General features: G+C 68.2%; 54 protein-coding genes and 8 pseudogenes. 33 read left to right on the forward strand and 29 right to left on the reverse strand.

Annotated features, from left to right (window positions below; all coding sequences use genetic code 11):
* The first annotated feature begins 1,238 nt into the window (after positions 1–1,238).
* The 3 genes from ABZY12_RS28700 to ABZY12_RS28710 all read left to right on the forward strand — a co-directional run bounded on the left by ABZY12_RS28700 (position 1,239) and on the right by ABZY12_RS28710 (position 2,742).
* Positions 1,239–1,397, forward strand: a complete 159-nt coding sequence (locus ABZY12_RS28700) for a hypothetical protein (RefSeq protein ID WP_356895327.1) — start codon at positions 1,239–1,241, stop codon at positions 1,395–1,397.
* Between the two features lie 346 nt (positions 1,398–1,743).
* Complete coding sequence (locus tag ABZY12_RS28705; RefSeq protein WP_356895329.1) at positions 1,744–2,034, forward strand: hypothetical protein; 291 nt, start codon at positions 1,744–1,746, stop codon at positions 2,032–2,034.
* 213 nt (positions 2,035–2,247) lie between these two features.
* Complete coding sequence (locus ABZY12_RS28710; RefSeq protein ID WP_356895331.1) at positions 2,248–2,742, forward strand: hypothetical protein; 495 nt, start codon at positions 2,248–2,250, stop codon at positions 2,740–2,742.
* Positions 2,743–2,855: 113 nt separating this feature from the next.
* Here the strand turns inward: ABZY12_RS28710 and ABZY12_RS28715 are convergent, their stop codons facing one another.
* Complete coding sequence (locus ABZY12_RS28715) at positions 2,856–3,383, reverse strand: hypothetical protein (RefSeq protein ID WP_356895429.1); 528 nt, start codon at positions 3,381–3,383, stop codon at positions 2,856–2,858.
* Between ABZY12_RS28715 and ABZY12_RS28720 the strand changes: the two genes are divergently transcribed.
* Complete coding sequence (locus tag ABZY12_RS28720) at positions 3,382–3,531, forward strand: hypothetical protein (RefSeq protein ID WP_356895431.1); 150 nt, start codon at positions 3,382–3,384, stop codon at positions 3,529–3,531. The two genes, ABZY12_RS28715 and ABZY12_RS28720, sit on opposite strands and share 2 nt — an antisense overlap.
* On the opposite strand, the pseudogene ABZY12_RS28725 reads toward ABZY12_RS28720, so the two are convergent.
* Positions 3,471–3,620: pseudogene (locus tag ABZY12_RS28725) on the reverse strand (hypothetical protein); the annotation flags it as partial. The gene ABZY12_RS28720 and the pseudogene ABZY12_RS28725 sit on opposite strands and share 61 nt — an antisense overlap.
* A gap of 775 nt (positions 3,621–4,395) precedes the next feature.
* On the opposite strand from ABZY12_RS28725, the gene ABZY12_RS28730 reads away from it, so the two are divergent.
* Positions 4,396–5,004 carry a hypothetical protein gene (locus tag ABZY12_RS28730; protein WP_356895333.1) on the forward strand — a complete coding sequence of 203 codons (609 nt, stop codon included), beginning with the start codon at positions 4,396–4,398 and terminating at the stop codon, positions 5,002–5,004.
* A 64-nt stretch (positions 5,005–5,068) separates the two neighbouring features.
* Positions 5,069–6,157 (forward strand): ImmA/IrrE family metallo-endopeptidase, encoded by a 1,089-nt coding sequence (locus ABZY12_RS28735; protein WP_356895335.1) that lies wholly within the window; start codon positions 5,069–5,071, stop codon positions 6,155–6,157.
* Positions 6,158–6,630: 473 nt separating this feature from the next.
* On the opposite strand, the gene ABZY12_RS28740 is transcribed toward ABZY12_RS28735, so the two are convergent.
* From ABZY12_RS28740 to ABZY12_RS28760, 5 genes and pseudogenes are all read right to left on the reverse strand, one after another.
* Positions 6,631–8,943 (reverse strand): Helicase associated domain protein, encoded by a 2,313-nt coding sequence (locus ABZY12_RS28740; protein WP_356895337.1) that lies wholly within the window; start codon positions 8,941–8,943, stop codon positions 6,631–6,633.
* 76 nt (positions 8,944–9,019) lie between these two features.
* Entirely contained in the window at positions 9,020–12,028 is a 3,009-nt protein-coding gene (locus tag ABZY12_RS28745; RefSeq protein WP_356895339.1) for an SMC family ATPase, read from the reverse strand.
* A complete protein-coding gene (locus ABZY12_RS28750; RefSeq protein WP_356895341.1) occupies positions 12,028–13,224 on the reverse strand; it encodes an exonuclease SbcCD subunit D in 1,197 nt (398 codons plus the stop codon). The genes ABZY12_RS28745 and ABZY12_RS28750 overlap by 1 nt, the downstream gene beginning before the upstream one ends.
* A 270-nt stretch (positions 13,225–13,494) precedes the next feature.
* Positions 13,495–15,324: a hypothetical protein gene (locus ABZY12_RS28755; RefSeq protein WP_356895343.1), complete on the reverse strand. Its 1,830-nt coding sequence runs from the start codon at positions 15,322–15,324 to the stop codon at positions 13,495–13,497.
* 422 nt (positions 15,325–15,746) lie between these two features.
* Positions 15,747–16,247: pseudogene (locus ABZY12_RS28760) on the reverse strand (transposase family protein); the annotation flags it as partial.
* Positions 16,248–16,266: 19 nt separating this feature from the next.
* Between ABZY12_RS28760 and ABZY12_RS28765 the strand changes: the two are divergent.
* Together ABZY12_RS28765 and ABZY12_RS28770 are read left to right on the forward strand one after the other, a co-directional pair.
* Complete coding sequence (locus tag ABZY12_RS28765) at positions 16,267–16,509, forward strand: hypothetical protein (protein ID WP_356895433.1); 243 nt, start codon at positions 16,267–16,269, stop codon at positions 16,507–16,509.
* On the forward strand, positions 16,400–16,795 hold the full coding sequence (locus tag ABZY12_RS28770) for a tyrosine-type recombinase/integrase (RefSeq protein ID WP_356895345.1): 396 nt from the start codon (positions 16,400–16,402) through the stop codon (positions 16,793–16,795). The genes ABZY12_RS28765 and ABZY12_RS28770 overlap by 110 nt, the downstream gene beginning before the upstream one ends.
* A gap of 106 nt (positions 16,796–16,901) precedes the next feature.
* On the opposite strand, the gene ABZY12_RS28775 is transcribed toward ABZY12_RS28770, so the two are convergent.
* Positions 16,902–17,306 carry a hypothetical protein gene (locus ABZY12_RS28775; protein ID WP_356895347.1) on the reverse strand — a complete coding sequence of 135 codons (405 nt, stop codon included), beginning with the start codon at positions 17,304–17,306 and terminating at the stop codon, positions 16,902–16,904.
* Between the two features lie 615 nt (positions 17,307–17,921).
* On the opposite strand from ABZY12_RS28775, the gene ABZY12_RS28780 reads away from it, so the two are divergent.
* A complete protein-coding gene (locus ABZY12_RS28780) occupies positions 17,922–18,755 on the forward strand; it encodes a DUF1206 domain-containing protein (protein ID WP_356895349.1) in 834 nt (277 codons plus the stop codon).
* Positions 18,756–19,008: 253 nt separating this feature from the next.
* Here ABZY12_RS28780 and ABZY12_RS28785 read toward each other — a convergent pair.
* Positions 19,009–19,178, reverse strand: a pseudogene (locus ABZY12_RS28785) (type II toxin-antitoxin system PemK/MazF family toxin); the annotation flags it as partial.
* A 413-nt stretch (positions 19,179–19,591) separates the two neighbouring features.
* Positions 19,592–20,152, reverse strand: a complete 561-nt coding sequence (locus ABZY12_RS28790; protein WP_356895351.1) for a GNAT family protein — start codon at positions 20,150–20,152, stop codon at positions 19,592–19,594.
* Positions 20,153–20,693: 541 nt separating this feature from the next.
* Between ABZY12_RS28790 and ABZY12_RS28795 the strand changes: the two genes are divergently transcribed.
* Positions 20,694–21,383, forward strand: coding sequence for a thioredoxin domain-containing protein (locus tag ABZY12_RS28795; protein WP_356895353.1), 690 nt, complete (start codon positions 20,694–20,696; stop codon positions 21,381–21,383).
* A gap of 214 nt (positions 21,384–21,597) precedes the next feature.
* Here the strand turns inward: ABZY12_RS28795 and ABZY12_RS28800 are convergent.
* The 4 genes and pseudogenes from ABZY12_RS28800 to ABZY12_RS28815 form a co-directional block, all read right to left on the reverse strand.
* Positions 21,598–22,002 (reverse strand): annotated as a pseudogene (locus ABZY12_RS28800) (XRE family transcriptional regulator); the annotation flags it as partial.
* An 88-nt stretch (positions 22,003–22,090) separates the two neighbouring features.
* Positions 22,091–22,378, reverse strand: a complete 288-nt coding sequence (locus tag ABZY12_RS28805) for a hypothetical protein (RefSeq protein ID WP_356895355.1) — start codon at positions 22,376–22,378, stop codon at positions 22,091–22,093.
* Between the two features lie 329 nt (positions 22,379–22,707).
* Positions 22,708–22,872, reverse strand: a complete 165-nt coding sequence (locus ABZY12_RS28810; protein ID WP_356895357.1) for a hypothetical protein — start codon at positions 22,870–22,872, stop codon at positions 22,708–22,710.
* A gap of 329 nt (positions 22,873–23,201) precedes the next feature.
* Positions 23,202–23,867, reverse strand: coding sequence for a hypothetical protein (locus tag ABZY12_RS28815; RefSeq protein WP_356895359.1), 666 nt, complete (start codon positions 23,865–23,867; stop codon positions 23,202–23,204).
* Positions 23,868–24,116: 249 nt separating this feature from the next.
* Here ABZY12_RS28815 and ABZY12_RS28820 point away from each other — a divergent pair.
* Positions 24,117–24,349: pseudogene (locus ABZY12_RS28820) on the forward strand (helicase associated domain-containing protein); the annotation flags it as partial.
* Positions 24,350–24,899: 550 nt separating this feature from the next.
* Here the strand turns inward: ABZY12_RS28820 and ABZY12_RS28825 are convergent.
* Positions 24,900–25,109 carry a hypothetical protein gene (locus ABZY12_RS28825; protein ID WP_356895361.1) on the reverse strand — a complete coding sequence of 70 codons (210 nt, stop codon included), beginning with the start codon at positions 25,107–25,109 and terminating at the stop codon, positions 24,900–24,902.
* A gap of 336 nt (positions 25,110–25,445) precedes the next feature.
* Here ABZY12_RS28825 and ABZY12_RS28830 point away from each other — a divergent pair, with 336 nt between their 5' ends.
* Entirely contained in the window at positions 25,446–25,583 is a 138-nt protein-coding gene (locus ABZY12_RS28830) for a hypothetical protein (RefSeq protein ID WP_356895363.1), read from the forward strand.
* A 161-nt stretch (positions 25,584–25,744) separates the two neighbouring features.
* Here ABZY12_RS28830 and ABZY12_RS28835 read toward each other — a convergent pair.
* The 3 genes and pseudogenes from ABZY12_RS28835 to ABZY12_RS28845 form a co-directional block, all read right to left on the reverse strand.
* A pseudogene (locus tag ABZY12_RS28835) lies at positions 25,745–25,849 on the reverse strand (restriction endonuclease); the annotation flags it as partial.
* Between the two features lie 346 nt (positions 25,850–26,195).
* The gene (locus ABZY12_RS28840) at positions 26,196–27,128 is read right to left on the reverse strand and encodes an anti-sigma factor RsbA family regulatory protein (RefSeq protein WP_356895365.1); all 933 of its coding nucleotides are present in this window, start codon (positions 27,126–27,128) and stop codon (positions 26,196–26,198) included.
* Positions 27,128–27,418, reverse strand: coding sequence for an STAS domain-containing protein (locus ABZY12_RS28845; protein ID WP_356895421.1), 291 nt, complete (start codon positions 27,416–27,418; stop codon positions 27,128–27,130). Before ABZY12_RS28845 ends, ABZY12_RS28840 begins: the two co-directional genes overlap by 1 nt.
* Positions 27,419–27,667: 249 nt before the next feature.
* Between ABZY12_RS28845 and ABZY12_RS28850 the strand changes: the two genes are divergently transcribed.
* Positions 27,668–27,868: a hypothetical protein gene (locus ABZY12_RS28850; RefSeq protein WP_356895367.1), complete on the forward strand. Its 201-nt coding sequence runs from the start codon at positions 27,668–27,670 to the stop codon at positions 27,866–27,868.
* A 199-nt stretch (positions 27,869–28,067) separates the two neighbouring features.
* Here ABZY12_RS28850 and ABZY12_RS28855 read toward each other — a convergent pair whose 3' ends face one another.
* The 3 genes from ABZY12_RS28855 to ABZY12_RS28865 form a co-directional block, all read right to left on the reverse strand.
* The gene (locus ABZY12_RS28855; RefSeq protein ID WP_356895369.1) at positions 28,068–28,436 is read right to left on the reverse strand and encodes an STAS domain-containing protein; all 369 of its coding nucleotides are present in this window, start codon (positions 28,434–28,436) and stop codon (positions 28,068–28,070) included.
* Positions 28,433–29,821, reverse strand: coding sequence for a SpoIIE family protein phosphatase (locus ABZY12_RS28860; protein ID WP_356895371.1), 1,389 nt, complete (start codon positions 29,819–29,821; stop codon positions 28,433–28,435). The genes ABZY12_RS28855 and ABZY12_RS28860 overlap by 4 nt, the downstream gene beginning before the upstream one ends.
* Before the next feature lie 214 nt (positions 29,822–30,035).
* The gene (locus ABZY12_RS28865) at positions 30,036–30,830 is read right to left on the reverse strand and encodes a pyridoxal-dependent decarboxylase (RefSeq protein WP_356895373.1); all 795 of its coding nucleotides are present in this window, start codon (positions 30,828–30,830) and stop codon (positions 30,036–30,038) included.
* A 453-nt stretch (positions 30,831–31,283) separates the two neighbouring features.
* Between ABZY12_RS28865 and ABZY12_RS28870 the strand changes: the two genes are divergently transcribed.
* Positions 31,284–31,691: a hypothetical protein gene (locus ABZY12_RS28870; protein ID WP_356895375.1), complete on the forward strand. Its 408-nt coding sequence runs from the start codon at positions 31,284–31,286 to the stop codon at positions 31,689–31,691.
* 1,002 nt (positions 31,692–32,693) lie between these two features.
* Here ABZY12_RS28870 and ABZY12_RS28875 read toward each other — a convergent pair.
* The gene (locus ABZY12_RS28875) at positions 32,694–32,927 is read right to left on the reverse strand and encodes a hypothetical protein (protein ID WP_356895377.1); all 234 of its coding nucleotides are present in this window, start codon (positions 32,925–32,927) and stop codon (positions 32,694–32,696) included.
* A gap of 39 nt (positions 32,928–32,966) precedes the next feature.
* Between ABZY12_RS28875 and ABZY12_RS28880 the strand changes: the two genes are divergently transcribed.
* Positions 32,967–33,617: a hypothetical protein gene (locus tag ABZY12_RS28880; RefSeq protein WP_356895379.1), complete on the forward strand. Its 651-nt coding sequence runs from the start codon at positions 32,967–32,969 to the stop codon at positions 33,615–33,617.
* 445 nt (positions 33,618–34,062) lie between these two features.
* On the opposite strand, the gene ABZY12_RS28885 is transcribed toward ABZY12_RS28880, so the two are convergent.
* Both ABZY12_RS28885 and ABZY12_RS28890 read right to left on the reverse strand, forming a co-directional pair.
* Complete coding sequence (locus ABZY12_RS28885) at positions 34,063–34,488, reverse strand: nitroreductase/quinone reductase family protein (protein WP_356895381.1); 426 nt, start codon at positions 34,486–34,488, stop codon at positions 34,063–34,065.
* Positions 34,485–35,090, reverse strand: a complete 606-nt coding sequence (locus ABZY12_RS28890) for an NAD(P)H-binding protein (RefSeq protein ID WP_356895383.1) — start codon at positions 35,088–35,090, stop codon at positions 34,485–34,487. The genes ABZY12_RS28885 and ABZY12_RS28890 overlap by 4 nt, the downstream gene beginning before the upstream one ends.
* Positions 35,091–35,155: 65 nt before the next feature.
* Here ABZY12_RS28890 and ABZY12_RS28895 point away from each other — a divergent pair, with 65 nt between their 5' ends.
* The 6 genes from ABZY12_RS28895 (at position 35,156) to ABZY12_RS28920 (ending at position 38,931) form a co-directional block, all read left to right on the forward strand.
* Positions 35,156–35,539: a helix-turn-helix domain-containing protein gene (locus tag ABZY12_RS28895; protein WP_356895423.1), complete on the forward strand. Its 384-nt coding sequence runs from the start codon at positions 35,156–35,158 to the stop codon at positions 35,537–35,539.
* 273 nt (positions 35,540–35,812) lie between these two features.
* A complete protein-coding gene (locus ABZY12_RS28900) occupies positions 35,813–36,100 on the forward strand; it encodes a DUF5958 family protein (RefSeq protein ID WP_356895385.1) in 288 nt (95 codons plus the stop codon).
* A gap of 48 nt (positions 36,101–36,148) precedes the next feature.
* A complete protein-coding gene (locus tag ABZY12_RS28905; protein ID WP_356895425.1) occupies positions 36,149–36,334 on the forward strand; it encodes a hypothetical protein in 186 nt (61 codons plus the stop codon).
* A 136-nt stretch (positions 36,335–36,470) separates the two neighbouring features.
* Positions 36,471–36,806 (forward strand): hypothetical protein, encoded by a 336-nt coding sequence (locus ABZY12_RS28910; RefSeq protein ID WP_356895387.1) that lies wholly within the window; start codon positions 36,471–36,473, stop codon positions 36,804–36,806.
* A 147-nt stretch (positions 36,807–36,953) separates the two neighbouring features.
* On the forward strand, positions 36,954–37,778 hold the full coding sequence (locus ABZY12_RS28915) for a hypothetical protein (RefSeq protein ID WP_356895389.1): 825 nt from the start codon (positions 36,954–36,956) through the stop codon (positions 37,776–37,778).
* Positions 37,779–37,986: 208 nt separating this feature from the next.
* Positions 37,987–38,931, forward strand: a complete 945-nt coding sequence (locus ABZY12_RS28920) for a hypothetical protein (protein ID WP_356895391.1) — start codon at positions 37,987–37,989, stop codon at positions 38,929–38,931.
* 132 nt (positions 38,932–39,063) lie between these two features.
* On the opposite strand, the pseudogene ABZY12_RS28925 reads toward ABZY12_RS28920, so the two are convergent.
* The 4 genes and pseudogenes from ABZY12_RS28925 to ABZY12_RS28940 form a co-directional block, all read right to left on the reverse strand.
* Positions 39,064–39,829: pseudogene (locus ABZY12_RS28925) on the reverse strand (transposase).
* A gap of 71 nt (positions 39,830–39,900) precedes the next feature.
* Entirely contained in the window at positions 39,901–40,839 is a 939-nt protein-coding gene (locus ABZY12_RS28930; protein ID WP_356895393.1) for a hypothetical protein, read from the reverse strand.
* A complete protein-coding gene (locus ABZY12_RS28935; RefSeq protein ID WP_356895395.1) occupies positions 40,836–41,159 on the reverse strand; it encodes a hypothetical protein in 324 nt (107 codons plus the stop codon). Before ABZY12_RS28935 ends, ABZY12_RS28930 begins: the two co-directional genes overlap by 4 nt.
* 319 nt (positions 41,160–41,478) lie before the next feature.
* Positions 41,479–42,717: an IS701 family transposase gene (locus tag ABZY12_RS28940; protein ID WP_356895427.1), complete on the reverse strand. Its 1,239-nt coding sequence runs from the start codon at positions 42,715–42,717 to the stop codon at positions 41,479–41,481.
* A gap of 200 nt (positions 42,718–42,917) precedes the next feature.
* Here ABZY12_RS28940 and ABZY12_RS28945 point away from each other — a divergent pair, with 200 nt between their 5' ends.
* From ABZY12_RS28945 to ABZY12_RS28990, 10 genes and pseudogenes are all read left to right on the forward strand, one after another.
* Positions 42,918–43,253, forward strand: coding sequence for a YdhR family protein (locus ABZY12_RS28945; protein WP_356895397.1), 336 nt, complete (start codon positions 42,918–42,920; stop codon positions 43,251–43,253).
* Positions 43,254–43,578: 325 nt separating this feature from the next.
* The gene (locus tag ABZY12_RS28950) at positions 43,579–43,779 is read left to right on the forward strand and encodes a hypothetical protein (RefSeq protein ID WP_356895399.1); all 201 of its coding nucleotides are present in this window, start codon (positions 43,579–43,581) and stop codon (positions 43,777–43,779) included.
* Positions 43,780–43,835: 56 nt separating this feature from the next.
* Positions 43,836–44,111 (forward strand): hypothetical protein, encoded by a 276-nt coding sequence (locus ABZY12_RS28955; RefSeq protein ID WP_356895401.1) that lies wholly within the window; start codon positions 43,836–43,838, stop codon positions 44,109–44,111.
* An 89-nt stretch (positions 44,112–44,200) separates the two neighbouring features.
* Positions 44,201–44,374, forward strand: coding sequence for a hypothetical protein (locus ABZY12_RS28960; protein ID WP_356895403.1), 174 nt, complete (start codon positions 44,201–44,203; stop codon positions 44,372–44,374).
* Positions 44,375–44,569: 195 nt separating this feature from the next.
* On the forward strand, positions 44,570–44,863 hold the full coding sequence (locus ABZY12_RS28965) for a hypothetical protein (protein WP_356895405.1): 294 nt from the start codon (positions 44,570–44,572) through the stop codon (positions 44,861–44,863).
* Between the two features lie 91 nt (positions 44,864–44,954).
* The gene (locus ABZY12_RS28970; RefSeq protein WP_356895407.1) at positions 44,955–45,641 is read left to right on the forward strand and encodes a GGDEF domain-containing protein; all 687 of its coding nucleotides are present in this window, start codon (positions 44,955–44,957) and stop codon (positions 45,639–45,641) included.
* Positions 45,638–46,077: pseudogene (locus ABZY12_RS28975) on the forward strand (hypothetical protein). The gene ABZY12_RS28970 and the pseudogene ABZY12_RS28975 overlap by 4 nt, the downstream one beginning before the upstream one ends.
* Positions 46,074–46,385, forward strand: a complete 312-nt coding sequence (locus ABZY12_RS28980) for a hypothetical protein (RefSeq protein ID WP_356895409.1) — start codon at positions 46,074–46,076, stop codon at positions 46,383–46,385. Before ABZY12_RS28975 ends, ABZY12_RS28980 begins: the two are co-directional and overlap by 4 nt.
* Positions 46,369–46,569 carry a hypothetical protein gene (locus ABZY12_RS28985; protein WP_356895411.1) on the forward strand — a complete coding sequence of 67 codons (201 nt, stop codon included), beginning with the start codon at positions 46,369–46,371 and terminating at the stop codon, positions 46,567–46,569. The genes ABZY12_RS28980 and ABZY12_RS28985 overlap by 17 nt, the downstream gene beginning before the upstream one ends.
* Positions 46,569–47,051, forward strand: a complete 483-nt coding sequence (locus ABZY12_RS28990; RefSeq protein WP_356895413.1) for a hypothetical protein — start codon at positions 46,569–46,571, stop codon at positions 47,049–47,051. The genes ABZY12_RS28985 and ABZY12_RS28990 overlap by 1 nt, the downstream gene beginning before the upstream one ends.
* Positions 47,052–47,469: 418 nt before the next feature.
* On the opposite strand, the gene ABZY12_RS28995 is transcribed toward ABZY12_RS28990, so the two are convergent.
* On the reverse strand, positions 47,470–49,578 hold the full coding sequence (locus ABZY12_RS28995; RefSeq protein WP_356895415.1) for a VCBS repeat-containing protein: 2,109 nt from the start codon (positions 49,576–49,578) through the stop codon (positions 47,470–47,472).
* Positions 49,579–49,776: 198 nt separating this feature from the next.
* Here ABZY12_RS28995 and ABZY12_RS29000 point away from each other — a divergent pair, with 198 nt between their 5' ends.
* Positions 49,777–50,061 carry a hypothetical protein gene (locus ABZY12_RS29000; RefSeq protein WP_356895417.1) on the forward strand — a complete coding sequence of 95 codons (285 nt, stop codon included), beginning with the start codon at positions 49,777–49,779 and terminating at the stop codon, positions 50,059–50,061.
* Positions 50,061–50,405: a hypothetical protein gene (locus tag ABZY12_RS29005; protein ID WP_356895419.1), complete on the forward strand. Its 345-nt coding sequence runs from the start codon at positions 50,061–50,063 to the stop codon at positions 50,403–50,405. The genes ABZY12_RS29000 and ABZY12_RS29005 overlap by 1 nt, the downstream gene beginning before the upstream one ends.
* Positions 50,406–50,620: the final 215 nt, after the last annotated feature.

A 50,620-nucleotide genomic window follows, 5' to 3' on the forward strand; every position in this document is an offset into this window, starting at 1 on the left:
CCCGTGGGCGGTGGAGGCGTGGCCGCCGTTCACGGACGCTGTGCTGGCCGAGCTCAGAGCGTAGGGGAGGCTCTTAAGTTGGGCCTGACGGCCCAACTCCCGCCTGACGGCCCAACTCCCGCCTGACGGCGGGAGGGTGACGCGGCGTCATGCCTGACGGCATGACGGGGGTTGTGGGCTCGCCCCTGACGGGGCGAGAGGGGGTGGGTTTGGGGTTGGGCCTGGCGGCCCAACGTGGGTTTGTTGGCAGTTCCGGCCTGGCGGCCGGTAGTTGGTGGTGTGTCATGCCTGGCGGCATGACGGGTTGTTGGTGGTTCCCCCTTCCCTGGCGGGAAGGGGTGTTTTCTGGGGCGCCTGTCGGCGCCTTGATGTCATAAGGGTTTGTTGGGCAGTGATTTGATTTGGTGGTGCCTCCCCTGGCGGGGAGGTGGGTGGGGGTTGTCGGGGGGGCGGTTGCTTCAAACACCGTGGTGTGTGGTTTCCGTCTTATGGGTGGTGATGGGGGCGGCCCGTGTCGTAGCGGAGTGTGGTGGGCTCACGCTTGATGGGGCCGGGTTGCTGTTGCTGCCCGGGCTGTCCCTTGTCGTCTCCTCGTCCTGGCGGACTCGTCCGTGCTGCCGGGGATGTCTCGAGTGGTGTGCCTGCATGCCGGGTGGCGTGTGTTCCCTCTCTAGTTTGGAGGATCGTCATGAGCGTTACCCTGTCCGAATCGGTCGGTCCCTCTGTCTGCCTTTCGCGGTTGTCTGCTGCCCGACGGGCTGCCTACGAGGACGGGATGCCTCTCCTGCCTCGTCTGACCGCTCTGGGTGTCCATCTGGCCCGGGGCGTTCCTGTGGCTGACGGCGCTGTGGGCAGGGTGCTGCACATCGACGACGGTCAGTGGGTGATCGTCCTTCCGGCGGAGCTGGCCGCCGTGACCGAACATGAGCGGATCGTCTCGGCTCTCTTCGCTCAGGAGCTCGGCATCGCTTCCGAGCGTCCCCTGGTCGTCTTGCGGCGGGACCGAGACTTCAAGGGGCCGTTTCTCACCTGGTGCCCACCGGGGTGCGTGAGCGACCACACCAGGGACACTCGGGAGGGGACCATGCTGGAGGACGTCTCCCACGACATCGGTGCCGGCGCGAACCTGGAACTCCCTGTCTGGGACGCCAAGAAAGGGACTGTGGACACGCCGGTGCTGTCGGGCGCGATCCGGGTCAAACCCCACTCGAGTGGGGCCGTACGCAGGGCCCCCCTATGTGAGCCTGGAGGTGTTCCAGGACGAGTGGATGGAGTGCCTCGGCCCCAGCGAGCTCGCTGACGTCATCCAGACCGTGCGGGCGCACCTCGATGTGCTGGAGAACCTGTGTGAGCGGCTTGCCCAGGCACGGCGTGTGTACCGGGGGGTGGGCGCGTGAGCGGCGAGGCGGGCCGGGGGTGTGCAGGGCTGGAGGGCGCCTGCATGGTTGATCACGTGAGGTTCCCGGGGACTGCACATCGCGCGTTCGAGTTCTCGGTGCGTCTGGATGAGCGCGACTCCCTGACACGGCTGGGTGCGGAGCTGGTGGAGCTGGACGCTGAGGAGGGGTATCCGCGGGCGTGGGAGGTCTAGGTGGACATCGCCGGCTCTTGCCTTGAGTTGAAGACGGCTGGTGATGTCGCTGTGCTGAAGGAGCGGGTACACGCTTTTCTCCAGGGGCTGGCGCCCCTGGCCGGGCGGCTGGCTGACGCGCAGGCGGGTGCCGACCCGATGCGGAGCGTGGAATGGGGGCTGGGTTCTTCGGTCAGGAGTACGTCGCCCAGGCTCCGGGTGACAGCTCTGGGGCACTGACGGCGCAGTTGTTCTGGGGGGACAGGCCGTCGTGCGTGCCGTTCGTCTCGTTCCACAGTCCCGGGCTCACCGCCGATCTGGACGCCGCCCAGACCCGGGCGTTCGCCATGCGGCTGCGCCGGATGGCCGATGACGCCGACGCCCTGGCGGCGTGCCTGGACGGGTTGCTGCATCCCGGCGGGAAGGGCGGCACGGCTGCGGGCGGGACGGTGAAGGCTGCCTGAGCCCGGGCGGGTGTTCCCGGGGCGCTCTGGTGGTGGGGATCCGGCCAAGTTCCAGCCGGTGACAGCCGGACGCAGTGAGACACAGTGGAACGTGCCCGGACACCTGCGGACAACCACGAACGTCCACGCACGTCGGGAGGGTGTGGCCGAACCTTGGGGGCCGTGGGAGCGGCTGCTGTTTCACCGCGGCCGGTGTGCGTCACACTCCCCCGTATGCCGAGCTTTCACAGAAGGAAGGCGATCGGTGACGCCCACGAACAGCGCGTCACCCAGGAACTCAACCACCGCGGCTGGCACGCCAGCCCTTGGGGACAAGGAGTCATGGGCGAGCCCATACGGCTCGCCCTGCACCACACCACCAGCTCGCTGCGCTGGACACCCGACCTCATCGCCGCACAAGGGCGACGGGTCATCCTGATCGACTGCAAGAGCCGCATGACCAGCCAGACCAGCCAGCGGCACGCCATCGAACGGGCCGCCGTCACCGCCCACCTCCAGCTCGTCGCCTGGACCCAACTCCCCCTCTACTACGTCTTCGACAACCTCGACCTCCTCACCCCACACGACGCCCTCGGCCTCGGACAGAAAGGCCCCCGAACCACAGCCGGCTCCGGCACCCCATACCTCCTCGTCCCCGCCACGCGCGCCTCGCGGTTCGACGATGTCTTCGGTACTCCCGCCACCAGCGCGTTGCAGGCCGTGGCGTAGCCAGCGCGACTCGTGCCTTGTCCCGCTCCACCAGTTCCGCCGCGCCGTGCCTCTCGACGAGTCCTCGCCACGTTCACCAAGCACGTGGAAGCGTCGGCGCAGCCTGACTTCTCTCATGGAAACCCCGGGAAGGCCCTTCGAATCAAAGGCGTCAGAGCTGCGGTGTCGCCTTCGTTCGTGAGAGTTGCTCCGGACTCGTGCTCGGTGTCAGCGAGGTACTGTCGAACGGCTTTGCCGAGCAGCTCCCCGGGGGAAAGGCGCTCCTGATAGGCGGCACGTCGGAACGCCTTGTACTCCGCGTCCGTCACAATGGCGTTCATCCACTGGCTGTCGGGGTGCATATGTCCACAGCACATCAAGCGGACGCACATGTCGGCTCGTGTATCCCGGACGTTCGGCGTCCGCCATGGGTGGTGGGGGTATCCCCGTAGCTCCTCCCTGCACCGCTTGAGGGCCTTGAGCGTCTCGGCTTTCTTCTTGTGCCGGCCGAGGTCGTAGTGATGCCGAAACCAGTCGCGCCGATCTGGGTCGGCTATCTCGCGCTGGGTTCGCTCGACGCGCCGGGTGATGCCGGCGTACACGCGGGCAGGCATGGCTCTCTTCGAGAATCGGAGCTCCGGGTAGCGGGTGTGGAGATCCATGTCCCGGACCCAGATCCTCGCGCTGCGCCCGTTCTTCCATCGGTTGCAGCCTTCGCAGGATGGCATGAAGTTCCACCAGATGTCGGCGCCGTTGGAAGCAACGGGCATCTCGTGGTCGATCGTGGTGGAGGGCGACCGACCGCAATAGACACACAGGCCCCGATGAGCTGTGAGCACCATCAGCCAGACCGAGACATCCTGATCATTCCTGCCGCCTCGATCTATCGTCCTAGACATCCTCTGCCCTCCTGCCTGGCCCGGCTGCGCACGTTACGGGCAGGCTCTGACAGCCGAGCGAGGAGCACGTCATTCGGCCTTGCCTGGAGCGCGTTCTGAGGGCCGACGGGTTCTGCGCATGCCGGCGGCAAGGCGGGGCGGCCACACCGTGTGGAACGGAGGGCGTGGGGGTGGCTTCCGCGGCGAGCACAGGGCCGAGGCCGAATCCCCGTCACGGCTTGGTCAGGTGGACGCGGGGATGAGTAGATGCCCACCGGACAATCGATGGCCTCTTAGAAAGCGGCCGAGTCACCCTGGCCGTGCTCCTGCGGGATCAGGGAAGAACAGATGAGTACCGGCTGCTCCTGTGGCGGACAGCCCAGCTCAACTGGCTGGAGTCTGCAGCCGAGCTGACGCATGAGCGGATGTGGGACGAGCTGGAACGTGATGTGGGCGGTCGATGGCAGCGGGCTGGTGCTGCCCGGTAGCTTTCACAGCTGCGTGGTCAATCAGTCCGCGACGACCTCAGTCTGAACCCCGAGCACAACGTTTAAGCGAGCACGCGTGCGGCAGGTGTTCCTGCCGCACCGTTCCTGGTAGGGCAACGTCTCTTCTTTTGAGCCGGGGGTGACGGGCCATCAGGTTTCGGGGTCTTATAAAGATGACACCTCATCTGCGGTAGGGTTCTTATAATCCATGCTGCCGACTCGCGGAGGTACCGTTGGCCCTGCCCCTCTCTGCACCGCCCCCTGGACCCGATGATGTCCAGGCACAACTGGGTGGCCTAGGAACCAGGTTGGAGTTCTTGCACCGGATCCTGCGTGCGGGCGAGGCGGCAAGGCGCACAGCTGTTCCCAATGATCCGACGGGAACGGCGGGCCGGCGGGCCTACGAGGCGCAGGTCCGGACTCTTCGCGAGCTCCAGATCGAGCACGAGGGTTGGGCGAAGCTCGTACACGGTCGCCTTGAGCTGGTGTGCCGCGCCGATCGGTCGATCGCGATCGGTGTGATGGTCGGCAATGCCGCCACAGGGCAGGCGCCGCTGGTCCCGAAGAACGCGCGCCGGCGGGGTCTGGCGACGGAGCAGGTCACGCGGGCCAACGCGGGCGAGGGGGCTTCACACGTGCAGACAGCCCTCTTCGTGGCCGATGCCGGACCGAAGGGTGTGGCGCTGAGCGAGGAGGAGGCCTTCGCTCTGAAGACGTGGTTCTTGGTCTCCTTCCGCACCGAGGCGGGGGACGCGGTGCGGATCGACTGCGAGTTGTCGCAGCCTAAGCGGTTCGAGGACGGGTTCGTGGTCGAATGGGGGCGGCGGATTCCGCTTCCCCCGCTCCAGATGGACGGAATCGAACCTTTGAACGATGATGGGCCCGGAGTGATCGACATCGCCGTCGACTTCCGCTGAGCCCGTCGGTGGGGCGGCGAACCCCGTCGCCCCACCATGCACCACCGATGACTGAGGCAGCCCCATGGTGACCCCCTCCCGTATCGCATTGGCCCGCAGGCGCAGGGGCCTGACTCTCGCTGAGCTGTCGGCACGGTCTCGGGTGTCGCTGCAGAGCCTGTCCAACTATGAGACCGGCCGCACCTCGCCTCGTCCCGACACCGTGGGCAAGATCGCCTCGGCACTGGACTTTCCCACCGTCTTCTTCGAAGGTCCGTCACTGGACGATCTCCCTTCCGAAGGGATCTCCTGGCGGGCTCGCAGCAAGACCTCGGCGCGGGTGCTGGACGCTGCCCGGGCGGCGGGCGTTCTCGGTGCGATGCTCTACGACTGGATCGACGAAAGGTTCCAGCTCCCCGCCGTGGACATCCCCTCGCTGGGCAAGCCGGACCCCGAGACCGCCGCCGGCATGGTCCGCACCCGCTGGGGCCTGGGGGATGCGCCCGCGCCGAACATGGTCCATCTCCTGGAAGCCCATGGAGTGCGCGTCTTTTCCCTCGACCCCGACCACGCCGAGGTCGATGCGTTCGCCGTGTGGCGTGACGGCGTGCCCTTCGTGTTCCTCAACACCCTCAAATCCGCCGAGCGAGGCCGCTTCGACGCCGCCCATGAACTCGGGCACCTCGTCATGCACGGCAGCGAGCACGCCTGCTCCGGGCCCGAGGCCGAGCGGCAGGCCAACGACTTCGCCTCCGCCTTCCTGATGCCCAGGGCAAGCGTCCTCGGCCACATGCCCTCCGGCGCACACGTCGACCAGATCATCCGAGGCAAACGAATCTGGAACGTGTCCGCCATGGCCCTGACCTACCGCATGCACGACCTGGGCCTGCTCACCGACTGGCAGTACCGCTCCACATGCGCGGAACTCAGCCGCCTTGGATACCGGTCCGACGAGCCCGAAGGCATGGGCCAGCGAGAAACGTCCCAGGTGCTCATGAAGGTCTTCGCAGCCCTGCGTACGAAGCACATCAGGCCTTCCAGCGTCGCAGCAGAGCTCGGGCTGACCACCGAGGAGATGAACCGACTCATGTTCGGCCTCACCCTTACGACCTTCCCCGGAGGCAGCCAGCAGGGCGCTGCCGCTCCACAGAGGAAGCTATCCGTGGTCCCGTGATCAAAGCCGAGGCCATCCGGCATTTCACGCCCCCGCCGGCGGCCGGTGGTCCGCGTGACGGACGACGACGCTGGTCCCAGGTTGACCGGAGCGTGCCGATCACTGGCAGCGTGTCGTTGAACCCGGCATGGTGAGAGAGGCGTCGGCAGAGGCGCTACGCCGGGATGCCGCCGCACTGCTGGAGCAGTACGAGGCCGGGCGATGGTTGCCGGATCGGGCCGAACGGCGGCTCGCCGGACACCTTGCCCATGGCCAGTGGGGCGAAGTTTCTTCCGTTCCTGTCTGCGTAATGTGCCGTCGGCCGTGCGGTCGGGGCGTCTCATCAGCGTGCTCGACCCCGCGGCTGACGTCCTGGGCCGTGGCGGAGGCGATCCCCAGGCTGTGGTCCAGTCGCGCGTGCTGATCGACGCACTCGCCTCGGAGATCTGAACTCTGCCAGCTCCCCGGGCCGCTCACTTCTGCCGACACTCGATTCACCGGTTGCTGCCCGGGCCTGGCGTAGGCGGCTGGATTCCCAGTCGTGTCAGTGTCCGGCGGTGTTCTGGTGGGAGGCGGTCCCACCGTCGCCGGATGTTGGTGAGCCACTGCCCAAGCCGTACGGGGCCAGTGGCGAGTTGTTCGATGTGGCGCTGGGGCACCTTCAGGTGGCCTTCTCTGGCGAGGAAGGCAGCCGCTGCCTCCAGTCCACGCTGGAGGGACCGTTCTCGTGCTGAGAGCGAGAGCTGTTGCCCAGAGGGCGGTGTGGTGGTGTGCAGCCCCAGGTCTTGCAGGAGGAGAAGTTGACCAGGGTGGGCGGGTGGTGTGCTGCGCTGGGCGCGGAGCCACTCCCCTAGGCGGATGCCTTCGCGAGTGACGAAGATCCGCGGGACGTCGGCGAGGTTGTGGCCGGCTTTCCGATGGTGGCGGGCGGCTTGGTAGGTGCGTTGCCAGGTCAGGGGCCAGGCCGGGTTCCAGTGCGGATCAAGGTCTTCCAGGGCTTTGGTGCGTGCGGCGGTGAGCTGGTCGGCTCGTTTGCGTTGGGTGGCGAGCCAGCGGCCGAGGGCAAAGCCGGTTTCGGGGTCGTGGTAACCGACGGGGACGGCGAGGTGTCCGTGGGTAGTGGCGTAGGCAGCTGCATGGGTGAGGCCGCGGTCCCAGGCTTGCTGGCGGGGGTTCCAGACGATGCCGAGTTGTTCGAGGGCGTGGGTGCGGGTGGCATCGAGGGCGTTCTGGTTGTGGAGGTGGCGTTGCCAGGTGAGCCAGCGCCCCAGGGCGTAGCCCGTCGGGTCCTCGTATGTCTGGGGGATGTCGAGGTGGTGGTGGGTGCGGTGGTAGCGGCGGGCTGAGGCCAGGCCGCGGCGCCATTCGGCGCTCTTTGGTTTGAGGACACGCAGGGTGAGGGCGAGGGCGACTTCGTCAGCTTGGGCGGGGCGTTCGAAGTGGAGCCATGTGCCGGGTTCGTTGGTGAGGGTGGGTCGGTGGGTGCGGGGGTCGGCGAGGCGTGCTTCGAAGCGGCTGTCGTGGGCACGGAGAGCCTGAATGGTGCGCCACAGGGGGGTGTAGGCGTCGGCGCTGAGGAGGTCGTCGGGGTTTTCGTGGGGGGTGAGGTAGACGGGGACGACAAGGGTGGCCTTCTTGCCTGCCCCGGGTTGCTGGCGCAGGGCGCGGCCGACGGCCTGGACGGTGTCGACGGGGCTGTTCTTCGGGTCGGCGAAGACGACGGCATCAATGGCGGGGACGTCGATGCCTTCGCCCAGGACGCGGGCGTTGGCGAGGACGGCAGGTTGCTCGGGGTGGGTGTGGGCGGCGAAGTCGAGGAGGATGCGGCGGCGGACCCGGGGTGGATGGGTGCCGCTGATCCACTGTGCCCACAGGCCCTCGGGCTGCAGGGCGGCGGGGAGGGCCGCGGCAGTGTCGGGGAGCGTGGTGGCGAAGGCGCGGGCATCTTGGACACGGTGGTGGAAGGTCAGGACGCGGCGCAGTTTGTGGTCGCGGATGGCCTTAAGGACGGCGACCTGGCGGCCGGCCAGGCGCAGGCCGTCGACGCCGGCGCCCGGTCCAGTGGCGAGCCAGTCGCGCAAGGTGGTGTCGTCGATGACGGGGACGAGGATCTGGTAGTCGGCAAGCAGGCCGAGGTCGATGGCGTCGGAGAGGGTGAGACGGTAGGCAACAGGGCCGAAGAGTGTTTCGTCGTCCATGGAGGCGACCGTCTCGGCGTCTCCGGCCTGATCGGCGTCTGCGTCGGCGTCCCAGATCCGGGGTGTGGCGGTGAGGTAGAGCCGGTGACGGGCGGGGACCTGGTCGTCGTGGTGGATGGCTGCCCATGCCTTGCCAAGGCGGCCGGCGGTGCGGTGGGCTTCGTCGATGACCGCCAGGTCCCAGGGAGGCAGGGCATGGGTCTGGTGGGCGGTAACAATGGAGGGCAGAGAGGCGTAGGTGGCGTAGACAGTCACCGGCTCCCCCGCGCTGCTGGTGGTCAGAGCCGCGAGTTCGGCAGGGTTGGTGGTCATGGGTAGGTCGCCCGCTGGGGTGTGATCGACGGCTTGCCGTGCCGAGCAGACAGCGACCGTTGTGCCCTTTGGGCCCGCTGTGTGCCAGGAGCGGGCCGTCTGGGACAGCAGGTCCAGGGTCGGCAACAAAACCAGAGTCCTCCCCTGCGGGGTGAGGCGGCCTGTGGTGCGGGCGGCGATGAGGGTCTTGCCTGTGCCGCAGGCGGCGACCACGGTGGCCCGAGAGCGGGCGCGCAGTGCCTTCACAGCAGCTGTGACGGCTTCCTGCTGGTGCGGGCGCAGCTCGATGTCGGCCATGGGGGTACCGCTCCAACGGGGTCGGTCGGGCGCAGAGGGAACGGGTTTCCCGGTCCCTCTAGCTGGGGGTGTCAGGCTATTCGGCTGCTTCGGTCAGGTGGGCGAGGGTGGAGCCGGTGGGGCCTTTTCGGATGTGGAGGCGCTGGGTGATGCGGCGGCGTAGTTCGGGGATGTGGCTGATGACGCCGACGGTGCGGTCGTGGGCCCGTAGGGAGTCCAGGACGTCGAGGACGTTGTGGAGGGTGTCGTCGTCGAGGGTGCCGAAGCCTTCGTCGATGAAGAGGGTGTCCAGGGGGTTGCCACCGGCTTCGTGGGTGACGACGTCGGCCAGTCCAAGGGCGAGGGAGAGGGAGGCGAAGAAGGATTCGCCGCCGGAGAGGGTGTCGGTCTTGCGGGGGTGGCCGGTCCAGGAGTCGGTGATTTCCAGGCCGAGGCCGGAGCGGGCGCCGTGGGCGGCTTGGTGGTCGGAGTGGCGCAGGGTGTAGCGACCTTCGGACATCAGATGCAGGCGGGTGTTGGCGGCGGTGACGACCTGTTCGAGGCGGGCGGCCAGGACGTATGCCTCCAGCTGCATGCGGACGCGAGTGCCGGATGCGTTGCCGGTGGCGAGGTCGGCGAGGTGGCGGGCGGTGCTGTGGGCATGCTCGAGTGTCTTCAGTCGCTCGACGACTTCTGCCAGAGCAGTGGTGAGCTTGGTAAGTTCGGTGGTGCGGGTCTGGGCGGCGCTGGAGGCGGTGACCGCTTGGGCATGCTGGTCGTCTGCTGCGGCGCGCCGGGCTGCCACCGTTTCGATGTCGGCGGCAGGCTGGGCTGCTGCTTCCTGTAGGACGGGATCGTCCAGAACGGCCTGGTGGGAAGCGCGGGCCTCGCGCCACTCGTTGATCTTTTCCTCGAGGTCGGTCACGTCCTGCTCGCTGAGCAGGGCCTCTTCGGCTTCGGCGAGCGTGCCGAACCCCTGGGGCGTGGCAGCGTCGGTGGCTTCGCTGGTGCGAGTGTGCAGGGATAGGGCAGCGAGGTCTGCGGTGCGTGATGCCTCGGCTGCCTGCTCGAGGTGGTCGGCGGTGCGAGTGAGGTCGTCGATGCGGGTTGCGAGGGTGGGGGCGGTGCTGCGGGCGGCGTCTAGTTTCGTGGTGAGCTCTGCGTGCCGCTGGGACAGGTTGTCGTAGTTGGCATTGCGGTCGGACAGACCTGCGGTTGCGGTGCTGTCCTGCTCGGTCATGGCCGTGTGTTCGCGCTCGAGCGCGAGGAGTTCCTCCTCGACACTCCTGCGGTCGGCGGCTCGATGGAGGGAGTCGGCCAGCTGCTTGGTGAGTGTCTCGTGGTCGGCTTTGAGGCTGGCCAGCGGGGTGTCGCCGGCTTCGCCTGTGGCCGCGGCGGCGTTCTCGCGCAGTTGCCGCAGCTCGGCCGCAATCTTGTCGCGCTGTTGCTGGAGGCGCTGGTGGGTCTTTTCGGCGGCTTGTTCGTCCTCACGCGTGGGATGCCCGTCAGGTGCCTGGGCGGGATTGGGGTGGGAGCAGGAGCCGCATACCGGGCACGGTGCGCCGTCGGTGAGGCCGGTGGCCAGTTCGGCGGCCATTCCCTCGGTGCGTCGGCGGCGGATGTCGATGTGGGCCTGGGCGGCCTGATCGGTTTCCTTCTGGGCGGCGGCCAGGTGCTGCTCGGTGGCGGTGATCTGTGCACGGTGGGCGTCGCGGCGTTCGGCAGCCGCTAGGCGGCCGCTCAGGCTCTCTAGCTGGGCCTGTTGGCGTCGGCTTTCTTCCTCGGCCTCGCGGGCAGTCTCCCGGCGGATCTCCAGGGCGGCTCGCTGAGCGGTCTCCTTCTCGAGCCAGTCGCGTGCGGTGCGCTGCTGGACGGCAAAGTCCTGCCGCTCGGCGTCGATCCGCTTCAGTTCGGTAGTGAGCTGGTGAAGTCGGGTTTCCTCAGGAAGGAGGGTGTTCAGCACGGCGATGTCGTCGCGCATGCGTTGTCCGGCCGTGGCGAGGTCGGCGGCCTGTAGTGCGGCATGCTCGGGAAGGAGCCGGGTGCGGGCGTCGCTCTCACGGTTCTGTGCGTGGGTGTGGTCGGTGCGGGCGGTGCTGAGGGCGTGCAGCAGCGGTGCCAGCTGCTGGGCCCGTCGAGCCTGTTCCCGGCGCCGCCCGAGGGCTTCTTGGTGCGGGATCTGCTCGTCCAGCCGGTCCAGTTGTTCACGGGCGGTGGCGTAGGTGGTCTGCTGCCTGTGCAGTTCGCGGGCGGCTGCTTCCAGCTTCTGGTGGGCGAGTTGCCTTTCCTTTGCATTCTCGGCGTCGGCCTGGGCGGTGAGGGCGCCGGTCTGGCTGGCCTGAATGAGGTCGTTGACCCAGGTCAGGGCAGCGTCGGTCAGGGCATGCGTGGAGTCGGGGCTGGGAGCGTCGTACTGGGATTTCAAGTCAGGGCCGGCGGCCTGGTGGATGCGGGCCGCCAGGTGCAGCACCTCGTCGCGGGCGGCGTCACGGTTCTTCTGGGTGTTGCGACTGTGGTCGCTCAGCCAGCGTTCGATGAAGGCGTACCGGTCGGTGTGGAAGAGCTTGCCAAGGAGTTCGCGGCGCTTGCCGGCATCGGCGTAGAGGAACTTGGTGAACTCGTTCTGGGGCAGGAGAACGACCTGGCAGAACTGGGTTCGACTCATGCCCAGCAGATCCTTGATCTCCTTGCCTGTCTCCTGGTGGGACTTACTGGAGGCCTCCCAGTGGCCTCTCCCCGCCGAATCGGTGGTCCACCGGCTGAGCCGGGTCTCGGCCTTCTGGAGGGTCTCGCCCGTGCCGTTCCTCTTGGGACGCATCTGCTGGGGGACGCGGTCGATGAGCAGCCGGTGGCCGGAGATGGTGACGTCGAGGGTGACCTGGGTGAGCAGGTCGGCTGGAGCGTGGTGGCTGCGCAGCAGCAGGTCGCGGTCGACCGGAGGTTCACCGTACAGGGCGACGCAGATGGCGGTGAAAAGGGTGCTTTTCCCGGCGCCGGTGTCGCCGTGCAGGAGGAACAGGCCGTCGGCGGACAGGGCGTCGAAGTCGACGGTGTGGGTGCCGGCGAAGGGCCCGAAGGCCTGCAGGGTGAGGCGGTGCAGGCGCATCAGACGGTTTCCTTCTGCAGTTCGTTCACGCGGGCGGCGTCGACGGCCTGCTGGAGCAGGGCATTTTCGTCGGGCGTGGGTGCGCTGCCGCGCAGGTCGGTGATGAAGTCGCGGGCGATGTCGAGTTCGCTGCGGCCTTGGAGGCGTTGGGTGTAGGTAGGGGTGTCGGTGGCCTGGGCGGGGATGAGGGCGCGCTGGTGCTTGAGGCTGAGCGTGTGGGGGAAGCGGCGGCGCAGGCGTGCCATGGCTTCGAAGGGCAGGGCTGGGTCGGTGAGGGTGACCTCGAGCCAGGCGTCCTTGAGCGATTCGTGGGCGGGGACGTTGAGGAGGTCTTCGAGGAGACCTTGGATGCGTTCCAGCCGGTGGGGGGTCGGGCAGGGCAAGCGGGTGATGGCGGGGGCCGTGCCGGGGGCGAGTTCAACCAGGGTGAAAGACTTGGTGTGGGCGGCCTCGGAGAAGGAGTAGGGCAGGGGGGAGCCGCTGTAGTGGGCGCGGTCGGTGATCTTCTGAGGGCCGTGGAGGTGGCCGAGGGCGACGTAGTCGATGCCGTCGAAGACGTCCGCGCCGACATGGGCGACACCGCCGACGCTGATGTCGCGTTCGCTGGTCGATTCCTCCACCCGGGGTTTCTCGCTCTGGCCGGTGCCAGGGGTGACGAAGGCGTGGGCGAGGACCACCGAGCGGGTCCCGGCCGGCTGGCGGCTGGTGAGATCGGCGTGAATCTTTTGCATGGCGGCGGTCAGCACCGCTCGATGGGAGGCGGCTTCCGCCTCGAGCTGGGTGCGGACCATCGACGGCTCGAGGTAGGGGATGCCGTACACGGCGACGGGGCCGTCGGGATCGTTGAGGACGACGGGGACGTCGCAGGTGTCCGGGTCGGTCCTCAAGTGGATCCCGGCACGGGCGAAGAGGCCGGATCCGACGCCGAGGCGGTGCGCGGAGTCGTGGTTTCCACTGATCATGATGATCGGCACGCCGAGGTCGGCGAGCTGGTGCAGAGCGCGGTTGAACAGGCGCACGGCGTCCAGGCTGGGGATGGCACGGTCGTAGATGTCGCCGGCCACGAGGATCGCGTCGACGGCCTCGGCGCGGGCTGTGTCGACCATGTGGTCGAGGAAGGCACGCTGGGCGGGGATCAGGTCTTCTCCGTGGAACCGGCGGCCCAGGTGCCAGTCGGATGTGTGGAGAAACCTCATGCGCATACACCTCGGCTTTGTCACTCAGCGTGATTGTCAGTGTCGGCAGGGAAGATGAAGAGCGTGGGAAGGAGGAGAGATGCCCTCTCCAAGGTCTGCTCGTGCTGCCTGCGTTCCCTCGCCGGGCGGGTGCAGGTGGTGCGGAATCGATGCTCGGATCCATGCCCGTCAATGGGTGGAATCGGTTGGTTGGCATGTGTGGGAAACGCCGACCGACGAACAACGCAAAGAGCGTATGCGGGCGCGTCGTGCGCGGCGGTCGGCATCGGATCAGTGAGCGAGTTCTTGCAGATGGGCGAAGATGTCCCGTAGCTGTCGGGGCACGTCCTGGGCCGTGGTGAGGGTGCTGACCAGCCCGTAGACCATGGCGGGTTTGCCGTTGGGACTGTTGTCTCCTGCTTGGTTTTGGACCATGCTGAGAATACGGGAGCTGAATTTCTTGCCGTCGCGGTGAGCCGTGAAGTCGTCGGCTTGCCAGGTCTGCGGGGCTGGCCGGGGCCAGTGGATGTTGGCGGCAGCGGCCCACTGCTCGTCGCTGAAGAGTTCTTCGAGCTCGTTGTAGCCGTCGGCTTCTCCGACGTAGGAGACGTGCTTTTCGAGGTCGAGGCCGGCGCGGCGGAGGCGTTCGTCTTTGAAGAGTTTGTTGGTACGGCTGTCGGCGTCCACCATCAGCATCACAGTGCGCCGGTGTTTGACGAGGTAGCGGGCCAGGTGAAGGGCACCCTCGTTGTTCTCGCAGCCCCACAGCGCGATGCCTGCTGCCTGGAGGGACATGTTCTGGGCCAGGCGGAACAGCAGCGGCAGGCTCTTTTGCTCCGTGTCGCCCTCGACGGCCAGGAAACAGCGCTCGTGGAGCAGGACGGAGTTGCGCAGCCCCAGCGATGCAGCGATCTGGCCCAGGTGGAAATCGATCCCGTCGTGCTGGTCGTCATCGAGCCGTTCGACGACGGTGCGCCCGCCAGGTCCAAGGCTCAGGTGGACGACATCAGCGATGTCGACGCCGTCGATGAGGTTCATCGAGTGGGTGGCGACCATGACGCTGACATGGGGCAGGGCGCACTGCTTGCGGATGATGTCCATGACCGTGCGCTGGTGCCGGTAGTCAAGGTGGGTGTCGGGCTCGTCGTAAACCACGATGGTCTGTGTGGGCTGGGTACTTCCCTGTTCCGTCGAGGCGGCCAGTTCAGCGTTCTCCAGGAGGTTGCTGGTCCACTCCCATACCGCCAGGGCGATACGGCGGGTGCTGCCCTGCCCTGCGCGTGTCAGGTCGACGGGTTCGCCGTCTGCTCTTGAGACGTGGAGAGGTGCGCCCTGGAAGCCTCCTTTGAAAGAGACCATGGGCTTCACGTTTACGCTGACGTACTCGGCGCAGTGCTGGCGGATGTGGTGGCACAGGGAGTCGGCTTCCTTCTCCAGCCGCTGGGTGATCTCACCCTCGATCTCCCGGACACGGCCCTGAAGGGTCTCGTCTTCCAAGTGCGTCTTGTAGCTGCTGCTCAAAGCGGTGCGCACGGCGTCGTCGGGGCTCTCGTCCTTCCCACCGAACGACAAAAGCCGTGGGAGTCGTTCCTCGAGTGTCTTGGGGAGCGGCTGCCACCCCTCGTCCTGGGGCAGCGTCCTGGCGTGTGCCCTCAGCTCTGCCAGCAGATCCTCCTTGAGGTTTCCTGCCGGGGACAGCCTGTATTCGGCAACAAGCGCCGTCAGCGCCGGCTTGAGCAGTCGGCCCAGGTCACGCAACTGCGGGTCGGCGGGCTGGCTGCCGAAATACTCCAGGCAGGTCGCCTCCCCCAGCAGCGAGCGCCGGCGGATACGCACACGTTCGCCAATCCCACTATGGGCCTGTTCCTCGGCGTCCAGCCGGAACTGGCCCTCCACCAAGGTTTCGGCGCACCGCCGCCCTTTGGAACCCTCCTCGTCCTGTACGTAGGTACGGTCTTCGTCGGTCAGGCGGTGGGTGCCGAGGAGGAAGGCCAGCGCGGTCAGCACCGCACTCTTGCCGCCGTCGTTGCGGCCGGCCAGGACGGTGGGCCGGCTGACCGGGATGTCCGTGACATCGGCCAGGGAGCGGAAGCCGCGCGCGGAATAGCTGTCGAGATACACGGGAGGAGCTGCTCCGTATCTCCTCGTCCAGACCGGACAGAGGCGTGGCGTGCGGCGTGTCCGCATGCTGATGAGGCACCTGTGCCACTGGCACAGGCCGTCATATTAAGTACTCTTGAACAACTGGGGTGCCTTTTGCGTCAGTTGAACTGGCCAGTAGGTTCGCCTAAGTACACACCGAGCGGCTGCACCTCTCAGCCAGCTGGGCTGACGCAGAACGTCCGTTCGCACCTTTGAGCGAGAGATCGCGGGAACCCGCTTTGGCTCGGATTCGCCTGCGGCGTGGGCGGCTGGTTGCCCGAAGATCCCGGCCGCGTGCTGCGGCGATCCGCAATCGACAGCGCACGACCCCAACCGGTCGACAACGTGGCTCCTTGCCGGTGATGACCACGCCCCCATGGGCACGGTGCCGCGGTGGCCTCGTCCGCGACCACCGTGGTAACACCGACAGCCTTGGCGCCTGATAGCTCCCATGCCTTGCAGTCGTTGCGGTCGCCGGGCAGTGTTCGACCACCGGGACGAGCCGGATGTCGGCATCGATGACGATCTGGCGGTCGTTCAAGTACCTGTAGTTCCAGGGCGGTTCGGCGACCGCGTGGCCACGGATGAGGATAGGCAAGCATGCCGTTCGACGATTAGCACGGCGTTCTTGCGGAACCGCTTGCGAGGCTTCAGGGCAAGTGACGGGGCAAGGTGGCCAATGATCCGGTCGGCGGCCGACTTCGAGATCCCGAAGAGGGGAAAAGCTGCCGCAGCGTCAGGTTCGCTCGCCAATATGCAAGGACCAGCAGGACCCGGTCCTCCAGCCGCAGGCTCCATGGCCGGCCCTTGCGAACCGCATCTGCGCCCTCGCGTCGTAACGCGGTGGTCAGCCTGACGAACTGCCGTGGGGGCAGGGGTAGCGGGCGTACAGGCTTCGGCAGGCGTCATAGGCCTCGGTTTATGAGCGAGGAGAGGCACACGGGCATCCGGATCGAGGAGATGCTGAAGCTCACCCACCACAGCTTCATCGCCTACACCCTGCCTACCACCGGCGAGGTAGTGCCGACGCTGCAGGTCGCCCCATCCAAGACCGATGCGGAACGCCTGCTGCTGGTCTCCCATACGACGTGTTCGAACAGACCTGGAGCCCGCCCATGCCGTTCCTGTTCCAACGCCGGTACGACACCGAGGACCGGCCACTGACCCGCAGCTACATCCGCGAGTGCCTGGTCGCGACCTTCAGTCCGCCCAGATCACTGTGGCCGACAACCCGCTCGACTGGCGCCCCCACGACTTCAGAAGAATCTTCGTGACCGACGCCATCCGTTCCGGACTGCCCCCGCACATCGCCGCGAAGACGTGCGGCCACGCCGCTTTGGACACCACCATGGGGTATGCCGCGATCTACCCGGAGGACGTGATCTCCCATCATCGGGCCTTCATCGCTGTCGGCGTACCTGCAGAAGTGGCTCTGTCAAGATTTTCGTAGCCGGAGATCATGTCGCGAGCGCGGGCGACAGGTCCACGCAGTGGGCAACCCATGACTGTGCTCCGCCCCCAGCGGGTCTTGTCGCGGCCTGAGCCCGTGGCGCGTATCAGGGTGTGAAGAGCGGCTCGTAGGAGTGGCCCTCCGGCGTGAAGATCAAAACGAAGTCTTCTCCCAACCGGGTGGCTACCTCTCGCAAGCGGGCCAGGGCCTCTGCCTGGCCGGGAAGGCCGAGGCCAAGGGCTGCGGCGGCACGGTCTCTCCGGGCCATGAGGTCCGGCATGTCCTCCAGATACTCAACCGCAAGCTCGCGACTCTCCTCGTCCGTGAACGCCTGGCAGTCGCGCCACCACGGGACGACCAGCAGCAGCCGCACCAACTCGGGCAGGCCGATGGCAATCAGAGCCGCGCTTCCTTCGGAGTCGGCATAGAGGATGGGACGTTCCTCGCCGCCTTCACCGCAGAAGAAGTAAGACCGTGTCCTACATGGCCAGTTGACGGTTGTGTTGGGCATGGGGAGTGGACGGTGGGGATGGATCGTTCCGGATGGCTTGACCGTCCCGAATCGACATACGGGCTTCCAGGTAGGCGGTCCAGTCGGTGGCCGCGCGGCGCCGCCAGTGCTCGGCGGTGACGGCGTGGAGTCCGAGCAGGGGTGCGAGGACGGCTGGCGGCAGGTCCTCGGCGAGCTGGACCAGTGCGGTGGTGCGGGCAAGAGCCAGTGGCGTGGTGAGTTCGCCGCCCAGCCGGAGGGCGGCGACTGGACGACGAGTTCGGACAGGAGGAGCGCGACGGGATCGGGCAGGCGGATGGGAGTTTCGGCGAGGACGAGCACTGAGTGGGAGTCGACAGGTGGAGGACGCTGAAGCGCTCGCGTCGCCGCGTGGTCGTAGCCTGGAGGATGCTCCATCAGCTCTGGATCATCCAGGCGATGAAGGAGAGCATTCAGGTCAGCGTCGATGTATGTCATCCGCCCATGATGGCGAAGCGGCCTTTCTGGGCATCTGCTCCTCTGTCGCTTTCCCCGGGCCACGCGCCAGACACGCCGTGTGGGAGACCGGCTTCGAAAGGGGTTGCGATCGTCGGGCCGGGGGCAACCGAAGGACCCGGCCCGACGGAGGTGTCAGACGTGAGGACAGGAACATGGTCGCCCCGAGCGGCGGCGAGCAGAGCGGCCCGCGGTGACGCGGTGCGGGCGGGTGCCCGCGCGGGTTTCGTGGCGCGCGGAGTGCTGTACCTGCTCGTGGGACTGCTGGCGATACGCATCGGCCTCACGGGTGCGAACGAGCAGGCCGACCGGGGCGGAGCCCTGACCGAGGTCGCCGCCACACCGTTCGGCGCCGTACTCCTCTGGGCGCTCGGCGCGGGGCTCGCCGGCATGGCGCTGTGGCGCCTGACGGAGACCGTGTACGGGGCTGCTGGACCTGACGGAGGCAAGACGGCCAAGCGGGCCCAGTCCGCTTTCCGCTTCGTCTTCTACGCCTTCGTTTCCTTCCTCGTCCTGTCCTTCGCCGCGGGCGCCAAGAGCAGCGGGGCCGGGTCGAGCGACCGGCAGAGCCAGGACGTCACCGGCCGCCTGCTCGGCCAGCCCGGCGGACAGTGGTGGGTCGGCGCGGCGGCGGCCGGCATTCTCGTCGCGGGTCTCGTCATCGCGGGGCGCGCCGCCCTGCGGAAGTACCGCACACACCTGACGTGGGCGCGACTGTCGAAGAACCAGCGCCGTCTCATGGACGGCACCGGCATCGTCGGCGGAGTCTCCCGCGGCCTGGTCTTCGCAGCCGTCGGCTTCTTCGCCCTCAAGGCCGCGATCCAGTTCGACCCCGCCGAGGCCAAGGGCGTGGACGACGCGATCCGCTCGTTCGCGACGGCCCCGGCCGGACAGTGGCTGCTGGTCGCCGTGGCGGTCGGACTGGCGCTGTTCGGGGTGTTCTCCTTCGGCCTCGCCAGGTGGCGGAAGTTCTGAGGCCGGGGACGGTCCGCGCCGCCGCCCGCGGCCGCGCTCGGGGCGTACGCGTCACGGCTCGTTCCCGGTGTGCCGGGCGGCCCGCACCATGCCCTGCGGCTCCTGGCCGTCCAGGTACTCGCGGAACGCCGGCGAAGTCGGCATCTCCGACGGTGAGGTAGATGACCGCGCAGGTGGCGAGGAGAGCGTTCACCCGCCGAAGCCTGGACGGAGGTCCCCCCGTCTACCCGAGGCCGCCGAGACGGAGGGCGTCTCATATCTCGCTGAGCTTCGCGGTCGCCGCCGGGGTTCGCTCCCTCGCCGCTCGGCGAGCCGGATGGCCTGCTCTATCTCGCTGAGTTTCACGGAGGACAGGTCGCCCGCCGGCTCGATCAGGTCGCCCCGGGACACGGTGGTCAGCCACGTACACGGGGTGAAGCCCGGCGCCCCCGCCGAGGAGGCCGAGCACCGCCAGGACGTGCCCGAGGACCGGCGGAGGAAGCGAAGGTGACCTTTCGAGCCGAAGTATGACGGCTACCGGCTGCTGGTCTTCGCCACAGCAGGAAAGGGTTTCTGCAGTCCCGCAACCGCAAGGACCTCACCGCCGGGTTCCTTGAGATCGCCGAGGCTGCGCTTGCCCTGGGCGAGGACGTGGTCCGAACACCACCGCTGACCGACGGTCGAGCGCAGCTCTCCGGCCGCGCTCGACCGCAGCCCGGCCTACAAGGCCGACGTGTAGTGGACTACCTGCTTCTCGCAGGGGCCGCCGGCGTAGACCTTGATGGCGTCGATCTCGAGCTGGTCGGCAGTCAGTCAGCCGCGGGCGCTGGCCGTGCTGCGGGGTTGCAGCGACATGGTCACTGGCCTGGGACTGGCACGTCCCAGGCTCGGGGTCGTTTGAGTGCTTGCCATTCATCTCGAAGCAGGGCCAGCACGGCGACGTCGTAGCGGCGGCCTCGGTGCAGGCAGGCGGAGCGGCGTACTCCCTCCTGGATGAAGCCGGCCGTGGCCAGGACGTTGAGAGCCGCGGTGTTGGTGGTGTGGGTGACGGCCTGAACGCGGTGCATGGGTAGTTCGCCGAAAGCGAGGTCGACCAGCGCGTCCACGGCGTCCGCGCCGTAGCCCGAGCCTCGATGGTCGGGGTCCAGCATCAGCAGGATCTCGGCGGTGCCGTCGACGAGGTCCTGATCGAAGAGGGCGATGTGGCCGATCGGTGTGCCGTTGGGGAGCAGGACGAGAAAGTCGTCGCGGTCGTGTTCATCGCGGTCGCGCTCGATGCGCTCCCGCACGGCAGAGAGGGAACGCGGCCACATGCCGATCTCGTGGGCGGCCACGGGGTCGGCGCGCCAGGCGTGTACCAGCTCCGCGTCGTCGACGTCGAGGGGCGCGAAGGCGACGCCTCTACCACGCCAACACACTTCACGGGGCGATCCCGTATCCCGGTCCTCCGTTCTCTTCCCGTCAACGTGCTGCGTCACAGCTTCTGCTACGTCCTCGATCATGGGCGGATGCTATGGGTCACCTGGACCGCCTGGCCAGGCGTTTCCGTCCGCCGGGGCGGCCCGCTGCTGGCGGGCCTCGAGAGGCAATTCGCTCGGCCTCGGTGAGCCGAGGCGGGACCGGCGCCGACGGGGTCCACACCTCGGTGTCGGAAAGGAAGGCGGTACGCGACCAGTCGGTCGCTGTCGGCAACGGCGGTCGGGGTCGACCCGTGTACGGGACGTGCTGGCCAGTCGAGGGCACCTGGGCTGTTCCCGTGGACAGAGCGCGCCGGTAGCCCCCGAGGAAGGAAGGACTCCTCGCGTCGAGCGCAAGGCCGTGGCCATCAGGCGGATCGCTGTGCGATTCGTGACCTGGAGCGCCTGGAGTCTGCGCGGTCAAGGGGAGGGAATCCGCAGGTGAGGAACGTAAGAAGGCTGGTCGCCACTACCGCGGCCGGAATCGCTGTGCTCATGATGGATGACGGGCTGCGCACCGAGGGAGCGGTCCACGGATGACAGCGGCGCCGGCGCACCGCTGCCGGCGGCCTACACGGGTGTTGAGGAGCTGCCGGAGGAACTGGCTTCGGACGGCACGACGATCGTGGTGGGTGATCCGGCCGCGGCAACTACGGTCCGGCTGTACGAGGACCCACGCTGTCCGGTCGTCGAGGAGTTCGAGGCGACCGGCGCCCCGGCGCTACGCGAGATGACGTTGCGCCGCGAGGCGAAGACCGAGTACACCCTCGCGTCCTTCAGGGACGACCGCGTGGGCGGCGACGGATCGAAGAGGGCGGTCAATGCCCTTCGCGCGGCGCTGGACGCGGGTAAGTTCACCGAGTACCACGCCGTGCTGTTCGAGAACATGGCCGAGAACGAACTCGCAGGCGGTTACACCACAGCCTCCCTGCCGGAACTCGCCGGCCACGTCGAGAGGCTGCGGAGCGAGACCTTCGACTCCGCCGTGGCGACGATGAAGTACAAAGACTTCGTCACCGCATCGCAGAAGACGTACGAGGCAGCCGGTGGCGACGACCCACGCGGCCCCGGCACCCCCACGGTCGCCATCAACGGCGCCCAAATCACGGGTGGCCTGTACGACTGGCTCTTCGAGAAGGAGTCGTTCGACCAGCTCCTGGACTCGGCCCACGACGAGCCACAGACCGGGTGACACAGCGCGGGGCTGCCCCTCAGTCGAAGGACAGCGCAGTTCGGAAGCAGCGGCTGATCCGCGCCCCGCCATAGGGGGCAGCGCAGATCCGCCGGAGGGCATCCATGCTCATGGCGGCCCTCCGGCGGATCTGCGCTGACCCCCTATGGGATGGGGAGATCCACTGAGCACGTGTGGGGCCACCCTCGAGTAGGGGATGGCCGTTACAGGTCAATTCGAGGTGCTCGATGTCGGTGAACCGGACTTCCTCCAGGGAGCCGGCGCGGCGGCCGCCGCCCTGGAAGTAGACCTCCTTGAGTCCTTCGGCCGCGATCTCCTGGAGCCGCTGATCGGTGGCGCCGGCCTCCTGGGCGTCGAAGAGGCGAGCGGCGTACTGCGGGGGCAGGGCGACGGTGAGGTGACGGATGCGGTCCTGGTCGGTCGAGCCGACCGGCGCGGTGTAGCCCATGCGGGCGCGAGTGTCGATGACGATGCCGCCGGTGGCCGCCGCCTGCTTGCGGGCCTTCGCGCGGATCTGGGGCTGCCACCGCTTCTTTACCTCGCGCTCCATCCGGGCCGAGAGGTCGGGGCGGGGCTTCTTGATCTGGTCCTTCACGTACCGCTCGACGGTGCACTGGGAGGTGTCCGCCCGGCACCTGTCGACCGGAGCGCGACTGCGCCCCCACCGTGCGGCAGCGGCACAGTGGGGGCGCAGGACGGGTAGGCGTCTATCCGGTCGCGAGGCTGGCACGTACGGCCACTGCGGCGGCAGCGGTGTCGGTGGTCAGGCCGGGGCTCTGGGAGTCGTGCAGCACGGTGAACTCGACGCCGTCCTCGGCGTAGCCGCAGGCGAGCCAGCCAGCGTGATCGGTCAGCGGGTAGTCCGCCTCGGACGCGTGCCTGCCCTGGCCGGTGAACAGGATGTCGGCTCCGTCGGGGCTGCCGGCGGCGACCCAACGGTTCAGGCAACGCGCCCGCCGGCCGGAACCGGCGCGAGTCCAAGCCCCCGCGGGCAAGCAGCGGCCCCCAAGGCCTCCGGCGGAAGCGGCCCCGGACGCCAATAACTCTTCACCGGTTAGACAGCCATACGCCTGTCCCCAGCGTGCGCGACGAAGTCGGCGCTATGGTCCATGAGGGAAGTGGCGGCAAGCAGATCCGGCACCGCAGCCCCATTCCGGTACGCCTCGCGCTCAACCCGCCGGCTCAGGTAAGCGGCGACGGCCTCCTCCACCCGGTCGTGATCGCGACGCGTTAAGGATCAGGACGGCCGCCGCGAGTTCGTCCCGGTCATCCGCCCCGCCCTCGGACCACTCGGGCGCCGCCGAGGCCTCGACCGCGAGAGTGCTCACGACACCTCACCGCTTTCCACCTGGCGGAGAGCACCGACCACGTTGGCCCACATGTTCGCGAGGCTGATCATTTCGTCACGCCCTCGGGCCGTGTCGGCGACCTTCTTCTCCAGCTCGGCGATCCTGCTTGCTGGGAAGCCGCGCTCCGCCGTCGCGCTCATTTCTAAAGGCGGACACCTCAACGGCTTCCTGGAGCTGCTGTGCCGTCTCGTGCGGTGTTCCGCGCGGCCTCGGCGCTGTGATGTCGGAGTCCGTCATCGGGCCCTCCCAACGAGCAGCGGCACCAGGCCGGTGCTCTTGGCGTCCTGCCGGTACAGATCCCGGCGGGCGGCGTGCACGCTTCGCCGGGCTAGGCACAGTTCGCCGGCCGGGACGTGGCACGTGGAGCACGGCACCGAGTACGCGCCGTGCTTGAAGCGAGCCGCGGTCGCGTGCGCCGCATCATGGGCAGCGTCGGCCGCGGGGGCCGGTATGACGGCGGACAGGAAGGTCACTGGCCTTCCTCCGTGGACGTCGGGCCGGGAAGCAAGCGGGGGCGGGATCCTCCGCCGGGAAGCGAGTGGTCGCGGTCGAGCATGTACTCCCACTGCCCCGTCCTGGGGTGGGGCTGATTGAGGCACCGGTTGTAGACGGTGCCGAACTCAATGTCCGTGGAGTCCCCACGCTCGGTGGGCAGGGTGAGAGACGGAAACGAGCCAGGTACGGTATCGGGCGCCTGCGGTGTGCCGGCCCCCCACACCCTGAGCAGGGCACCCTGGTACGGGCCCACGACGATCCGGACCTCGTGGAAGTCCCTATCGTCGCCAGCCTTCACGGCAGATGCCTCCCGCACACCGCGTGCCCAGGCGTTGACGTCAATGGCCTTCGGCGTCGGGGAGTAACGGAGGACGCTTCGGAGCGCGGCGATCGTCGTGAGGAGCTCCGAGTAGGCGGCGACGGGGAAACCGTCGGTCCACTGGTCCCGCAGCAGGGAGCACGCCGCCTTGTCGGCGGTCTCCAAGAGGTGAAGGTCGACGACGTCGCAGTCGAGGAAAGTTCCGCGGCGCTCGTACGCGGCGCTCGTCAGGTTGACCAGGCGCTCGCGAATTGCGTTCGGCGGGATGGGGGCGCCGTCCCTCTCGTAGAGCTGGGCCAGCACGTTCGACGTGGTGCTCATGAAGGGGCATCTCCTCGGTGTGGCGAGGGCGGGCAAGCCCTCATGTCATGTACGTCGGAGCGCCGATTCCTGTTACGGGTGCGACGCTTCCGTTGGTCGGATGCCCGCAAAGTTCGACAATGATCAAGGAAATCCGGGCGAATCCGGAGTCGACGGCTCGCCCATGGCGAGGTACGGACCGAGGAGATGCCGGTGGTCGTCGGGCAGCAGGTGCCGGAGGCTGGGTCGCTTCGGAGCGGGAGTAACCAGGCCGTCGATGACGAGGCCGCCAAGCAGTTCTCCGAGCGCGGGGGCACTTGCGAGTGCCGAGAAGGCACGTCGAACGGATCGTCGGCGGCGACGGGAACGGCGGCAGCAGCGAGGAGCAGAAGGTTCGAGAGTATCGACTCGGTGCATGGATCGGAAATCAGCGGAGCAGAGCCGCGACCTTGTCACCGGAGCGCGTGGAGCAGCTGTCCGCCGTCGGCATGCGCTGGAGCTAGGGTCCCGACGGTTTGGCCCTGGAAGCGCCCTCGAGTCGATCCGTCGGCGAGCAGCACCACAAGGGCTATGCCCATAACCCGATGAGCCGACCAGCCGTTGAGCTTGATGCGCACAGTGGGGGGACAGAGTGTTCTAGATGGCCAATGGTTGCTCCTGAGGTGGCCTTTGAGCAGCGCCCACCGCTGCAACCGTTCCCAGCCCGCAAGGGCAAGCGGCTGGCGCCGGGATGGTGATGGTCGTCAACCACTGGGCAGCTGGGGCACTACGGATCCGCGGCGATGCGACTGCACGAGATGCTTCTCGTTCGCAACTCGCGTCAGCGGCTTGGCCGCCCGGCTGCTTGAACTGCGGTGGCGCAAGCCTAGCGGGGGTGCGGGCGCATGCTCTCAGCTGATACTCCGGCTGGTAGCTGACCAGGGAGTGCTCGCCGACCCACCACGACGGACGGCTTCTCCAAGAACACCGTCTTCAAGCGGCGACCCGCTGGGTCCCCTGCGGTAGGGGCCGAGCCCACCAGGGCGGTTGTCTTGTCCTGGACACCGAAGATGATCAGCCCGCCACGGGTATGGGCATGGCGGCAACGTCCTTGGCGAACTCGTTCCACCGGCCGTCCCTGGGCGGCTGAGGAAGCATCTCCTTCCAGTCCAGGTCGTCGGTCTCCTCCAAGTTGTCCGCCGCGGCCTGGCGCACCATGTCGAAGGTCAGAGGCCCGGGCGGGCATCCGAGGTGTTCGTGGAGTCTTGTCCATGTGCGTGCCATGCGCGGCAGCGTAAAGGGCGTATCGAGCTCTGTCAGAGACACATTCCCCTGCGATGGCAGGCAGTGATCAACACTTCAGAGAAGTAATGGATCTTCCTGAACAGGAGAGCCCCGCTACTCACTCGGAACACATCGGGCGCCGTTGCTGTCTGGCGGCCTCCCGGACTCGGCAAGGGGCGAGAACCGTTTCCGCCGACGTCCCGGAGGCCGTTGTGCTGTTCCATCTGCTTCACTATCTGACCGACCTGGCGGTCCACGCTGCGGCGTTCCGGCCGGCGCCCGGTCGCCCCGCGTACGGGCCTGGACGCCTGCCGCCTCCCGGGCCAGGCTGTCGAGATGAACGACGCGAACGACTCCGGCTCGGACGACCGCAGGATCGACAACGTCTCCCTCTGCATGGAGGCGCTCAAGGCCCGCATGGACCCCGAGCAGTACGACGTCCTGGCAAGGCCGTGCACGAGACAGCGCACCTGATAGCCGAGGGCCATCAGGCCGGCCCTGTCGGTGACGCCTCGCAGTTCACCGATGAGGTGCAGCGGGAGTACGCGACGGTCCTGGCGATTCTCCTGACCGGCCGCATGGACGCCGCCGACGTCCAGCGCCACGCCGCCGCCCGTGAGGTCCGGGTCCTGTCACGCAAGGACGGCGGTGACGAGCGCTTCGTACGGGGCGCGGTCGAGGGGGAGTTCGGCGTCGACCAGGCCGTGGGGGTCGTGGAGCACGGTGTAGGTGTCGCTCACCGGCGCCTCGCCGCGTCGTCCTGGTCGTGGTCGCCGGGGCGGTTGTCCGGGGCGGACTGGGCGAGGAAGCGGGAGTAGCCGCGGTCGGCGCGGGCCAGCAGGGCCGGGGATGGCCGGTCGAAGGCGGACGGCTCGAGGCCGCGTCCTGCGGAGGCTGCGGGTGTGGGTGCGCTTATGGGGCACCGCCTCCGTTGCTGGGTTGCGTCGGTGTCGTTCGACGCTACGGAGGCCGCCGCTCGCTCCTCAACGAGATCGCGGGAAATTGCGGAAGTTCACTCCAGGGCGTCGATCGCGGCCTGGATGAGGGCGCGGGCGGCCACCCGGACAGGTGGCCGTCCCGGCACTGTCACAAGCTGAGGTAGAAGCGCACGGTCGTGCCGTCGTCGCCGGTGTGCACACGCACCAGGTCGGCCACGTAGTGGACCAGCATCAGGCCCCGGCCGCCCAGCTGGCCGTGCTCCGGCGGGCGGCGGCCGGCCAGCGGATCGGTCAGCCGGCCCGCGTCGCGGACCTCACACACCAGTTGCCCCTGCTCGGCCCAGATGGCGAGTGTCCCGCGGCCTCCGCCGTGGACCACGCTGTTGGTCGTCAGCTCCGCGACCGCCAGCTCCGCATCCATCAGCCGCTCCCCGGTCATGCCCAGCCGCATCGCCTGAGCGAGAGCGAACTGGCGGGCCGCCGGAAGGTCCTCACCACTGTAGGAGAAGGCCGCGGCGTCCGGTGCAGGCATAAGCGCCTGGTTGTACCGGTCGACGACCGCCTGCCAGTCGTAGACGTCGCTGACCGACTCACGTCCGTCCCCGCTGATGAGGGTCGGGTGGGTGACCTTCGCATCGGCGATCACCTGCGGATCCAGCCGCACCTCGTCGTAGGGGCACAGGATCGTCACCGCCCGGCCCTCGAACGCGGCGTTGATCAGCGCCTCGTGCTGCGCGCACGCCGGGTACTCCACCGCGCTGCGTCCGGCCCAGACCGGCTCGCCGATGATCCGCACACGCCCCTTCGGGTGGGCGTCGGCGAATCCGCGCAGCACCTTGGGGATGATCCGCCCCGGGTTGCGGCCGGCCTCGGTCATGTCCAGGAACAGGATGCCGTCGGCGTCCCCGCCCAGACCTGCCTTGATCAGCTCCAGGTTGGGGCCGGGCACCGCCACGGCCATCGGCTCGCCGTTGGTCAGGCCCTCGCGCAGAAAGGCCACCGTCTGCCGCGTGTACTCCTGCTCGGTGCGGTAGAAAAGGGCAGGGTGCACGAACGCCTCGTGGGTGGTCACCGTGCTCATCACAGAGCCACCTCGATCCGGTCCAGGCCCGGCCAGAACATCTCCAGAACCCGCGGCAGCTGCGGCGGGGGATTCTCGACCACAACCCTCCCGTCGGGCAGGTTCATGGCGGTGACCGCCAGCGCTGTTACCCCGGCCACGTCGACGAACGCCACATCCGACAGCTCCACGTACGACACGCCCGCGTGCCGCCGGGCCAGCTCGGACAGGGCCTGCTCCCACGACCGGCGAGTGAGGGTACTGATCTCACCGCGGGCTCGTATACCGGAACGACCGGGCAACGGGCTCACCTCCAACGCGGCCCTCCCGGGCTCCCCCGGGGCGGGCCCGCCCACCGCATGTGGGGCATCCACGCTCGGACTCCTTCACATCGAGCCGCCTGCCGACCGTCCCGGCACGGGCAGAGGAAAAGCTCCTCCCGACGGGGCAGTGTATCCAGGCGGCAGACACGCCTGGTTCTGTAGAGCTGCCCAGCTCACCGCCTGGCCGATCCCCAAGGCCTCATCGTGGTTCAGCAGCCAGCAAGTGATCCTCCCGGTATGGCCATATTCTTCATCTACCTCGCCTCCGTGGTCGCGGTACTGATCGCTTCCATGGTCGTGGGCACCGGAGAGGGACATACCGACTACTTCCGCGCCGACGAGGCATGGCTGTACATCGTGATCCTGACCGTCGGCTACATGATCAGCCGTGGGCTGGCCAAGTCCGGCAGCCGCGACCCCTACGACGAGTCCCACTGACCCGGCGGGGAAAGGCAGCATCCGGTGTGCTGTACGCCGCGGCCCGACGTGTAGCGCCTGGCGGAGCGGATGAGCGCGCGTCGCGACCAGTACGTTGGTCGCGGCGCGCGCTTGGCCATGCCCTCCGTGCCCTGTGGGAGGAAAGGCCGGGCCGTGCAGTGCCAGCCGGCTGTTGGCGCCGCCCTGGCGAGCGAGAGGTTCAGGCGGTGGTGCGGTTGCTTTGGCGTGCGGCAAGCGCGGCGTCGGCGCTGGGAAAGGTGGGCAGGAAGGTGTCCATCCCGGTGACGCTGAGCAGGCGGCTCAGCCGGCCGGGGATGGCCGCCAGGGTCAGCGAGCCGTCGGCGTCCTTGGCGCAGCGCCAGATGCCGACGAGGGCGCCCAGCCCTGAGGAGTCGCAGAAGGTGACGCCCGCCAGGTCGGCGACCAAATGGGGGTGGCCGTTCGTGATGAGCTCGAGGGCGCGGGCCCGCACGGCGGGTGCGGTGGTGATGTCGAATTCACCGGACAGTGCGATCACGGCCAGGGCGCCGTCGGTGTTCGGGACATCGATGTGGAGTGCGTCGGTCATGGGCGTCGGTTCTCCTGCCCGACGGAGACGTCGGCGGTCGGGGCGGCGGCGCTGTGAGCGGTGGTGGTGATACCTGCGGGAGCGGCATCGGGTGGGGGGACGGACAGGGCCAGCAGTGCCACGTCGTCGCGTTCGGTGTCGGGGAGGGTGTCCAGGAGCGCGACGGTGTCGTCGATCAGGGAGCCGGCACTGACCGGCGCCGGCCGCCGGGCGAGGAAGTCCATCAGGCCCGTGTCGTCGAGCATGTGGCCATCGGCGGTGCGGGCCTCGGTCAGGCCGTCGGTGTAGAGCAGCAGGCCCTGGCCGGGCGTCAGGTGCAGGGTGCGTGAGGCGAAGGTGGCTTCGGCGATCGCGCCGACCAGCATGCCGCCCTTGGCGCGGACCGCCTCGACCCGCACACCGCCTTCCTCGGTGGGGCTCAGGTGGTAGGCGGGCGGATGGCCGCCGGTGGCCAGCGTGACCGTGAAACCGCCGTCTGGGGCGGGATCGAGCAGGCCGAAGATGGCGGTGCAGAAGCGCGTCCCCACCGCCGCGTCCAGCAGCAGCGCCGTGTTCAGGGCTTTCAACGCGGCCGTGGGGTCCGCGTCGACGAGGGCCGCGGCCCGCAGCGTGTAGCGGGTCAGTGAGGTGACCGAGGCTGCTTCGGCACCCTTGCCGCACACATCGCCCAGGAAGAACGCCCACCGGCCTCCGCCGATGGGGAAGACGTCGTAGAAGTCGCCGCCCACTTCCTGCGGGGAGGCGGTCTTGTAGTGGCAGGCGAGCTCCAGCCCGGGTACCGCGGGCAGTGCGGGAGGCACCAGGGTGCGCTGCAGTGTGGAGGCGAACGCGGCGATGGCCGCCTTGTCCCGCTCCGCGCGCTGCCGGGCCTCTTCCTCGGCCTGGCGTTTTTCCTGCTCGACCTTGCGGCGCTCCTGCTCGGCGCGCACCGCGTGCAGTGCTGACAGCCGCAGCTCCAGCTGGTCACGCACCACCGCCGCCAGGTCCTCGAGTGTGGAGGAATCAGCCTGGCTGATCTCGCGGGGGCGGGTGTCCAGGACGTTGACCGTGCCCAGCCGGTACCCGTCGGCGGTGATGATCGGAGCGGCAGCGTAGAACCGCACCCCCATCGGGCCGGCGACCAGCGGGTTGGAGCAGGCGACCGGGTCGAGCAGGGTGTCGGGGATGACGGTGGTGTCATCGGTCAGGACCGCCGAGGCGCACAGGCCCGGATCGCGGCCGATCTCGCTGACACCCTCCAGTCCGTGCGTGGCCTTGAACCAGATCCGGTCCTCGTCCACGATCGTCACCGTCGCCACCGGAACCTCGAACAGACGCGCCGCCAGCGCCGCGACCCGGTCGTAGGCGCCGTCCGGAGGGGTGTCGAGAATGTCGTAACGGCGCACCGCCGCCAACCGTGCCGCCTCGACCGACGCGGCCACAGGCCCGCTCGGTGCTATCGCAGGCGGACTCGCTTGCTCCGGCATAACCCTCGTCTCGCTCATCCCCCCCAGGAAGGTGCCGACCAGACAGTCAGCACCCCAGCACTGTACCGAAATGCCTCAGCGCACCCGACCCGACAACGAGCTTCGCGGAAACAGCCGCAACTCGGCGCAGTGATCACGGAAAGACGAATCGTGACGGCGTTCGTGGTGCGGCGGTTCGTCGACCGCAGCCTGCTGGGCGGCCTGAGCGCGAACCCGGCCGGGACGCTGCACCACCCCGGCCAGGTCGACCAGGTCTGCCGCCGCAAGGACCTGGCGGACCTGGTCGCCAGCGCCTCAGCAGGCGAGGGTTGTCGTCGACCAGGCTGGTGAAGGTCCGGGTCGTGATCAGGCGGACGCTCATGAGGTCGGCGAGCCCGGCGCGTCCGTGGGCCCGCATCATCGCCCACAGCTTGACCGAGGACCACTCCTTGGTGCCGATGAACGGGGTGACCTGCCCGAAGGCGAAGTCCTCCTGCATGATCAGGTCGGAATACGAGGAGACCAGGCGCAGGGCGGCCGGGTCGCGGACGAGGAGCGCGGACATCGCGTAGGGGATGTCCATGACCTTGTGCTGGTCGACGGTGACCGAGTCGAAGTCCTCGATACCGTCGAGCTTGCCGGCGAGCTCCGGCGTGAACGCGCACATCAGGCCCCAGCAGGCGTCCGCGTGCAGCCAGATGTGGGTGTCGGCAGCGCGGGTGATGTCGTGGACGGCGCGGAGGTTTTCCACGGTGTGCGTGCGGCTGTCGCCGGTGTAGGCGAGACTGACATAATCTCGTCCCGTCGTTCGGCGAGGGTGCGTTCCAGGGCCGCTAGGTCGTAGCGGTAGCCGCGCGTGGGGACCTCGATGATCCGGCCGCCGCAGCCGATCCACTCCAGGGCTTCCCACGCCGAGCTCGGTGGTCAGGCCCTGCACGTCGTGGTGCACCGGGACGTACAGGGCCCAGTCAGCGTCCCGAGTCGTGAGCCAGCCACCGGCCCTACGGGCAATCGACGTTCTTCCGGTACGGACCGTCGCGCGGGTGCCGCCCTTGTCCGAGCAGATTCACCCAGCAGCCGAAGGTCGACACCGCCATGATCCTCCCGGCCGGGACCGCCGGGAGGAGGCATGCTCCGTGGGCCGACTCAACCAGTGGGCGCGCTGCGCTGACGCCTGGGACGTCGTAATACGGACCGATTGGCCTGGACTTGGGCGCCCTGAATGAGATGGGCGCTGATGCACACCTGAGTTACCCGGCGCTCGCCGACCACATGAGAGAACGGCCGTACTCGAATGGCCCGAGACGACTGCGGAGTACTCGGCGAACGGCGTCTACAGTGTCGGTGGCGAGATACCGTTCGCGGGTTCGGCCGCCGGCACCACTGTCGACACCGCCCGCCAGTGGTCAAGGACATCACTGCAGCCGGCGAGGACGAGGCCAAGAAGGATTGCAGCGACAAGCATGGCCTCCTGAACTGGATGGAGGAGCAGGACATCACCGCCACCGCCGCGATCCCGCGGGACGCGGACGGCGCGGTCGGCAGGGAAGTCCTGTTCACCCCAGCCGGGCGCACCGGCTTGCGGATCCTGCTCTCCGAGACCCGGCTCCCCACGCCGGCGGGGGAAGACGCCGCGCGCCTGGTGTTCGGCCCCGAGGTGGAATCCGACCCCGATGTGCTGTTGCGGCAGGGCTACGTCAACCGCATCCAGCTCGTCCCCGACGGCACCCGGCGCCGGATCCAGGTCGGCACCGAGCGCCACGTCGGCACGACCGAGTGGTACGAGCTTCACCAGGTGGGGCTCCACTGACACCGGCCTGAGCACCCCGGCCGTCGAAGAGATCCGCCGACTGCGCACCACGCGGCGGCCTATCGGCGCGAGGACGCCTAAACCTTGATCCACCGATCCGACGTCTGTGGATAACTCTTCTAGAAACGAGGAAGTGCCTCGTGACTGCGATGATGGGAGTTCTTCAGGCTTCCAGCACGCACGATCAGCAAGGCACTTCCGAGATGCAAGTTTCCCATACGCCGGCGGCGGTCTCCGCTGTGTTCGATGAACGAACTCGCCGGTCACTTCTGGGAGTACCTCGACGAGGGCTGAACCCTGAGAGGACACCGCCACCGGGGGCATCAGCGTGCAGTCCACCGGTGGCGGCGACGCCGCCCGTGGAACCGCCCGGGGAACGTCGACGACCAAGTAGTGGGGCTGCGCGAGCCCCAGGAACATCAAGCCGCCGCTGGCGGACCAAGGAGCCACGATTTTGCGGTGCCCGGCCCAGGAGCAGGGATGAGACATGCGTTGCGTTAACTGTGGACAAGAGACTGAGTATGAACACGCGCCCCCCATGGGGGGTTCACCGGAGATAGGGTTGGTACACGTCAGCAGCGGCATGATGGCCTGTTTCCCGGAGCGTGGTCCGGCAAGCCCGATTGTCAAAGCTCCGGTGCCACCCCACCTCCGCCACCTTCTGGAGCAGGCACCGCGGTTGCCTCCGCCGCCACCACCCGGATTCCTGATCGAGGAGGACGAGCCCGGTTCGGGGGCGTGCAGTCCAACGGCACTGTGACGTCCGTGTCACGCGCGCTGCCCCAGCCGTCGGAGCCCTGTCCGACCCGGACCGTAGCCTGACCGCTGTCCGCACGACACGGGAGGTACGCCCCGCGGATCCCACGACCGCCCGCCACATCAGGTCCACCACGGCCCTGTCGGCGGACGCGCTCGCTATATTGAACCAGGCTTTCCTCCGCCGGTGGCACCAGGGCGGCCCGGGTGCCCGCCTCGGAGCATTCCGCGATCGACCACGCCGTCTCATCGGCATTGCTCCTGCGCGTCGATGAGCTGAACCAGGTCCGCGAGGGCCTCCTCACACAGAGCAAGCCCGCCTGCGCCATCGCCGCACGGGCCGTGCACAAGCGCGGAAAGCTGACTGAGGATCAGCATCGCGCGGTCCTTGACCCGTTCACCGCCGCCGGCGTCGCCGATCTCGTGGAGTGGTCCCTCCTCGGGGTACATCGGGATGATCCGCGACGGCGCACTGTGCATGCTGGATCCTGAGCTGCCGACTGCCCGTAGCCTTCCTCCATGCAGGCAACTTTGATGATCTACGACGGCACGGCCGCGCCCGATGCAGACGTGCCACGTACCGGGGGTGTGCCGCTGGCCCCCGAGGGGTTCACCTGGCCGGTGTGCGGCGACTACTGCGGAGGGCCGATGCAGTTCTTCGCGCATCTGCCGGTCGAGTACGGCGTCCTGTCGGTGTTCGTGTGCCAGAACGATCCGGGCGCCTGCGAGCTCTGGGACGCGACCTCCGGGGCGAATCGGGTCCTTCTTTTCCCGCCCGCGGGACTGGTACCGGTGGCCGTACCCGAGAAGGGCGTGACGCTGCTGCCCGCAGTGTCGGCGATCACGACCCGGGTCGTGACGCTCGATCCCGAGGAGGATGACGGCGACGATCTCCCGCGCGACACATACGACCTCGCCCGTTCAGGGTGGAAGCGGGAGCCCGGCGAGCGGTTCGGGAAGCAACGCGAGGTGCTCGGATCGCTCGGCGGCAGCCCCTCCTACCTGGACGACGACCGGTTGCCCGGGTGCCCCTCCTGCTCCGGCACGACGGAATTCGCGGCACACTTGGAGGAGGGGATCGACCGGCAGACCGCGATGAACCTCGGCGGCCAGTTGGGCTACGTCTTCGTCTGCCGCCCCTGCTCCGAGGGCGTCTTCCTCATGAGCTGAGCTGTCGCCCACCTGGAGTTGGCAAGCCGGACTGACCGCTCCTGGTTCGTGAAAATTTCCCCGAGGACTTGCTCGCCGCATTCCCACGCGACGGACCGCAGGGCATGCTCCCCGCACCCGTGGGAACGGTCGCCACGCCGCTTCTGTCACCTCAATGCGGCCCAGACCTGATGGCACCTAGCTTGGCGCCAGAGCGGCGTAGGAGAAGGGGCTTGTTCGATATGCCGAGTTCTGTGAAAGTGGTTCAGAAGCAGCCCGGCCTGCAGTGAACCCGCAGGTCACGAAGACTGCTCCCCGCACCCGCGGGGATGGTCCCCCGCCTCCGGTCAGCCAGCCGAGGGGCAGCTCCTGCTCCCCGCACCCGCGGGGATGTCCCCAGAGGCCCCATGCCAAAGGGGCTCCTGGAGGTCTGCTCCTCTCACCCGCGCGGGGATGGTCCCCCCTCTTACGATCTGGCTGGCGTGGCCAGGACCAGGGGGATCTCCCGGGTCGTCGCGGTGCGGTAGGCCGCGTACGAGGGCATCGCGGCGACCACCGCCGGCCACAGGCGGGCCGCTTCAGCCGCCGTGGCGGGTCGGGCCGTCGCCGGGAAGGTGGCCGCGCCGACCTGGAGGGTGACCTCCGGGGTGGTCAGCAGGTTCAGGTACCAGACCGGGTGGCGGTCCGCTCCCGCGTTGGACGCCGTCAGGACGTACGCGTCCCCGTCCCGGACGTACGCCAGCGCCGTGCGGCGCAGCAGGCCGGACCTGCGGCCCCGGGTGGTCAGGAGCAGGTCGGCCACTCCGGGGCGGGGGCGGCCGCCGGTCTCCTCGAAGCGGCGGATGTGGTCGGCGACCCAGGGGGTCGGGTTGTCGTGGATCGTGTCGGTCATACGGCGGACACTCCCGCGTGGGTCCGGTGCAGAGTCGGGGCTTCGGCCTCGTCCAGTAGCGCGCGTGCGAAGTCCCCGTGCGTGATCCGACTGTCGGCGGCTGCCGGGGCAAGCGCGTACCCGCCCGAGGGATCGCCCTCGTGGTCGAAGTCCCCTGCCGGGCTCAGCACCACCCAGTCCAGCGCCTCCGGTGCGGCCGCCCGCAGGGCCTCGGTGCCGGCGCCGTGGCCGACGTAGAACTCCCGCCACTCCTGCGGGTACCCGGGGCTGTCCATCAGCAAGTCCCCGGAGGCGGTGGGCAGTACGGACGCCAGTCCCACCGACACCAGCCGCTTCACCCCGGCCGCCGGGAGCCCCTCCGCGAGGGCGCGGGCGACCGCGGGGAAGAACGCGCCGGGGCGCGCCCCGGAGTCGTACACGGCGACGATCGCCGCATCGTGCCCGGCCGCGAGCCGTGCGACGGCCGCCGGGTCCGTCACGTTCCCGTCGGCCCGCGCGGCCGCCGTCACCTCGTGGCCTCGCCTCCGGGCCTCCGCCACGGCCGCCCGGCCGACCCTGCCGCCCGCCCCGAAGACAATGATCCTGTTGCTCTTCGCTTCCATGGGCAGGAGCGTAGGCCGAGGGCTGGTTTCCGATCGGATACCGCCTTACGGTGTGGATCATGACGATGCCGCAGGCCGAACGGGCCCCCTTGGACCCCGAGATGTTCGACCCCGTCTGCCCGTCCCCGCTGGTGCCGTTCCGCGTGGGCGACAAGTGGGCCGCGCTGATCCTGCGCTGCCTGGAGTACGGCCCGCGCCGGTTCTCGGAGCTGAAGGTCCCACTGCGTGGCGTCACCGCCAAGTCGCTGAGCCAGTCCCTGCGCAGGCTGCAACAGGACGGTTTCGTCGTACGGGAGGAGTACGAGGGCACGGGACGCCGTGTCGAGTACGCCCTGACCCCGCTCGGCCGGGGGCTGCTGGGACCGCTGGATGCAGCCTGCGAGTGGACGCGGGAGCACTGGGACGAGCTGATCGACGCCCAGGAGGTGAACTTTTCAGGAGGCAGCTGACCTGATCAGGCCAAGACACAGGCGCCGGAAGGGCCCTCACGAACGGCTCTCAGGGGGGACCCATGGTCGGCTGTGTCCGGATCCTGAGCTGAGACGCGAGTTTCGGGTGGTTACCAGCCTGACAAACACGATCTCCTCGTCAGTCACCGGTCGCCTGCCGGCCAGGTGCCCTCAGGCACGTACGCAGACGTCTAGTACTCCAGTCACACTTCGCGATCTGGTTCGATGGCCATGCAACGTTGACGGCCTGATGTGCTGTGGAGGTGGGGCGGGTTGAACGAGCGTGTGGTGGTCCTGAACGGGTTGGCGCAGGGCATCCGTCCGCTTGATCAGGGCGTCGACTGGTTCGGGAGCCAGGACGGCACTGAGCAGTTCGAAGTCCTGCGTGACCTGGCGGGCTTCTGCATCCAGGCCCGCGCCCTCGTCGAGGACGGACCGGAGGCTATCCGCAGGTCCGGGATCCGGCCCAAATGCAGCCCGCTGGCGAGCGATGTTCGACCAGGCCGTGGCACGGATCGCGGGCCGGTTCCGCAGGGTGGAACCAAGGAGGACCGCTCGTGATATCTGCTCGGACTGCTGTCCCGAACCGAGCGGAAGAACTGCTGGCAGCTGGCCGGACAGGCCGGCCATGACCGCCCCGGGCCGATGCAACGGCTGCTGCGATCCGTCCGCTGGGACGCCGATGCCGTCCGTGACGACGTCCGCGCCTACGTCCTCGACCACCTCGGCACCGACAACGGCGTACTGATCGTCGACCGCCTCGTCGCAGAGGTCCGCAGGCAGATCAACACCTGACCACCTCCTCCGCCCAGAACGCGGAGAAGACCACCAGCACCCACCAGCTCGGCATCGCGCCCCGCCCGGACACCTCCGGGCGGGGTGTCGCCGTTTCCTGCCCGAAAAACCACCCACCCTCAGGAGACCGACCACCGTGCGCCGATACCGCTACCGCTGCGCCGTCTGCCGCACCACCAGCCCCGTCGTCCACGAGATCGAGGCCCTGACCGCCGTGGGCGAGACCCACCGGCAGCATCTGCACGGCGGACACATCCCCGACGACGAAATGGCCGGCCAGATAGACCGCCTGGGCCGCTGGTACGCCGCCCTGCCCCCGCTGGCCGCGCTCCACGCCCGCATCGCGGACGCCCTCAGCGACCTGCGCGACATCAAGACCATGGGCCACTACTGGTGGGCCAGCGCCGGCGCCACCGTCCTGATCGGCGGGTCGGCCGCCCTCGTCCTCCTCGTCGTCTCCGCCGCCCTCTGACCCGGCTCCGACCGCCCCGCCGTCATCCGGGTCACCGAAGTCCTTGCCCACCTCGCTCTTCTCGACGACGACCGCATCGACCCCCTCGACGCGTGGATCCACCGCCGACTGGCCAGCGGGCACCCGGAGATCCGCGAAGAAGCCCTCTTGTGGATCCGCATCGTCCGTCACGGTGGACCTCGCCGCCGTCCTCGCTCGACTACCACGGTCCGAAACCAGGCCAACTCCGCGATCCCGTTCCTTCTTGCCTGCTCGCAGCGCTACCGCACCCTTCGCCAGGTCAGCCGTGCGGACATCACCGAGTGGCTCGCCCAATGCGCGGCACCGCACAACGAAGCCGTCGCGCTGCGCGACATATTCAAGACCCTCAAGAGCGAACGGCTGTTGTTCGCGAACCCCGCACGCGGCGCGAGCCTGGGGTCCCGGCCCAGCTCGGTGCCCATGCCGCTGAGCCCCGAAACGATCCAGCGTCTGACCGCAGCCGCCGAGACCAACCCCGCCCTGAAGCTGCTGATCGCCCTCGTCGGCATCCATGCGCTCTACCCGCACCAGGCCCGAGCGCTGCCCTTGACCGCCATCGACTTCACCCGCGGCCGACTCACGCTCGGCGACATCGATCACCCCCTCGACGCCTTCACCCAGCAGGCCGCCGTGGACTACATCCACCTCCGGCACCAGCGCTGGCCACATACCCGCAACCCTCACCTGTTCATCAGCTCGCAGACCGCGCACACCCGCGCACCGGTCACGATCGGCTGGATGCAGCCTCCGCTGCGCGGCCTCCCGGTCACCGCCCAGCAACTTCGCGAGGACCGAATCCTCGAAGAGGCCGCCGTTACCGGCGCTGACCCGCAGCACCTATGCGCGGTGTTCAACATCACTCCGGAGACCGGACTCCGCTACACCCGCTACTTCGACCTCGACCCCACGGACAGCGACGACGCATCCGTCTGCAACATCGAGACATCGTGACTGACAGCGCCCGCGTGACCGTGCGCCCCGTGCTGTACGAGGTGAGCTCCCTCCCCGCCCGCGAGCCTCAAACCGCGACACAGGTACGGCACAGCTTGGGAACCCAGGAGGAGCCGGTCCCGCGTCCGGCGATTACTCGAACGAGCGACTGCCCGGCCACGAAGGGCCGCCCGCGATGTGGGCCTGCTGAGGAAGTAGCCTCCGGCGCATGGCCCGCACCCTCCGCTCCCTGCAACTGATCACACGCTTCGTGGACGGCCGCATCTGCGTCTACAACCTAGCCACCGGTGCCACGGGCGTGTTGTCGCCCGTCATGGCCATTCAGCCTCCTTTCGAAGACGACGTTGTGGATCACGCCGTTGCCACTGGTCTTCAGCACGCCTACTACACAACCCTCGACGCGCTCGTCTGCGTCGCGGCCGATGGCACCGAAGTGTGGCGTTCGCAGTTCGACCCGCAGGCAGCCCAGCAGCACGGACACCGACCCGGCTGCATGCTGTCGTGGGACGAACGTGTGGTGTGGGTCTACCGGCCCGACGCCATGGCCGGCCGCAACCGAGCTGATCAATGGGTGGCCTTCGACGCCGGAGCCGGAACGATGCTCGCACAGGTGGATCTGGAGACCGTCGGACACGGCGGGCAGCAACTACGGCACCCAGCCGACGATCAGGTCTTCCTCGATGTTGGCGAAGGACAGGACGGCTCGGTCATCTACCGCGCGGTCCTAAACAGGGGCCGGATTGATCTCACCCGGTATCCCTGGGACGACCGATGCCTCATCGGCCTTGCACCCGACGGAAACCACTTCATGACCGTCCACCACGAGCAGACCGACGTCGCCGTCCACACCTGCCCCGACGGTGAGGTGAAGTTCGTTCTCACCGTCGACGCCTTCGGACACGACCCGGAACAGATCTATGTGGAATGGAGCGGCGGCTACCTCAGCCCGGACACCCTGATCGTCACCCTCACCGGCGAGACCGAGGACGAGCAGGAATGGGTCCGTCACTACCGCGTCGACGCACACTCCGGCCACGTCCGCACGGAGTTCCACGCAGAGACTGACAACCCCTACGACATCCAGCCCCTGGGCGACGGAACCTGGCTCACTACGGATGGGTCCGGTCACCCCGTCCGCTGGACTGACTCGTAGGAGACCTCGCGACCACCCTGAACAATGACCCTTGGCATCGCGAAAATCGGCGGGACGTTAAGGATCAAGCTAAGGGCCGTAATGATCTTGGATTCGGTGGAGACGCGGTCGGTCGCTGTCCTGCCCGTTCGCCTATCCGGCGAGGGTGAGGTTGTGCAGGCGGGCGATGCTGAGCATGGCGTGATGGACGCCGTCGCCTTTGAGTCGGCAGTCGCGTAGGATCTTCCAGCTCTTCATATGGGCGAAGGTGTGCTCAACGCGGGCCCTGACCTGCTTGTGCGACCGGTTGTGCTCCTCCTTCCAGTCCGGGAGTTCCTCGCCCTTGCGACGGCGGTGCGGGATGACCAGTTCGGTCCCCTGGTAGCCACCGTCCGCGATGGTCATGGTGTTGCCGACGGCGGCCTTGGCGCCGGATTCTTCCCAGCCGCGGGAGTCGTGCCGGTTGCCCGGCAAGGGCCGGCCGACCACGACGACCATGCGAGTATCGGCGTCGATGACGACTTGATGGGCCGTGGAATACCGGTAGTTCTTCGACTGCTCGGCGACCTGGTGGTCGCGGGTGGGCACCAGGGTGCCATCCACGATCAAGACGGTGTCCTTACGGAACCGCTTCCTCGGCTGCAACGCGAGCATCGGTCCGAGGTGGTCGATGATCCGGTCCGCCGCCGACTTCGAGATCCCGAACAGCGGGGCCAGCTGGCGCATCGTCAAGTTCGTGCGCCAGTACGCCGCGACCAGCAGGACTCGGTCTTCCAGCGGGAGCCCCCAGGGCCGCCCGCGCTGGCTCGGCAGTGGTCTCGCGACGCACCGCGGTCACCGACTTGCCGAAGCAGGGCGGGCTCAGCCCGGTGAACGGACCTATCCAAGACGGCTCCGACGCCGTGATCACACCAGCCACACCAAGATCACCTCACCCGTGACCAGCGGTTACGGGACAACCCTTACGCCGAAGTCCTGCGGTAGGAGTCCCTATACTTCTTTGTCGCAGGAAAGTAGGAAGTCCAAGAAGTAGTCGGCAAGTGGTTCATCCAGAAGCGGCTGAAGGAAGAGGAACTGCCCCTGAGGATTCACCTCAAGCCATACTGGCTCCCCCTGCGGAGTTAGTTTGATGTCGATGATCCCCATGCGCAAATTGAGTTTCCGGAGCACCGCAGCAACCTGCCGCGCTACATCCTCGGGGACGGCCCATCTGGATATCGGCACGTTCAGATCGGTACGCGAGTCCAAGTTGTCGGTCTCGATCAGGGCGGCGTACATCTCTGCGCCGAAACAGTTGAGCCTTACATGTCGACGCCCAGGGATGTACTCCTGATACATCGCTGGGCATGCAATGAAGGATTCTTCTGGGATGGTAGCCGGATCATCGACGTATTCTGTGAACATCAGCGGACCAGGCACACCCACCATAGGCTTGACGATGACTCGTCCAACCCGTCGAGCGAACTCGATCACATCGGCGCGCGACTGGGAAACGATCGTACGAGGAACACGGAATCCAGCCTCCCGCGCCACAGTAAGCTGAAAAATCTTATCGGCGGCGCGGCTGGTGGCCTCAGGGAGGGAAATCCACTGCCCCTGATACGATGCCGCAAAAATACCCCCGAATGCTCCGCGGGACTCGGTGTTCACCAAGCGTCGCTGATGATCGTCTACCGCGTTATCCCACGCCTGCTGCCTCGCCATCGTCCTTCGCCACCACACCAGGGAGACGTCACTGAGGGGGACTGAAAATCCTTCAGCCGTCAGGATGGCGTTAGGGGCGTCCCCGTGGGAGCTCCAAGAAAGGCTTTGGCGACCGCTGATTTGGTCGCATTCGGCGATGTGGAAGTCGCGATATCCACGACAGAATGCCGTATGCTGAACGACTCGAGCGTGAAGATCATCCTTGACCGAGACGGTGAGAATCATGTGCACATATCCGGATCCGTGATCGAGTCGTCCCATATGCCGTGGGACAGCGATTCGGACGCCATCCGCGACAAGGGAGTTTCGCTATCCACCTTGATGCCGGTGGTCTTCCGGTAGGAGTCTTCCCACTCTTTCAGTTCCTCTGGCCCGGTCACCAGGCGGCGGGCATCAGATTGCACGTGGAAGACGATCGGCGGCGGGGTATCCACGACGCCTTCAGTATCTCTCGGGATCGGTTCTCCAAACTTGAAATATGGCGACGACATTGACATCACCTTGCTTGGATCATCGGATTTTCGGGCCACCTCCAGGATAGGCACGGACACGCAATCCTTGCACCTTGGTATGGCACCGGACCCGCGATGCCCGCGACATTTGCCCCGCCTTCTGGGTGAAAGAACGACGATGATCGCCAACTGACACGCGACTCCCGCCCCAGGTTCGGGGCGCCGAGTGCTCAGCATTCGCGAACTCAGGCGCTTTAGTCGGCGACTACATCGGAGACAGCACCCGAGCCGAAATCGCCTACGCCCGGTCGCTGGGCAAGCCCGTGCGGTTCACGCACCCCGAAGTCGACCCTGACGTCTGACCGCCCGCTGCCACCTCGACAACTAGTACTCCAGCTGTAGATCGTGATCTTCATGTCTGGGATGCGGCCTGCCGCCGATAGTGGCTGGTTCGTGCCCGGGCCTGGTGACGGCGTCGCCAGGTGGACCAGCCGAGGCGGTGGGCCGGGTCGTGGAAGGGCTGGACGACGAGGGTGATGAACAGGCGCTGGATCTCGTTGCAGGTCAGCGGGATCAAGTCGGCGGGGCCGGGGGTGCGGCCGTGTTCGTCGGCCCGGACGACTGCGAGGAAGGCGTGGGCGAGCATCGCCAGGGTGACCCAGCGGGTCCGGGAGGCGAATCGGCGGACCTGGTGTTCATCGAGTCCTGCCAGGCCCTTCCCCGACTGGAAGGTCTCCTCCACTCGCCACCTTGATCCGGCAACGCTGACCAGGGTGGTCAGCGGCACGGTCTGGGGCGAATGGCAGCGGTAGTAGGCGAGTTCGCCAGTGTGGCGGTTGCGGCGAATCAGCAGCTGCCGGTGTCCGGAGCCAGGGTCGGCGGTGTCGATGACAGCCCAGTCATAGAACCGGTGGCCCTTCGCGCCCGCTCCGGCGGACAGCTTCTGCCAGGCCCGTCTCGGCAACATGCCGGCCAGAGCGTCGGCCCGGAACTTGCCTGCACCGGTGGCGACTTCGGCCGAGCACGCGACGGCCAGGACATATCCCAGACCGCACGCTTCCAGCGCGGACCGCAGCTTCGGGTTGCCACCGTAGACCTCATCCCCAGCGACCCAGGCGGCCCGGTGTCCGGCGTCCAGGAACCGTTCGATCATCGCGGTGGCCAGCTCCGGCTTGGTCGCGAAGGCCCGTTCTTCGGGGATGCCCGTGGCCTGGCAGCGGTCGGGATCAGTGGTCCAGGACCGCGGAATATACAGCTCCCGGTCCACTGCCGCGTGCCCGCGCAAGCCGGCGTAGACGAGGTAGACGGCGACCTGGGAGTTCTCGATCCGGCCCGCGGTGCCGGTGTACTGGCGCTGGACCCCAACGGTGTGCGTTCCCTTCTTCACGTCGCCGGTCTCGTCGACGACCAGCACCGCCATCTCATCGTGCAGGTGCTCGACCACATAGTCGCGGACATCGTCCCGGACCGCGTCCGCGTCCCAGGAGGCCCGGCACAGCAGGTGCTGCATCCCATGCGGGGTGGCTTCACCAGCCCACTCGGCAATCGTCCAGCAGTTCTTGCGCGGCAAGTCCGACAGCAGCCCCTGCACAAGCCGCCCGACCCGGCGCCGGGGTTCAACCCGCGCGAACCGGCCCGCCATCCGGCCCATCAGGGCCTCGAACGCATCCCGCCAACGGGCGGGATCTATGCTGTGACCTGCGGCCACCGTCTCTTCGTCAGTCCACACAACTCACGATGATCAACGGTGGCCGCGCCTGTGTCCGCACCGGCCCTGACCAGCGAGATCACGATTTACAGCTTGCCTGGCTAGACTCGACTCAGGGGGCATCTCAGGACGGAGATGACTCAATGCCCGTCATCCTCTTCGTCCGGATCACATCCGGACTTGATGCGCAGGAGTTCGAGCGGCGCCTGCTGGAGCGGCGGCCCCGCTTCCGTGACGTACCCGGTCTCCTGCAGAAGGTCTACGGCCGCGACAGCGCAACCGGCGACGTGTGCGGCATCTACTTCTTCGAGAGCCCGGAGGCGCTCGACACGTTCCGAGAGACCGAGCTCGCCCTCACTATCCCCGCCGCGTACGAAGCGGTCGAGGTCCGCCGCGAGGTGTACGAGGTTCTCTACTCGCTGCGGCCCGACCGGGGGCCCTTCGCCGAGTCCAGCCACCCGGCGGACACGACGGCGTGACCCGCCGACGAATGGCGCGACGGCACCAGACCGAGTCCGTGCCAGCCATTACCAGCGCCAAGCAGACCAACGACCGTAACGATCTACAGCTGCAGTACTAGGGCCAGCAGCCCGCCGCCTGACCGTTTCGCGGTGGCTTCGGCCGCCGCCCACCCCACACCCTCCGCAGGCATCCCTTGGAATTGATCATCTAACTTCCGAGCCGAATAGCTCAGGGTTGGAACACCGACTCTTCCCCAGTCGCCGACGACCACGCGGCCGGTATGGACGACGACCCGGACGCCCGCGCCGACCTGGAAGAGCAGTACGCCGCAGCGGTCCGGGAATGAGCCGAGCCGCCAACGGCCGGCAACCGCACCCGCTCACTCCCGCCGATCTGCCGCCCGGCGAGGATTGGTGGAACGGCTGCCGCGAGTGCGGCACTGCTGTCCAGGGCGGTCTGGCCGGCTTCGCCGCCCACCGCGCCACGGTCCACCACGGCCGCTACGACGGCGACCGGCGCATCCCCATCCAGCTCGACTTCTGACCAGGCCGGGCCCCACCTTCGGGGCCCGGCCACGAACCTTTCCGGAGCAACCGTTCATGGAGAACACCCACCAGGCCCTCGGCCCCGACCCGCTGGAGCGCCTCAGCGCCGTGCTGGTGGAGCGCCTCGGCGCGTCCTGGGTACACGCCACCTGCCCGGGCAACCGGGCGGTCACCCTCATCCACGCCGTCACCGGCCGCAGGATCGGTGCCGACCCGTACCAAGGCCGGATCATCCTGCAGACGTGGACCAGGGGCGCCGACGCCTTCACGCCGACCGTCGCCTACACCTCCGACCTCGGCAAGCACGAAGACCTGGAGCCCCGTGGCTGAGGGCGGGCGACCTCACCGAAGCGAGCGCAGTCATCACCACCACCCTCCACCAGTTCCTCGCACAGCTGCCTGCCGAACCCGGCGACACCATGACCGAGGAGGCCCTGGCCACCCAGGCGGATGCCCTCACCGGGAAGGTCCGCGAGTTCGCCGCCAGCCTGATCCACCGACAGCCCTCCCGGGACGGGGCGCGCGAGATCTACCGCCTGGCCGCCCAGCTCTTCGAGACGGCCGACGCCGTCGACAAGCATCGCGGCTACTGACCGACCAGGAACCTGGCGCCGACAACGTCGGAACCGCCGCCGTTCCGGCCCGGACTTCCCGGGCCGGAACGACCCCCTTCCCTCCCCGTCGCGACCGCGACGGGCTTCCACACCGCCCCGGCCCCGACACCACCGTCAGGGCCGGGACGTCGCGATGGCCCCTCACGCACCAGGCAAGGAAGGAGATGGGTCGTCATGCCGAACCGCGAGTTCTACGAGGTCGACGTCCCGATACACGACACCGCCAACCCGGCCCTGCGGGGTCTGCACGTCTTCACCGGCGAAGCGGACTCCCCCACCACGGCCCTGCGCCGCGCGCACGAGGTGTACGACGCCGCGCACACGGCCGGCCTCGAGATCCCCGGCAAGCAGCCGGACAGCTGGGGAGCGTCCGGGCTGCGGCCCGGCTGGGAGATGGAGTGGACGGCCGCGAAGGCCGGTCGCTGGCACAACCCGCTCAGCTGCACCCGCAGCGACTTCGCGCTGTAGCTCCGCCCCGGGACAGGCGCACATCGGCGTCCAAACCAGTTCGCCTGCCCCGGGTCACCCAACCCGTACGAGACGAGAGGGAGATCCAAGTATGAACCCCGCCACGCGCGTTCCGGAACCGATCGGGCAGCGCGCTCTCCTCATCACCACCCTCGCGGTCCCGCTCACCGGCTGGACCCTCCACGCGCTCACGCTCCACCGGCACCTCGAGGCCGAACGCCGCGACCCGCTCACCGGAGCCCAGCGCCGTGCCGCGTTCGAGCGCCGCGCCCAGCGCCTGCTCGCCCGCCACCGGCAGGACTCCGTGCTCTGCCTGGTCGACCTCGACCACTTCAAGGGCCTGAACGACACCCACGGCCACGCGGCCGGCGACGCCGCGCTCGCCGCGACCGGCGAGCGCCTCGCCCGCTGGGCCGGGCCCCACGGAGTCGTCGGCCGCCTGGGCGGGGACGAGTTCGCCGTCGCCACCCGAGTGGACACCCAGGCCCGCGAGGACGCGATGGAGCAGCACCTCCAGGACCTTGTGGACGCGTTGCACGAGCCCGTGCCCACCGAGGCCGGGCCCGTCGCGGTCGCCGCGTCGGTCGGCGCCGCCGTCCCCGACTACCTCGGCATCCACGCCCTGCCCGCTCTGATGCGCGGCGCGGACGTCTCGATGTACCGCACCAAGCACTCCGGCCGGTACGGCTGGGCGGAGATCGAGGACCTCCAGGCGCCGACCGTCAACGGCCGCCGGCAGGGCCGCCCCGGCACCGCGCCGCTGGAGCGTGCCGCATGACGACCGAACTCGAAGGCGGCGACTGGATCCGCGGTATTACGATCCGCCAGCCCTGGGCCACCTGCATCCTCGCCGGGAAGACCCCGGAGAACAGGCCCGCCCACTGGCCGTGGCGCGGCTGGGTCCTCACCACGCCGGGAAGGCGAAGCCGGACCCCGCCCTGTTGCGTGACCCGCTGGTGGCCACCGCGATCCGCGGCCGCGAGCTGCATCGCGGCGCGGTCATCGGCGTCGCACGGCTCACCGACTGCCACCTGGACCAGGGGCCCGAGCACTGCACCAGCCCCTGGGCGCAGCGCGACGCGCACCACCTGGTCCTCGACGACGTCCGCGAGCTGCCCCTGCCCTTGCCCGCCACGGGCGCGCTCCCCGCGTGGAGACCGACGCCGGACCTCATCGCCCAGGTCCTCCAGCAGCTGCCCGACCTGCGGCCGTGACCGCCCGGCGCCCCCATCTGCGCGCGGTGCCCACGCCTCCGGAGCAGCCCGTGGCGCCGGTCCAGCTCCTGAACTGGCGCCACTCCTCGCACTTCGGGCAGCCCGCCCCGTACGTGCTGTGCGGCACCACCACCCCGCTGAGGTCCCACCCCAAAGAGCCCGTGCACAAGGTCTGCGCGGAGCTCTGGAACGAGGCGCACCCCGGCGAGACCCGGTTCGTCTCCGACCCGCCCAAGGGGCAGCGGGACCACCGACTACGCCTGAACCCCTCACCTCCACCAGGAGGCCCCCATGAGCAGCAACCGTGACGTCGACAACGCCCTCGCCTACCCCGAGCCGCCGGCCTCGCCGCTCTGGCACCGCCACGGCGCGAAGGGACGGCCCCTCACCGACGCACAGCGCCAGCGCAACCGCGAGCTCCTGGTCCTCGCGCAGTACACCCCCCGGCCCCGCTCCCCTCGCCCCACCAAGACCCTGGCGGAGGCCAGCTGATGAACACCAAGCACTGCGCCGTCTACGGCTGGGTCGACGCGATCCCCGCCCCCGGCCCGCGCGGCACCGCCACCTTCGACCTGGTCGTCCGACCCGCCGACACCGACACGCTCGACGAGGACGCCCCCGACACAGTTGTCACCTGCACCAGCGCAGAGCCCCGCATCACGCACGAGCTACTGACCGCCATCCAGCCCGGCGACCTGCTGCGCGCGACCGGCACCCTGGTCCAGCCGTCGGCGCCCGGCGAGCCCGCCCTGCTCACCGTCGACGCCTTGGAGGTCCTGGACACCGCACTGGTCCCGGTCATGCGGGACATGGTGATGGACCGCTACGGCGACTACTGCGTCATCTTCGACGTCGACCGCGACGAGGTCCCCGTCTTCACCGCGCTCGGGCAGTGGGTCGGCTTGGCGGACAACCCCGATGCCATTGCCACCCTCATCGACATCCACGAGCGCGTGAATGGCGGTGACGCCTGACGGCCACCGCCACCACGTCCCCTCGCACCGTTCTGGAACGACTGACTGCAGGAAGCTCTGGGCGGCTCCTAGCCGGCCGGAGAGTCCGCCGCTGCCCAACGGGACCAAGGATCGCAGGCGCCGCGCCGTGAAATTGCTGGACGAAGAGACTGTGTTCGACGGGCTCAGCAGCCCTGGTCCGGTTCGCCGGCCCCGACGGACGGCCTCTGACTGTACGAACACGCCGAAGGCCGGTACCCCTGCGAGTCCGCAGGGGTACCGGCCTTGGTGCGTTTCAGAGGCGGTCAAGGTCCGTTGGTTCAAAACCCGTTCTTGAAGACCGTGGGTGGGGCGATGGGGCGGCGCGGCGGAGGGGGATGGGCTGCGCCCGCGCCGCTGGATAGGCGGTCGCGGGCGCCGTGTTCCGGTAGGTGTGCGGTCAGAAGTGCCAGGCTTGTGGCGTGGCGAAGGTGCCGTTGCCGGTGCCTGCGTAGAGCTTGAACTCGCCGGTGGAGCTTTCTCTGACGACCAGGTCGTCGGTGGCGTCGGCGTTGAGCTTGCCGGCTCCGATGAGGGTGTCGAACGCCTCCCAGCCGCCCTTGAGGTCGGTGGGCAGGCTATGGCCGCCGACTCCGTCGCCGTCGAACCGGTACAGGTGTCCGGTGGTGCCGTGCACCGCGAGCAGGTCGGGCTTGTCGTCGGAGTTCAGGTTCCCGGCTCCTGTGATCCGGCTGTAGACGTTCCAGCCGGTTGCGACGGCCACACGGGCCTTGTGCGCGCCGGTGCCGGTGCCCGGGTACAGGTACAGGGTGCCGGTGGTGTCGACGGCGTAGAGGTCGGGGAATCCGTCGGACGTCACGTCACCAGCATTGGTGAGGAGGCGGATACCGTTCCAGCCTCCGCCTACGTAGAGGGGCGCGGAGTGCCGTCCGTTTCCGTCGCCGTTGTAGCGCCACAGTTTGCCTTCGCCGTCGACGGCGAGGAGGTCGGGCCGGCGGTCCCCGGTGAGGTCGCCTGCGCCGACCAGTTTGGTCATGCCGCCCCAGCCGCCGCCGAGGAGCTCAGGCGTGTGGTAGCCGCCGCTGCCGGTTCCGTCGTACCGCCACAGCAGGCCCCTATGATCCACGGCGAACATGTCGCGGATTCCGTCGGTCTTGGTGTCCCCACCGGCGTCGGTGATCAGTCGCAGCGGCCCGCCGAGCTGAGGCCATTCGACACGTTCCATCACGCGGCTGGTGCTCTCGTTGCTGATCCACAATTGAACCTTGCCGTCGACGGTTTCGTAGGCGAGGTTCTCGATGTGCTTCGAGACGCGCTTCCACAGCTGGACGGGCTGCTTCGGCAGCGCGCGGTAGATGCAGCTGTTCATCGCCGCCCCGCCGGGAACGTATTCGGGGCAAGGGGCGGGAATGAGGTAGGTGTTGTCGCGGGAGACGATTCCCTGGGCGCCGAGGATCGGCGAGAAGAGCACCTCGGTGGGCCGGGCGACGGGCTTGCCGCTGGCCGACAGCCCTGAGTGGCGCAGGAGTCCGGTCGAGGAGTCGAAGGGCCAGCGGGCGATCGTGCCGCCGAACCCTTCCACCACGCCGGTCGTCTTGCGCGCGGTAACTTCGGCGCTGACGAGGTGAGCACCGTTGCTCAGGTCGAGAGACGCACCCCCGTGGCAAGGAGAGTCGGTGGGGTCCTCTCGGTGCCACGTCCCGCACTCGAACTTCTGATCCTGGGCGGGGTCCATGGCGTGCGGGATCGTGATCTGTTCAGGGTCGTAGTACTTGCCGACGAGCGGCAGAGCGTAGGAATATCCCTCGGCTCCGAAGATGCCGTCCGCGCCCTTGCCCATATGAGTCCGTGAGGGGTCGACCTTCCAGAACCTGTTGGCGTCGAATACCCAGTAGCCTTCGCCGTTACCCACGAACAGCCAGTTCTTGTACCAGACGACTGCGTCGGCATGGGTCGCCAGCCTCCGGAAGGAGGTGCCATCCGGTTCGACGAGCATCACGCGGATGTAGCGGACGCGGGTGGTGTCCGAGGCGTTGGCGATGGTGAGGCGTGAAGCTTGATTCTTCTGCCCCTCCTCGGTCTTGTACCAGGAGCCGATGACGATCTGGCGCCCGTCGACGGGGAGGGATGCTTCGGTGTTGGTCGCGACGCCTTGCGGCATCCACACCGTGGTGCTCGTGTCCTCTGCGTTCCAGCAGAAGCCGGTGGAAGTCGCGAGGACTTCGTCCCCGGGGTCCGTGAAACAGGACCTACGTCCATCAAGGCCAACGCCATCAAGGTCCGCTGCGCTGACGACCGTGCCGATGCTGTGGTCCCTGAGGGCAGTCGGATTGGCGGCCTGCAGCTTGTTCGCGACGTCCGTGAGATCCGTGTACTCGAGCTTCGCCTTCGAATTGGACACGGGTGTGAGTGGCTTGGCGACGGTCGAACCGGACGGGACCGGCCAGTCCGCGGCGACGGCTTGCGGCGCGGCCAGGACCGCTTGCGTCGCCACGACGGCGACGAGGCTCGCCAGCGCGATGCCCGCACGGCGTAGATATGTGGTCATGAAGAGTCCGATGAAATGGACTGAGAAGGGGACCGCCACATCACGATGCCGGGCAAGCCTTGAAGACACGAAACCAAGTGCCGGCCGCCGTCTCTGTACCCCCCGATAGCGACTCTGTGGTGCCCCCCAGCTCGTCAGAGTCGAATAGTTCAGACGACCCTACGTACTGGTGGATTCAACCGTCAACGGAGAGCGGCAGTGCCTGACCGCCGCCACCTGACCACGTACAGTCTCGTGCCACCGGACTCAGCTGGCAGGACGCATTCGATACGCGCACGACTCCGGCGTCAATGTGACGGTCGTCCCTATACGGAAGGACCAATCGACGGCGCCGAACTCGCCCAGGAGCTCGGCGGCCAGTGGAACTACCTCACCTCCTGCGGACCGGACGCGACCGCCCTGGTCCACGCCGACACCCCGCACGCCGCGGCCTACCTCCACGGCCGCCAGCTCGGTTACACCGACCGCGGCTGGCTACGCTGATGGACCGGTGGGGCGACTACGTCGCCGTCTTCAACGCGGACGCCGACGCCGTGCCGGTGTTCACCGCGTCCGGCCGCTGGGTCGGCGAGGTCGCGAACCCCGACACGATCACCGACCTGATTGCCGCCCATGAGCGGGCAGCCCGGCCACCGACGGCACCCAGACTCCACGCTCCCCCACCGAGCCGCCCGGACTACCTGGGCGCCTTCACCCAACTGAATGGCTCTGTACGACGAAGGCCCGGTTCCGTGGCGACTGCCACAGAACTGGGCCTCTTTGCGTTTCGGGGCAAACTGCTGCCGGACAAGGCCGGCCTTGTCCGGCAGCGGCGGCTAGGAAGGTAGGCGGCTCCCTAGCACAAGTTCGATGACACGCGCTCAAGGCCGGCGATGCACGCGAGTTGAGTAGGGCGTAACTGATGAAAGCGTGCATTCGTCCCGAAAGGCGATCCACAGAAAGGCGGTCTAAGGGCTGTCCCGTTAATGATCTTTGACGCCTCGGGCGTGGTGGGCCGCCGTGCGGCCCGCTGGCCTATCCGGCGAGGGCGAGGTTGTGCATC

It is taken from the genome of Streptomyces sp. NPDC006551 (assembly GCF_040611675.1).
GTDB lineage: Bacteria > Actinomycetota > Actinomycetes > Streptomycetales > Streptomycetaceae > Streptomyces.

Coding starts and splice junctions, on each gene's coding strand:
- ABZY12_RS28705 (WP_356895329.1), top strand. CDS start 1,744: ATGGGGGCTGGGTTCTTCGGTCAGGAGTACGTCGCCCAGGCTCCGGGT.
- ABZY12_RS28710 (WP_356895331.1), top strand. CDS start 2,248: ATGCCGAGCTTTCACAGAAGGAAGGCGATCGGTGACGCCCACGAACAG.
- ABZY12_RS28720 (WP_356895431.1), top strand. CDS start 3,382: ATGTCCCGGACCCAGATCCTCGCGCTGCGCCCGTTCTTCCATCGGTTG.
- ABZY12_RS28715 (WP_356895429.1), bottom strand. CDS start 3,383: ATGGATCTCCACACCCGCTACCCGGAGCTCCGATTCTCGAAGAGAGCC.
- ABZY12_RS28735 (WP_356895335.1), top strand. CDS start 5,069: ATGGTGACCCCCTCCCGTATCGCATTGGCCCGCAGGCGCAGGGGCCTG.
- ABZY12_RS28740 (WP_356895337.1), bottom strand. CDS start 8,943: ATGGCCGACATCGAGCTGCGCCCGCACCAGCAGGAAGCCGTCACAGCT.
- ABZY12_RS28745 (WP_356895339.1), bottom strand. CDS start 12,028: ATGCGCCTGCACCGCCTCACCCTGCAGGCCTTCGGGCCCTTCGCCGGC.
- ABZY12_RS28750 (WP_356895341.1), bottom strand. CDS start 13,224: ATGAGGTTTCTCCACACATCCGACTGGCACCTGGGCCGCCGGTTCCAC.
- ABZY12_RS28765 (WP_356895433.1), top strand. CDS start 16,267: ATGAGCGAGGAGAGGCACACGGGCATCCGGATCGAGGAGATGCTGAAG.
- ABZY12_RS28770 (WP_356895345.1), top strand. CDS start 16,400: ATGCGGAACGCCTGCTGCTGGTCTCCCATACGACGTGTTCGAACAGAC.
- ABZY12_RS28775 (WP_356895347.1), bottom strand. CDS start 17,306: ATGCCCAACACAACCGTCAACTGGCCATGTAGGACACGGTCTTACTTC.
- ABZY12_RS28795 (WP_356895353.1), top strand. CDS start 20,694: ATGACGGGCTGCGCACCGAGGGAGCGGTCCACGGATGACAGCGGCGCC.
- ABZY12_RS28810 (WP_356895357.1), bottom strand. CDS start 22,872: ATGAGCGCGACGGCGGAGCGCGGCTTCCCAGCAAGCAGGATCGCCGAG.
- ABZY12_RS28815 (WP_356895359.1), bottom strand. CDS start 23,867: ATGAGCACCACGTCGAACGTGCTGGCCCAGCTCTACGAGAGGGACGGC.
- ABZY12_RS28825 (WP_356895361.1), bottom strand. CDS start 25,109: ATGGCACGCACATGGACAAGACTCCACGAACACCTCGGATGCCCGCCC.
- ABZY12_RS28830 (WP_356895363.1), top strand. CDS start 25,446: ATGAACGACGCGAACGACTCCGGCTCGGACGACCGCAGGATCGACAAC.
- ABZY12_RS28840 (WP_356895365.1), bottom strand. CDS start 27,128: ATGAGCACGGTGACCACCCACGAGGCGTTCGTGCACCCTGCCCTTTTC.
- ABZY12_RS28850 (WP_356895367.1), top strand. CDS start 27,668: ATGGCCATATTCTTCATCTACCTCGCCTCCGTGGTCGCGGTACTGATC.
- ABZY12_RS28855 (WP_356895369.1), bottom strand. CDS start 28,436: ATGACCGACGCACTCCACATCGATGTCCCGAACACCGACGGCGCCCTG.
- ABZY12_RS28875 (WP_356895377.1), bottom strand. CDS start 32,927: ATGCACAGTGCGCCGTCGCGGATCATCCCGATGTACCCCGAGGAGGGA.
- ABZY12_RS28880 (WP_356895379.1), top strand. CDS start 32,967: ATGCAGGCAACTTTGATGATCTACGACGGCACGGCCGCGCCCGATGCA.
- ABZY12_RS28885 (WP_356895381.1), bottom strand. CDS start 34,488: ATGACCGACACGATCCACGACAACCCGACCCCCTGGGTCGCCGACCAC.
- ABZY12_RS28890 (WP_356895383.1), bottom strand. CDS start 35,090: ATGGAAGCGAAGAGCAACAGGATCATTGTCTTCGGGGCGGGCGGCAGG.
- ABZY12_RS28895 (WP_356895423.1), top strand. CDS start 35,156: ATGCCGCAGGCCGAACGGGCCCCCTTGGACCCCGAGATGTTCGACCCC.
- ABZY12_RS28920 (WP_356895391.1), top strand. CDS start 37,987: ATGGCCCGCACCCTCCGCTCCCTGCAACTGATCACACGCTTCGTGGAC.
- ABZY12_RS28930 (WP_356895393.1), bottom strand. CDS start 40,839: ATGATTCTCACCGTCTCGGTCAAGGATGATCTTCACGCTCGAGTCGTT.
- ABZY12_RS28940 (WP_356895427.1), bottom strand. CDS start 42,717: ATGGGCCGGATGGCGGGCCGGTTCGCGCGGGTTGAACCCCGGCGCCGG.
- ABZY12_RS28945 (WP_356895397.1), top strand. CDS start 42,918: ATGCCCGTCATCCTCTTCGTCCGGATCACATCCGGACTTGATGCGCAG.
- ABZY12_RS28950 (WP_356895399.1), top strand. CDS start 43,579: ATGAGCCGAGCCGCCAACGGCCGGCAACCGCACCCGCTCACTCCCGCC.
- ABZY12_RS28955 (WP_356895401.1), top strand. CDS start 43,836: ATGGAGAACACCCACCAGGCCCTCGGCCCCGACCCGCTGGAGCGCCTC.
- ABZY12_RS28960 (WP_356895403.1), top strand. CDS start 44,201: ATGACCGAGGAGGCCCTGGCCACCCAGGCGGATGCCCTCACCGGGAAG.
- ABZY12_RS28965 (WP_356895405.1), top strand. CDS start 44,570: ATGCCGAACCGCGAGTTCTACGAGGTCGACGTCCCGATACACGACACC.
- ABZY12_RS28970 (WP_356895407.1), top strand. CDS start 44,955: ATGAACCCCGCCACGCGCGTTCCGGAACCGATCGGGCAGCGCGCTCTC.
- ABZY12_RS28985 (WP_356895411.1), top strand. CDS start 46,369: ATGAGCAGCAACCGTGACGTCGACAACGCCCTCGCCTACCCCGAGCCG.
- ABZY12_RS28990 (WP_356895413.1), top strand. CDS start 46,569: ATGAACACCAAGCACTGCGCCGTCTACGGCTGGGTCGACGCGATCCCC.
- ABZY12_RS28995 (WP_356895415.1), bottom strand. CDS start 49,578: ATGACCACATATCTACGCCGTGCGGGCATCGCGCTGGCGAGCCTCGTC.
- ABZY12_RS29005 (WP_356895419.1), top strand. CDS start 50,061: ATGGACCGGTGGGGCGACTACGTCGCCGTCTTCAACGCGGACGCCGAC.